At 38.2% G+C, this 42,202-nt stretch carries 36 protein-coding genes, 1 tRNA gene and 2 pseudogenes; 27 read left to right on the top strand and 12 right to left on the bottom strand.

Features of this window, described 5'->3' with window-relative positions; translation table 11 throughout:
• Window positions 1-230 precede the first annotated feature (230 nt).
• Entirely contained in the window at window positions 231-1,340 is a 1,110-nt protein-coding gene (locus tag AN486_RS13940; RefSeq protein WP_290601136.1) for a glutamate--cysteine ligase, read from the bottom strand.
• 270 nt (window positions 1,341-1,610) lie between these two features.
• Here AN486_RS13940 and AN486_RS13935 point away from each other — a divergent pair, with 270 nt between their 5' ends.
• Both AN486_RS13935 and obgE read left to right on the top strand, forming a co-directional pair.
• Window positions 1,611-2,285 carry a Mo-dependent nitrogenase C-terminal domain-containing protein gene (locus AN486_RS13935; protein ID WP_039199486.1) on the top strand — a complete coding sequence of 225 codons (675 nt, stop codon included), beginning with the start codon at window positions 1,611-1,613 and terminating at the stop codon, window positions 2,283-2,285.
• Window positions 2,286-2,361: 76 nt separating this feature from the next.
• A complete protein-coding gene (obgE, locus tag AN486_RS13930) occupies window positions 2,362-3,402 on the top strand; it encodes a GTPase ObgE (RefSeq protein WP_053540765.1) in 1,041 nt (346 codons plus the stop codon).
• Between the two features lie 599 nt (window positions 3,403-4,001).
• Here obgE and AN486_RS13925 read toward each other — a convergent pair.
• The gene (locus AN486_RS13925) at window positions 4,002-4,766 is read right to left on the bottom strand and encodes an RNA methyltransferase (RefSeq protein ID WP_039199482.1); all 765 of its coding nucleotides are present in this window, start codon (window positions 4,764-4,766) and stop codon (window positions 4,002-4,004) included.
• 1,009 nt (window positions 4,767-5,775) lie between these two features.
• Here AN486_RS13925 and AN486_RS13920 point away from each other — a divergent pair.
• On the top strand, window positions 5,776-6,030 hold the full coding sequence (locus AN486_RS13920) for a hypothetical protein (protein WP_168635801.1): 255 nt from the start codon (window positions 5,776-5,778) through the stop codon (window positions 6,028-6,030).
• Window positions 6,027-6,170 (top strand): type II toxin-antitoxin system RelE/ParE family toxin, encoded by a 144-nt coding sequence (locus AN486_RS13915; protein ID WP_168635800.1) that lies wholly within the window; start codon window positions 6,027-6,029, stop codon window positions 6,168-6,170. The genes AN486_RS13920 and AN486_RS13915 overlap by 4 nt, the downstream gene beginning before the upstream one ends.
• A gap of 548 nt (window positions 6,171-6,718) precedes the next feature.
• Here the strand turns inward: AN486_RS13915 and AN486_RS13905 are convergent.
• Window positions 6,719-6,955 carry a type II toxin-antitoxin system Phd/YefM family antitoxin gene (locus tag AN486_RS13905; protein WP_027403217.1) on the bottom strand — a complete coding sequence of 79 codons (237 nt, stop codon included), beginning with the start codon at window positions 6,953-6,955 and terminating at the stop codon, window positions 6,719-6,721.
• A 295-nt stretch (window positions 6,956-7,250) separates the two neighbouring features.
• On the opposite strand from AN486_RS13905, the gene AN486_RS13900 reads away from it, so the two are divergent.
• From AN486_RS13900 to AN486_RS13885, 4 genes are all read left to right on the top strand, one after another.
• Window positions 7,251-7,601, top strand: a complete 351-nt coding sequence (locus AN486_RS13900) for a translation initiation factor (RefSeq protein ID WP_027403218.1) — start codon at window positions 7,251-7,253, stop codon at window positions 7,599-7,601.
• Window positions 7,602-7,695: 94 nt separating this feature from the next.
• Window positions 7,696-7,857 carry a YqaE/Pmp3 family membrane protein gene (locus AN486_RS13895; RefSeq protein ID WP_039199490.1) on the top strand — a complete coding sequence of 54 codons (162 nt, stop codon included), beginning with the start codon at window positions 7,696-7,698 and terminating at the stop codon, window positions 7,855-7,857.
• An 81-nt stretch (window positions 7,858-7,938) separates the two neighbouring features.
• Window positions 7,939-8,589: a DUF1295 domain-containing protein gene (locus AN486_RS13890; protein ID WP_168635799.1), complete on the top strand. Its 651-nt coding sequence runs from the start codon at window positions 7,939-7,941 to the stop codon at window positions 8,587-8,589.
• Between the two features lie 66 nt (window positions 8,590-8,655).
• Window positions 8,656-9,039, top strand: coding sequence for a hypothetical protein (locus tag AN486_RS13885; RefSeq protein ID WP_039199477.1), 384 nt, complete (start codon window positions 8,656-8,658; stop codon window positions 9,037-9,039).
• A 574-nt stretch (window positions 9,040-9,613) separates the two neighbouring features.
• Here AN486_RS13885 and glgP read toward each other — a convergent pair.
• Complete coding sequence (gene glgP, locus AN486_RS13880; protein WP_168635798.1) at window positions 9,614-12,178, bottom strand: alpha-glucan family phosphorylase; 2,565 nt, start codon at window positions 12,176-12,178, stop codon at window positions 9,614-9,616.
• A 608-nt stretch (window positions 12,179-12,786) separates the two neighbouring features.
• Between glgP and AN486_RS13875 the strand changes: the two genes are divergently transcribed.
• The 6 genes and pseudogenes from AN486_RS13875 to AN486_RS13850 form a co-directional block, all read left to right on the top strand.
• Window positions 12,787-12,915, top strand: a complete 129-nt coding sequence (locus AN486_RS13875; protein ID WP_255540000.1) for a hypothetical protein — start codon at window positions 12,787-12,789, stop codon at window positions 12,913-12,915.
• A gap of 708 nt (window positions 12,916-13,623) precedes the next feature.
• On the top strand, window positions 13,624-14,313 hold the full coding sequence (locus tag AN486_RS13870; protein WP_290601127.1) for a DapH/DapD/GlmU-related protein: 690 nt from the start codon (window positions 13,624-13,626) through the stop codon (window positions 14,311-14,313).
• Between the two features lie 178 nt (window positions 14,314-14,491).
• Window positions 14,492-14,608: a photosystem II reaction center protein I gene (locus tag AN486_RS13865; protein ID WP_081424311.1), complete on the top strand. Its 117-nt coding sequence runs from the start codon at window positions 14,492-14,494 to the stop codon at window positions 14,606-14,608.
• A gap of 247 nt (window positions 14,609-14,855) precedes the next feature.
• A complete protein-coding gene (locus AN486_RS13860; RefSeq protein ID WP_168636176.1) occupies window positions 14,856-16,055 on the top strand; it encodes an RNA-guided endonuclease TnpB family protein in 1,200 nt (399 codons plus the stop codon).
• A 118-nt stretch (window positions 16,056-16,173) separates the two neighbouring features.
• On the top strand, window positions 16,174-18,525 hold the full coding sequence (locus AN486_RS13855; RefSeq protein ID WP_290601124.1) for a DUF3769 domain-containing protein: 2,352 nt from the start codon (window positions 16,174-16,176) through the stop codon (window positions 18,523-18,525).
• 346 nt (window positions 18,526-18,871) lie between these two features.
• A pseudogene (locus AN486_RS13850) lies at window positions 18,872-19,093 on the top strand (Uma2 family endonuclease); the annotation flags it as partial.
• A gap of 10 nt (window positions 19,094-19,103) precedes the next feature.
• Here AN486_RS13850 and AN486_RS13845 read toward each other — a convergent pair.
• Window positions 19,104-20,636, bottom strand: a complete 1,533-nt coding sequence (locus AN486_RS13845) for a SagB/ThcOx family dehydrogenase (protein WP_053540759.1) — start codon at window positions 20,634-20,636, stop codon at window positions 19,104-19,106.
• A gap of 441 nt (window positions 20,637-21,077) precedes the next feature.
• Here AN486_RS13845 and AN486_RS13840 point away from each other — a divergent pair, with 441 nt between their 5' ends.
• The 5 genes from AN486_RS13840 (at window position 21,078) to AN486_RS13820 (ending at window position 27,510) form a co-directional block, all read left to right on the top strand.
• Window positions 21,078-21,914 carry an alpha/beta hydrolase gene (locus AN486_RS13840; protein ID WP_290601122.1) on the top strand — a complete coding sequence of 279 codons (837 nt, stop codon included), beginning with the start codon at window positions 21,078-21,080 and terminating at the stop codon, window positions 21,912-21,914.
• A 130-nt stretch (window positions 21,915-22,044) separates the two neighbouring features.
• Window positions 22,045-23,751, top strand: a complete 1,707-nt coding sequence (locus AN486_RS13835; protein WP_290601120.1) for a serine/threonine-protein kinase — start codon at window positions 22,045-22,047, stop codon at window positions 23,749-23,751.
• Between the two features lie 687 nt (window positions 23,752-24,438).
• Complete coding sequence (gene trpB / locus AN486_RS13830) at window positions 24,439-25,677, top strand: tryptophan synthase subunit beta (RefSeq protein WP_053541383.1); 1,239 nt, start codon at window positions 24,439-24,441, stop codon at window positions 25,675-25,677.
• A 560-nt stretch (window positions 25,678-26,237) separates the two neighbouring features.
• Window positions 26,238-26,789 carry a CAP domain-containing protein gene (locus AN486_RS13825; RefSeq protein ID WP_039205210.1) on the top strand — a complete coding sequence of 184 codons (552 nt, stop codon included), beginning with the start codon at window positions 26,238-26,240 and terminating at the stop codon, window positions 26,787-26,789.
• A gap of 91 nt (window positions 26,790-26,880) precedes the next feature.
• Window positions 26,881-27,510: a ribonuclease D gene (locus AN486_RS13820; RefSeq protein WP_168635792.1), complete on the top strand. Its 630-nt coding sequence runs from the start codon at window positions 26,881-26,883 to the stop codon at window positions 27,508-27,510.
• Between the two features lie 753 nt (window positions 27,511-28,263).
• Here AN486_RS13820 and AN486_RS13815 read toward each other — a convergent pair.
• A tRNA-Leu gene (locus tag AN486_RS13815) sits at window positions 28,264-28,347 on the bottom strand.
• Between the two features lie 284 nt (window positions 28,348-28,631).
• On the opposite strand from AN486_RS13815, the gene murA reads away from it, so the two are divergent.
• Together murA and AN486_RS13805 are read left to right on the top strand one after the other, a co-directional pair.
• Window positions 28,632-30,011 (top strand): UDP-N-acetylglucosamine 1-carboxyvinyltransferase, encoded by a 1,380-nt coding sequence (gene murA / locus AN486_RS13810; RefSeq protein ID WP_081424310.1) that lies wholly within the window; start codon window positions 28,632-28,634, stop codon window positions 30,009-30,011.
• Window positions 30,012-30,138: 127 nt separating this feature from the next.
• Entirely contained in the window at window positions 30,139-31,233 is a 1,095-nt protein-coding gene (locus AN486_RS13805) for a Gfo/Idh/MocA family oxidoreductase (RefSeq protein ID WP_290601115.1), read from the top strand.
• Window positions 31,234-31,247: 14 nt separating this feature from the next.
• On the opposite strand, the gene AN486_RS13800 is transcribed toward AN486_RS13805, so the two are convergent.
• Both AN486_RS13800 and AN486_RS13795 read right to left on the bottom strand, forming a co-directional pair.
• Window positions 31,248-31,394: a hypothetical protein gene (locus AN486_RS13800; protein ID WP_190384633.1), complete on the bottom strand. Its 147-nt coding sequence runs from the start codon at window positions 31,392-31,394 to the stop codon at window positions 31,248-31,250.
• Complete coding sequence (locus AN486_RS13795) at window positions 31,382-32,701, bottom strand: AAA family ATPase (RefSeq protein WP_290601112.1); 1,320 nt, start codon at window positions 32,699-32,701, stop codon at window positions 31,382-31,384. Before AN486_RS13795 ends, AN486_RS13800 begins: the two co-directional genes overlap by 13 nt.
• A 124-nt stretch (window positions 32,702-32,825) precedes the next feature.
• Here AN486_RS13795 and AN486_RS13790 point away from each other — a divergent pair, with 124 nt between their 5' ends.
• On the top strand, window positions 32,826-33,581 hold the full coding sequence (locus tag AN486_RS13790; RefSeq protein WP_290601110.1) for a Uma2 family endonuclease: 756 nt from the start codon (window positions 32,826-32,828) through the stop codon (window positions 33,579-33,581).
• Here AN486_RS13790 and AN486_RS13785 read toward each other — a convergent pair whose 3' ends face one another.
• Together AN486_RS13785 and AN486_RS13780 are read right to left on the bottom strand one after the other, a co-directional pair.
• Window positions 33,582-34,352: a nucleoside phosphorylase gene (locus AN486_RS13785; RefSeq protein WP_168635789.1), complete on the bottom strand. Its 771-nt coding sequence runs from the start codon at window positions 34,350-34,352 to the stop codon at window positions 33,582-33,584.
• A 164-nt stretch (window positions 34,353-34,516) separates the two neighbouring features.
• Window positions 34,517-36,049: a YifB family Mg chelatase-like AAA ATPase gene (locus AN486_RS13780; RefSeq protein ID WP_190384595.1), complete on the bottom strand. Its 1,533-nt coding sequence runs from the start codon at window positions 36,047-36,049 to the stop codon at window positions 34,517-34,519.
• A 120-nt stretch (window positions 36,050-36,169) separates the two neighbouring features.
• On the opposite strand from AN486_RS13780, the pseudogene AN486_RS13775 reads away from it, so the two are divergent.
• The 3 genes and pseudogenes from AN486_RS13775 to AN486_RS13765 form a co-directional block, all read left to right on the top strand.
• Window positions 36,170-36,427, top strand: a pseudogene (locus AN486_RS13775) (Uma2 family endonuclease); the annotation flags it as partial.
• Between the two features lie 92 nt (window positions 36,428-36,519).
• Window positions 36,520-36,840: a hypothetical protein gene (locus tag AN486_RS13770; RefSeq protein ID WP_290601106.1), complete on the top strand. Its 321-nt coding sequence runs from the start codon at window positions 36,520-36,522 to the stop codon at window positions 36,838-36,840.
• Window positions 36,801-37,181 (top strand): hypothetical protein, encoded by a 381-nt coding sequence (locus AN486_RS13765; protein WP_290601104.1) that lies wholly within the window; start codon window positions 36,801-36,803, stop codon window positions 37,179-37,181. Before AN486_RS13770 ends, AN486_RS13765 begins: the two co-directional genes overlap by 40 nt.
• Window positions 37,182-37,252: 71 nt before the next feature.
• On the opposite strand, the gene AN486_RS13760 is transcribed toward AN486_RS13765, so the two are convergent.
• Window positions 37,253-38,119, bottom strand: coding sequence for an Rpn family recombination-promoting nuclease/putative transposase (locus AN486_RS13760; RefSeq protein ID WP_290601102.1), 867 nt, complete (start codon window positions 38,117-38,119; stop codon window positions 37,253-37,255).
• A 96-nt stretch (window positions 38,120-38,215) separates the two neighbouring features.
• Here AN486_RS13760 and AN486_RS13755 point away from each other — a divergent pair, with 96 nt between their 5' ends.
• Window positions 38,216-38,566: a histidine triad nucleotide-binding protein gene (locus tag AN486_RS13755; protein WP_053540747.1), complete on the top strand. Its 351-nt coding sequence runs from the start codon at window positions 38,216-38,218 to the stop codon at window positions 38,564-38,566.
• Between the two features lie 379 nt (window positions 38,567-38,945).
• Window positions 38,946-40,076 carry an aldo/keto reductase gene (locus AN486_RS13750; RefSeq protein WP_053540746.1) on the top strand — a complete coding sequence of 377 codons (1,131 nt, stop codon included), beginning with the start codon at window positions 38,946-38,948 and terminating at the stop codon, window positions 40,074-40,076.
• Between the two features lie 92 nt (window positions 40,077-40,168).
• On the opposite strand, the gene AN486_RS13745 is transcribed toward AN486_RS13750, so the two are convergent.
• Window positions 40,169-42,055, bottom strand: a complete 1,887-nt coding sequence (locus AN486_RS13745; RefSeq protein WP_290601099.1) for a cation:proton antiporter — start codon at window positions 42,053-42,055, stop codon at window positions 40,169-40,171.
• Window positions 42,056-42,202 lie beyond the last annotated feature (147 nt).

The raw sequence follows: 42,202 nt of genomic DNA, 5'->3' as shown, positions 1-42,202 counted from the left end.
GGGGAGGTAGGGGGGGTAGGGGAGGGAAGAACAGAAGTTTTTTCCGATTTAAAGTAAACTAAACGAGTTTAAAAATTTTCTAGTTCTTTTAGTCATCTTCAGATGACTTCTGCTATGAGACTGGGAATGAATTCCCAGTCGGGTTATCGGTTTTACGTTAAGTTGACACCAATGCCCCCGTGTTGCCCCGTGTTTGTCCTACTACCGAATATATAGAGGAAATTGGTAATCTAAAATCCAAAATTGCCATAAGTTTGGTTAAGAGTGGCTTCAATTGAACCTGAATTTTGGAATAACTTAATTAATTCATGAGATTTTGTTGTTTTCTCAGATAAAATAACTTTCAGTGGGGTTAAAAACTCCAGATCAGGATCATCTTTAAGGGCAATTTCTGCAACTTTTAAAAGTTGCTGAGAATTGACAAAAACATCTTCATTCTCAAAGCCTAATTTTGCCGAAATTTGGTGTAAATTAGCATCAGGTATAATTGCTCTACCTGGTAAAGTTTCATCTAGTATTAAACCTTTTAATAAAGCTAATAAACCTGCATAAATAGCAAAATTATCACAACTATCACAAGCTTTAAATTCTATCCGTCCTACTTCTGAAGGAATGCGGGCAATTTTTGTTAAGGAAGGCACACTTTTGATTAATTCTTCTGTTTTATCCAAAAAAACTAATGTTGCGGATCTTTTTCCCGTTCTGATAAATGTCCTCACTGATAAACCTCCCCATAAACCACCATTATAAAAAGGAGAACTATAACTAAAAGGAATGATATAAGGACTGTAATAAGTTAACTTCTTCCCAATATCAATTAACCTTTCCATAGATAAATTTGCTAGGGAAATATTTAAATCTGGTCCATAAGAAACCATATAAATATGAGCAGTTTGTTCATCTGGATAAGCTTGTAATTGCCTAATTTCAAAATCATTTAATGGAGGTTGTGGCTCAAACACGCAAGTATAGGGATTAAAGCTGGCTAAAACAGGTGAAAACCCAAAATTAGCAGCAACATCACTTAATAAAATAAAACTTGCGGTTAATTCATCAATTGCTCCTTGAATAGTAGGGTGGATAGTTGTTCTAATTTCGATGCCTTTAGCTACACAGTCAATTACTTCTTCAGAGTCATTAAATCTTTCAAAGCCCTCAATATACCAACGCTTTTTCTTAATCCCAGCATCACCAACTCTTAATTGTGGGTAATCAGTAGTATAGATAGGTAATTTGTCAACAATTTGCTGAAAATCTCCAAATTTTGTATTATGGAAATCTGCAAACTTTCCTTGATCATTGAGAAAAGCAACTTCATGTTCAATACCAAAGCAGAACATACTTTATACCTAATTAATGACAAATATAATCAATTATATCTATATTTTATGCCGTTGTGAATCAATACTGTTGAGTTCAGGCTAAAAAGTATTTATATCGTAGGTTGAGTTAACGCGAGGAAACTCAAAAAAATTCCTGCTCATGTTGGGTTAAGAGTCGCTCAACTCAAACTAAATTCCCTTTATTTTTGCCAATTAAATGTACAGAAATGTAGTTCTTTTCAAGGTAGTTTAAGATTATCTAATAAAAATTACAAGGCGTGAGTTTTTATGACAACTACTGCTCAAACTGCTTACAGTAGCGAACAAATTATTGCGTGGTTACGGGGATTACTGACCATTGCTTGGGCTGATGGTAACTTTGATACCCAAGAACAGGAATTAATTACTAATCTTACCAAAGATGAATTAGCCCCTGCTATTAACTGGGATTCTTTAGAGATAATTGAACCAGATGAATTAGCGGCTATATTAGGTAAAGGTACACCTGTAGCGGAAAATTTCTTGCGGACAGCGGTAATGGTAGCGATCGCTGATGGTATATACTCACCTAGTGAAGATGACCTACTTCAGCAATTGTGTCAAAAATTAGAACTGCAAGAGAGTTTACTCACAGCCTTACGTCATACCCTAGAAGATACCGCACAAACAACTGATTTCCCCCCTACTGGACTTCAATCCCCCCACCCAGACGCTTTAACTCCCTTGCGTCAATGGTTAGACGGGTTAGATATTCAAGACCCCAGAGTGGCGAAATTTTTGTGTAAGATGATTCCTTCCCAATGTCCCTTTGAAAGAGATGTAACCTTATTTGGCCGGAAAATAGTTCATATTCCGCCCCTGTGTAAAATTAACCCCCTTTATGAACAAATGGTAGGGTTACGCTTTCGCGCCCTTTCCTACCTAGCAGATGACTGTGGGGAAGATGTTACACCTTATATTTAAATTAGTTGTTAGTAGTCAATTGTTAGCGTGATTGACAACTGACAACTAACAACTGACAACTGACAACTGACTAATTATGCAATTTATAGACCAATCAGTAATTGAAGTAGAAGCAGGTAACGGAGGTGATGGTATTGTCGCTTTTCGTAGAGAAAAATATGTCCCAGCAGGTGGTCCATCTGGTGGGAATGGCGGAAAAGGCGGTTCAGTAATTTTTGTAGGTAATACTAATCTGCAAACCTTGTTAGATTTTCGATACAAGCATTTATTTAAGGCACAAAATGGAGAACGTGGCGGTCCAAATAATTGCACTGGTGCAGGTGGGAAAGATCTAATTGTTGAAGTTCCTTGTGGTACTTCTGTATATGATGCGGTAACGAGTGTTTTACTATGTGATATAGTTGAACCCGGACAAAGTTTTCGAGTCGCAGAAGGTGGCAAAGGTGGACTGGGAAATCAACATTTTTTGAGTAACCGCAACCGGGTTCCCGAATATGCCCTCCCTGGTTTAGAAGGGGAAAAAAAGGTATTACGTTTAGAGTTAAAATTGTTAGCAGAAGTCGGAATTATTGGTTTACCAAATGCGGGAAAATCAACTTTAATTTCTTCTTTATCTGCCGCACGTCCAAAAATCGCCGATTATCCCTTTACTACCTTAATTCCTAATTTGGGTGTAGTCAAAAAACCCACAGGTGATGGTACAGTTTTCGCTGATATTCCGGGTTTAATTGAAGGTGCTTCTCATGGTGCCGGTTTAGGTCATGATTTCTTGCGTCACATTGAACGGACAAGGGTTTTATTACACTTAATTGATGCCACAAGTGAAGATGTCATCGCTGATTTCCATACTATTCAAGAAGAACTTAAAGCCTATGGACGAGGTTTAGCTAAACGTCCACAAATTTTGGCATTAAATAAAATAGATGCTGTTGATAGAGAAACTGTTGATTTGGAGGCTTTAGCTACTCAATTAAATCATCTAGCTTTAGCACCAGTGTTCATAATTTCTGCCGTAACTCGCACCGGTTTAGAGCCAATGCTGCAAGAAATTTGGCGGATTTTAGATGAAATTAATGTGTTGGAAGCACAGGAAGTTGCAGTTGAATTGATAAGTTGATTTTGTCGAATACAGTAGCAAAAATTGTGTTAAGTAATTGAACAAAAATATTTACAGTCATTGCAAGCGAAGGGAAGCAATCACAACCCTTGGAATTGCTTCATTTCACTTCGTTCCATATGGCTAACGCCACGCAACGCTTACGCAATGACATTGTGTAATTAATTCTGTCTCACTACTTGCATGATTTCAAGCATAGGGATTAGTTTGAGAGTTCCAGAAATACTGGAACTCCTCGGAGTTTATACTCAAAACGGTTGGGACATGGACTTTTGCAAAATCACGAAAAACCTAGATTTGTAGGGGTTTAGCACTGCTAAACCCCTACCCGCTTAAATCAAATAATTAAGCCGTGTTGAGTATAGTTGATAGCATTATCGTTAAAAACCGCATGGATTTTGAGAACATACTTGAGAGGGTGTTTGAAAAGTTATGGTTGGTGTATTAAATATTTTTTACCCCTCCCTAACCCTCCCCTTGTAAAGGGGAGGGAACTGGATTTTTATTGTTTCCCCCCTTTACAAGGGGAAAGGGGGTAGCAATGTGATGAAAATTACGGAATACCACTTTTAAAACATCCTCTGAGCAAATTCTCACAATTAATCCAGCTTTTCGGAGTTTTTTCTATTAATTGCCCATTCTACCTGTCGTAAAATCCCTCGTAACATTCCCACTTCTGTAGTTTGTAGATAAGCACGATTATATAAGTGGCGGAATTTTTCCATGCGACTAGCTGCGGTGTGGGGATAAAGATAACCAATAGAAAGCAACAAAGATTCTAATTGCTGATAGAATCCTTCCATAGCATCTAATGGGGCAATTTCTGAATCGGGTATATTCTGATCTGTAAATAAGTTAGTAGATTGTGATAATTCATAACAACAAATAGAAACCGCTGTAGCTAAATTCAAAGATGGATATTCGGGATTGGTAGGAATAAAAACTAATTTGTGGGCATAATTTAATTCTTCATTAGTTAATCCTCTATCTTCTCTACCAAAAATTAAAGCTACAGGCTTTTCTGCTTCTGCTAATAACCAGGGTAAAGCGGTGTGAGGGGTATCTAGGGGTAGTTCTCCACTGTATTCCCGTCCCATAGTAGCAACCGCACGGACACAGCCCTGTAAGGCTTGTGGTAATGTGTCTACTATGACCGCAGATTCTAAAATATCTTTACCATGAACTGCCATTTTTAAGGCATCATCTGATGTGCGATCGCATTGAGGATTGACTAATATTAGTTTAGATAAGCCAAAATTTTTCATAACTCTGGACACTGAACCGACATTCAATGGACCGGCTGGTTCTACTAAGACGATAATTACGTTGCTGGTACTGGTTTTTGGATCAATATTTTCTGTCATTGAAGGAGTCTTTAAACTACAGTTATCCGTGCATTATGGCTAGATTTAGGTTTTACTCTAATTTCTACATCAATTTCAAAAGCATTGAGAAATCTAAACATTCTTTCTAGAGAAAAACCTGTAAGTCCTGGAATCTTTTGAAAATTCAGACATGACTTCAAATGTTTTTTCAGAGAAGATATTCTTTTGGTTTTGTTCACCTGCCATGATATTTTATAATTTAACTATGGATGTTTTCATGAAGTATTTAAAGAATTATACTCAAAACGGCTAGAAGCTGGACTTTTTTATCATACAAAGAACAAGTTGAAAGCCTCTCCCCGCACCTCTCCCTAACCCTCTCCTAAGAGGAGCCTAAGAGGAGAGGGAAAAGGAATAACATTTAATACTGGAGAGGTTTACCAGAGGGGTTTCATATTTGGTTAAACTATGAACCGTTTTCAATATAATGAACCACGAAGGAGCATTCGCGGAGCGTCCCGAAGGGATAGAACACGAAGGAAGAGAAAGAAGAAGAAGAGTTTCTCGTTCCCAGTTTCTGACTGGGAATGCCATCCTAGAGGTTCTACCTCCAGTTATAGTAGAGGCAGAGCCTCTCAACTGCATTCCCACCCAGAGCATGGGAACTAGAAAAAACTAGGGGAAAAATGGTGTAAAATCCTCAAATTTCTAGTTTTCGCTTTTATTTCTAAATTAAGTATGGTTTAATTTCAATATTTCCAGGATTTGAGGATTTACAGGATCTGATAGTAAATCAAATTAGATGCTTGTAGAATTAAAGAAGATTATGTTGAACAGATAGTCAGTAACCCAAGGCTAACATTACCCCAGAAATGGGAGTTGGTTTCCAGATTCCAATCAAAAATCTGGTTTCAATTTTAACATCCACAGCGGTTAAAACTGTGGTCAGTGAGCTTGTCTAACTGCTCGTGTCGCGGCTGGTGAGCTGCGTCGAACCATCCCTCTCAGTGTCTAAAGACACTGAGTTTCCCACTTACCGCGAGGTTTTATGACTGTTGAAAACACTATTGTAGAAAAAGTACGGATATTGTCACCAGAAAAACAACACCAAGTATTAGCCTTTATTCATCTACTGGAAAATGATGAATGGGAATTTTTATATCAAGGAAAATTTAAAGAATTACAGCAGGAAATTAGTCTAGGAATTGCAGCAGCTAATAGAGGTGAATTTGTAGATGCTGAAGAACTATTTTCAGGGTTAAGAAAAAAACTTCAACAAAAACGGACTCAGGCTGGAAAATGAGCAATATTTGTAAATTTACAGTTCCAGCCAGTCGAGACATTGAGAGTATAGTTGATTATATAGCAGACAATAGTAGTTTTGATGCAGCAGAAAGCCTTCTTAGCAAAATTAATAGTAAATGTGAAAGGTTAGGAATGTGAATTAAATAAGGTGCAAAAGTAGGGTGTGTTAGCGACAGCGTAACGCACCATTCCAGGTTACATCAGAATTGCAGGTTATTAAATTTGCGTTCCTTAGCAAAATTCCCTAGTATGGGACGTAGCCGTGATGAATTAGCAACTAATGTCCGCAGTTTTCCTGTTAGAGACTTCCAAATAAAAAAATGTCCCAAAACTGATGCAGAAATTCTCTCTCTGTGTACTCTGTGCCTCTGTGGTTCGTTTCTTAGGATAATTTATTTCTTGGAAGTCTCTTAATGATTACCTAATTTTTTATCGTCCCATTGAGGAAGGTATTGAAATTTTGCGTGTTGTTAGTGGTTATCGAGATTTAGAAGGTTTATTTTTAAAAGATGATGAGGATTTTTAATTATTGGTGTAAGTAGGTGAACACAATAAAACCAAACTGTGTAAAGAAATGTAAAATCGCCCAAACCCTTTTCACTCTTGCCTCTTGCCTCTTGCCTCTTGCCTTTTGCCTTGCCATAACGACAATTTTCAACGCTCACCTACTTAAACTAAATTCCAATTCACCAATCTAATTCTCCATTACATTCTTCTATCGGTGTTGCTAATCCTTCTTTAATTGATTCTCTCATCCCTGGAATAGAAAGAAGATAAAGAGTTTCTTGGATAGATTTCCAGTCTGCTTCAGATAATAAGACTGCGTTGCTATTGTCTCCTGAAATAACAATAGGTTGATGAGATTGATTAACTGAATCAATTAAATTCTGTAGTTGTTGTTGTGCTTGATTTATTGAAATCATACTCTTCTTTTTGAAACTATCTTATTATCATAAATAATAGCAGATAATTTAAAACCATGCCAGAATCAGGATATACGGTTACTGAGCGATAGCCTGCGTGGCGTAGCCATAGTTGAAGTACAGGATTTAAGGATTTACAGGATGTGATAGTTTAATTAATGAAATATAAAATTATCTGCGTTTGTCTGCGTTTATCTGCGTTTAATGACCACCTCTTCCATCTGAATTGTGAATAAATAGATGGGTAGGCTAAAATTGTTTACAATAAAAGTCTATTTTTCCTGCATTAAATATTATGGCTAATCCCAAATCTGACAAAGGCTTTGTCTACCAAGAATTTGGTAACGGTAGTTCACCCGCACTGGAACGCGCTGTAGAACGGGGAATCCAAGACTTACCCCCCAATCAGCAAAATGTGCGAATCCAAGCTACTCGCGCGGGAAGAAAGGGGAAAACTGTCACGGTGATTACTGGTTTTCAAACGACACCGGAAACTTTAGCTACTTTATTAAAACAGTTAAAAGCCCAATGCGGTACAGGTGGAACTGTGAAAGATAATGAAATTGAAGTTCAGGGAGACCACAAACAGAAGATTTTAGAGATTTTGGTGAAGTTGGGTTATAAAGCTAAAATCAGCGGTGGTTAAAAGGTGTGGTTTACCAAATTTTTCAGGAATCGTCACCACATTAGGTGATGTTAACTCTAGAAATATAGAACATCAACAGGAGAATAACATGGATATGGATGTAGTCAGAATTATAGTTGCGATTTTTCTCCCACCTTTAGGAGTGTTTTTGCAGGTCGGGTTTGGTAAGGATTTTTGGATTAATTTACTTTTGACAATCTTTGGTTTTTATATTCTGGGTATTGTTCACGCAGTGTGGATAATTGCGAAGAAATAATGATTTCAGAGAGATAGAGGAAACTGGACTATCTCTCTATTTCTTTCCCTAATTTTCAGCCCTTTAAAGAAGAAGCAGGATATGAAAATAAAGTATCCCATTAATTTTCACAAAGGTCTAACATTCGTTATCGTTTTAGGACTAATGGTTTTATACCATAATTTTACTATTGGAGCTTGGGTTTATCTTTCCCTTCATGGTACTTATGGTTTTCTTTGGTTACTAAAAGATAGGATATTTCCAGATAAGCAATGGGAGCAAGAAATTCCTACTTCCCAAGGAATTATTACCTTTGTTCTCCTTTGTTTGTACTGGGTAGCACCATTCATTCTCATTAGTAGTGGTACTGTTCCCCCTTTACCTTTAGTCGCTGCTGCTATTTCTTTAAATATTGCGGGTGTATTTTTACATTTTGCTAGTGATGCTCAAAAATACTATACACTGAAGTACAAAACTGGATTAATTACAGAAGGTTTTTTTGCTAAATGTCGTAATCCTAATTATTTGGGAGAAGTGTTGATTTATCTGGCTTTTGCTATGTTAAGTCAACATTGGCTATCTTTCTTGATTCTGGGGTTATTCATAGCCATGATATTTGTTCCCAATATGCGGAGAAAAGATCAATCTTTATCTCGATATCCTGAGTTTGCGGAATACAAAGAAAATTCTGGTTTGTTTTTTCCTAAGTTGTTTAATTCCAGAATTTCTCGGAACGAAGAAACTACAGCATAACGTCAATAATTTTGCTCACGACTAAACACACAATAAGATAACATTAGGTTTACAAATAGGAAGATTATGAACACTAAAGCTATCATTTTATCGGCAATTTTAGGAATTTCTACACCTGCAATTATTGATATGGCTATTCCTAGTCAAGCAATGGCTGTGCAAAAGTTTAACTATCCAAATAATACATTTAGTGATAAAGAGTGGACGGTGACTTTAAAGTTTACCAATAACTCCTATCAATACTATGGGAAGCATATTCCCAAAAATACTTCTATTAATTTATCTGGTGCTGTTGCTTCTGGTTCTCATGAACGTCAAATTTACACTTGGAATAATAATGGGACAAAATATCAAGTTGTTTGGAAACCAAATGATCCCAATTATATTCGTGTTCAGGTAATTGATAGAGGTAAGATCGTTTTGAATCGTCTACTCCAGGCTATACCCTAAGAGGTTGTTTGAAAAGTGCTATCCCGTAATTTTCATCACATTGTTACAAAAAAAGGGAACAGGGAACAGATAAGAAACACTCATTTGCTGAGTTTAGAACTTCAGTCAAGAAAAAGATGTTTTTAAAAGATGCGTAGCACGAAAAAAAACAGTGTCATTATTTCAATCTCATGTTTTTAAACATGAGTTTTTTCTGTTTCCTGTTGCTTCTTCCTCTGAACCCCCTTTCCCCTTAAGGGAGAAACAATAAAAATCCAGTTCCCTCCCCTTTATAAGGCTACGGTGTACACACAAGTTATCGAATCACCATTATTCCTCAAATTACCCCACCCTAACCCTCCCCGATGCTTTGGGGAGGGAACTAATTTTTTTGGTTTTCCCCTAAAGCATCGGGGGATTAAGGGGGGTAATTTAACTTGTGTGTACACGATAGCCTTTATAAGGGGAGGGTTAGGGAGGGGTAAAATATTTGATACAGCAATCATGACTTTTCAAACACCCCCCTAAATGGTGAAATCTATATTTTTAACAATTTCTGTAGAGACGTTTTATGGAACATCTCTACATTATTTGCTTATTCCGCCCAAGCGATTAATCTGGGTTCATAAGGGCTAGAGAGGTATTGATTTCGAGGTAAGACACGCAAAGATAAACCTTGCAAACCAGAAGTTGTGTAGGTGATATTTGCGGTATAAAGACTGGAATTTTCTGGATCTTGTCCTTGATAATCCATGATTACAGGTACAGCATTGACGATATCACCGTTGGCATCAATAGAACCTTGATATAGTTCTACTTGCACATCATCATTTTTCAAAGTTGCTAAATCTACCTTAGCTTTCACCGCTACAGTTTGATTAACTTCAATGTCTGATGCTGCGGATACGTCAACATCTTTGATTTTGATGTTAAACCAGTGTTCACCTAATTTTGCTCTCCAGGCGGCTAATTCCTTGGCTGGGCTATAATTATCAACGGTGAGGGTATGATAGCGATCGCTCGCCGGGAAATAAGCTCTCATTGCATATTCTCGCACCATCCGGGCTGTATTAAAGAAAGGACAATTCAACCGAATCGCATCTTTCATTTTTGCTACCCAAGGACGAGGCAAACCATCACCATCACGATGATCATAGAATAGGGGAATAACTTCCTTTTCTAACAACTCATAGAGGGCGTTAGCTTCTATTTCATCTTGGTAATTAGGATCATCATAGTTTTCACCATGTCCTATTGCCCAACCAGTGCGAACATAGTCCGCTTCATCCCACCAACCATCAAGAACACTGAGATTTGGTAAACCATTCATAGCAGCTTTCATGCCACTTGTCCCAGAAGCTTCACGGGGACGACGGGGAGTATTTAACCAGATATCACAACCTGCTACCATTAAGCGGGCGATGTGAATATCGTAGTTAGGGACAAATACCACCTGTTTTTCTAAATGGTGTTCGCGGATAAAGCGGTTAATATCCCGAATTAATTCTTTACCAGGAATATCTTTAGGATGTGCTTTCCCAGCAATCACAAACTGCACCTTGCGGTGTTTGTTAGCGAGTAAAATCTTTTTAATTCTTTCCAAATCACGCATCCATAGAGTAGCGCGTTTGTAAGTAGCAAAACGACGGGCAAAGCCAATGGTAAAAACGTTAGGATCAAGCACCTCTTGTGCCTGAACAATATCAGAAGCAGAAGCACCGCGATCGCGCAAATGTTTGACTAAATGTTCTCGAACATACAACACCATATCCAAACGGCAGCGCTCGTGATTCCGCCATAACTCCTCATCGGGAATTGCATCCATGCGTTCCCACAATTGGCTATCAGGTGGTGCTGATGACCAATTTGGACCAAGATAGCGATCGTATAGCTCTTGCGTGGATTTACTTACACAACTGCGGGCATGGACACCGTTAGTAATAGCAGCAATTGGTACTTCTTCCACAGGAACTTTCTGCCACAAACCTTGGAACATCTGGCGGGAAACAACACCATGCAATTGTGCCACACCATTAGAGAATGTCGCCATCTTCAGTGCTAAAACTGCCATACTGAAAGGTGCAGACAAATCACCAGTATTTTCTCGTCCCAAACCTAAAAACTGCTCTTTCGGTAAACCAAAGATATCTGCATAGTAACCCAAATAATGCAACATCTTATCAGGAGCAAACAAGTCAATTCCCGCGGGAACTGGAGTGTGGGTAGTGAAAATATTACTAGAAGACACCACCTGTTTAGCTTCTCTGTAATTCAGTCCTTTTTCCTGAATCAGAATGCGAATGCGTTCTAAAGCCGAGAAAGCCGCATGACCTTCATTCATGTGGTAAGCAGTGACTTCATAGCCCAAGGCTTTGAGCATTTGCACCCCACCTATCCCCAGCATAATCTCCTGATGGATACGCATATCTATATCACCACCATACAACTGATCGGTGATATCGTGGTCATAAGCCTTATTCGGCTCAATATTAGTATCAAGCATATACAGGGGTACTGTCCCTACCTGAACACGCCACACCCGTGCATATACCTTGCGTCCAGGATAATCTACCGCAATCCGTAATTCTGTACCATCGGGGTTGCGTTCCAAATGCAAGGGCATATTATGGAAATCATTGATGAGGTAGCGTTCCTGCTGCCAACCATCAGCATTAAGATACTGGGCAAAGTAGCCTTGTTGATATAATAAGCCCACACCCACCAAAGGTAATCCCAAATCACTCGCAGATTTCAGGTGATCTCCTGCGAGTACACCCAAACCACCTGAATAGATAGGTAAGCAATCTACTAACCCAAATTCAGCAGAAAAATAGGCGTAACATTCCTTCTGGTGCTGATTTCTTTGTTTTTTATACCAAGTATATTCCTGCAAATAATCTTCTAACTGCCGCGCTGCTCGGTCTACTTGCGCTAAAAAGCCTTCATCTTCAACAACTTCTAATAGTCGGCTTTGACTGATAGTTCCCAGCATCAATACTGGATTATGGTGGGTAGATTCCCATAAATCAGGATCTAAACGACGAAACAGGTCTTTGCTCTCTACATTCCAATCAAAATGGAGATTATAGGCTAGTTTCCGCAGGGGTTCTAGTCTGGATGGTAGTGAAGGAGATACATTAAAAGTACGAATTGGCTGCATAGTTTAGAAAAACTTTAAGTTCAGCTATGGATATTGTTTACTGTTTTTACCTAATATTGCCAACTCTTTATACCGTATTTGTCAACGTTTGATGACTTTGTTAAGAATTGGCAACTATTTAATTTCTAGAGATCAACATGAAACTAAAAGGTGTCATGAGTCTACGGGGTTTCCTGATTTATGGCTAAAGTTTTAGTAAAATTTAATTATCTGCTGTGTATATAGGCAAAATAGCGATCGCAAAGTGCTGCTACAAGCAGGTTACAAAGCACTGTTACCAGTAGATCACTTCACAGTTTTGTCCAAACTTAATTAAAACAAATTAAATTTTATTCATTGAGTAAATCTAAATCAAAGATTCCCAACTTCTTTCACAAGTCAGGGATCTAAATATATTACAGCAAATTGCAGATTAATGAAGTACACGCTCTAAATTCAAAGCCGAACAGCAACCCATTTTTACTGCTGAATTCTGCTGTATTTATTACCTTTGATAAAACTTGTTCACTCAATCAAAAATATGTTATGCTTAATAGCAATTGTTCCCAAACAATAATTCTGTAATTGAAAATGTAATTTAGTTACCCTATAAATCATTTGTGTGCAACATGATTAGAGCCGTATACTCTACAAGTTATTTACAAGAAAGCCGCCACAGCAGTCGTGGTAGTGCCTTCTTGTTTGCACCAATGGTGAATTTTAACATCATGGCAGATGTGGGAGACACTCCACCATAGTAGTTTTTATTTAAAAATAATCATCCCAATTGAATAAAAATCAAATTGTGACACAAAAGAAGTGATTCTAGCACTATTAATACCTACGGAAATTCATTGTTGTGAAAACACAAATATTTAAAGCCATTTGTGAAAAAATATGGCAAAAATCCGCTGGTAATTGATCTGCATGAATATTTCTGTATTCGTAGTTGCATTACCAACTGTCTCAACTTTCCCGATACAGTAAAAGTTGATATGTTTACCAAATTAATCTCATCAGTAGTTTGACAAAATTAACTTCAATCAGGTTATCAGAGAACAAAAAACAGGGTGTGTCATTAATTCTGTCCAATTACTTGCCCAGAGATTAACTGAGACTAACTACTGCTATGCACTGATATTAGCTAGTGAATTTATGCAACCCAGAAAAAGGTGATTAACGTTGCTGATTAATTCAATACAGGTGCATATAAAAATGAGGCTAAACTTAGATGAAATAACTTATTTAGACATCATTGCAAAACTGTTTAAATCGAGAGTTTTTCACTAATTGAGTACACAATTGACAACTGTAGGCAAACTTATGTATTGCCATAATTGGGAATTTTGCAGATATTTGGGGATTTTTAGGGATAAATTTGCTTGCTTCTAGTATCGAGGAAAATCATTTTTGATTTTCCTGAATTCCTTCTTGCCTAAAAATAATTGATTCACGAGAGATTTATCATGATTGACCAAAAATATTCTGCAAAAATTCAAAGATTTCAAGAACTATTAATAACTACTTTATTGGGAGATTTACCAACAATTGCAATGGGACCACAGCTAAGAAGATTGGTATATCAAAATATTTTTGGCAGTATGGGTAATGAAGTTTTTATTCAACATGGAGTAGAAATAACTGGAAGTTCATGTATTGAAATTGGCAACGGAGTGAATATCTTCAAGGGTGTGCGTTTAGATGCCAAAGGACATCAAAACAATAGAATGTATATTAGTAATCAAGTCACAATTGAGCGAAATGTAGATATCGGATGTATGGATAATACTTCTATATATATTGATGAAAATACTTATATAGCTCCTGGTGTGTGTATTGCTGGTCAGGGAGATATCCGCATTGGTAAAAACTGCCTGATAGCATCTCATTGTGGAATCTATGCTAATAATCATGTTTTTACAGACTTGTTACTACCTATAAAACAGCAAGGTGTGACTCGTGACGGAATTACTATTGAAGATGACTGTTGGCTAGGACATGGTGTGACTGTATTAGATGGAGTTACCATTGGTGAAGGTAGCATTATTGGTGCAGGTGCAGTAGTCAATAAAGATATTCCCCCTTATTCCATTGCGGTAGGTGTACCAGCAAAAGTTATCAAACATCGTGTTGCCAATGTAATAGGTAATAAGTAATGGGTAATAGGTAATAGATATTTCCCCTACCTCCCCACTTCCCCTAACTCCCCTACTTCCCCTACCTCCCCCACTTCCCTTACTTCCCCTACCCCTTTTCCCTATTCCTTCGCAAAAAGAACAAGATATGGGTAAGATAAGTTAATTACTGTTTGGCAAACCCCTGGGAGTTAGTTCTATGTTGAGTTTAAAAATCGCTGTTTATATTGTTGTCGGTTTGTTTGTTAGCCTTTTCATATTCGGGTTTTTGTCTAATGACCCAGCCCGTAACCCTGGTCGTAGGGATGCAGAATAAATAGCCAATAACTTAACTCTGGTGGCTAGAAGGTAGAAACTGGCTAAGATGTGATTGAACACAAACAGCAGAAGTCCCACATCTCACTCTTAAGAGTGTGGGATGAATGCGCCTGTTGGTCAATGACAAATCAACATTTTCCGATTTAAGAGAATATATCCAATCTTCTACCAAAGATGTAATAGTTCTGTCTTTAGTGTCTAGCCCTTATGTTATCATAAAAACAGGTCGAAAGGAAACGAAAAACATGAGAACATCTTACCAATACCGATTAAAGCCAACAAAAAAACAAGCGGAAAAAATTGATAAAATACTAGATATGCTGCGTTGTCAGTACAATTATCAACTTGCTCAACGGTTTAATTGGTATGAAGCAAATCGCTCTCCTGTTGATAGATGTTCCGTTGTCGTTTGTCATTTACCAGAGTTAAAAGATAAACCTAATCGCTTTAGTCAGCAAGCATCATTAACCCAATTAAAAAAAGACCGACCTTGGTACAGAGATATTCATTCTCAAGTGCTACAAGAAGTTACTAAAAAAGTTGAATTAGCTTTTGATAGATGGTTGAAAGGTGATAGCAACGGCAAAAAATCTGGTAGACCTAGATTTAAAGCTGTTGGACAATACAAAACATTTACGTTTCCTCAATTCAAGCAACATCACTTTGTTAATCACAAGATTACGCTGTCTAAAATAGGAGATGTAAAGGTAATTGTTCATCGTCAAATCCCCGACGGGTTTGAGATTAAAACTGTATCTGTCACTAAAAAAGCAGACGGATATTATGTGACTCTAAGCCTTGATGACAAAACAGTTGCAACGATTAAACCTGATTTTAATGCTAATAATATCGTTGGTATTGATGTAGGTTTAATTGATTTTATTGTCACCTCAGACGATGAAAGAATTGCCGCCCCTAAGTTTTTGCGTAAAGCTGAACGTAAATTAAAATCTGCACAGCGTCGCGTCTCTCGTAGAAAAAAAGGATCTAATCGTCGTAAAAAAGCGATTAAAAAACTGGCTATTCAACACAAGAAAGTGTCAGATACCCGCAAAGATTTTCACTTTAAAACTGCAAACAATCTACTCAAAAAGTACGATGTTATTGCTGTGGAAAAGTTGAATATAAAAGGACTCGCTAGAACAAGATTGGCTAAAAGTATTAATGATGCTGGTTGGGGACAATTTATTTCGATACTAACAGTCAAAGCCGTAAATGCTGGACTAAAAGTAATCGCTGTAAATCCAAACGGTACAAGCCAAGAATGCTCTAGTTGCGATGCCCTGGGCTTGCCGAAGGGTGGTCATAAAGTTAAAAAGCCGCTATCCCAAAGAATGCACAATTGTCCTATCTGCCATACAAGTTTGTGCAGGGATCTAAATGCGGCTATAAATATCAAGAACCGTGGGACACACGGTCTTAAAGCTCAGTCAATGTCTTCATAGAAGAGTCGCTGAGAAGCCAACACTCACCCGTTCGCGCAAGCGTGCCGCAAGGCATAAGGGAGTGTGTGGAGTATGTCACCCTTCCGGCTATTTTTTGCTTTTTGGTCAGATTGAAAATATGTTTCATCCAGTATTACCGCCTCAGCTACCTCCAAGTATTGAATCTTTAAAACCTGTTGATGATGCTGCTTCTGTTCCTATTGTCAAGGTGAAAACTGATGAGCGAAAACTGATAATTGTTGGTAAAAATCAGGATGACAAATATCAATCAAATACCAGCATAGTCCAGGCAAATGTTGTTGAGAAGTCTTTTTCTCTGTTATCTCCACCGGAAAATTTAGCACCCAAGTCTTTACCTAGCTATCCTGAACAATCGGCAGTTTTAGCGGAAACATCTATCCCCCCAACTCAGCCTAGTAATGTGAATTTACAGGAATCGGGGGGGAAATTGCGGTTGTCTGTTGGTGATAAAAAACCTGCTGCACCAATCCAAAATATTATTGAATTCAAGCTTCGCAATCCCGAAAATCAAGAGTCTACACCTACGACTGTAGAATTTCCGCCGTCACCCCAACCGCCGACAGTAGAGAAGATTCCTGTGGGGAAAGGCAGAGTTGTGGAAGTAATTGCCGATCGCCAGGAGTATGATGAGCAAAGGCGAGTTGTCACTGCTGATGGTAATGTTGTTGTCAGGTTTGATGGGGCAGTGATTGATGCCGATACCCTACAAATTAATTTGGATAATTTGATTGCAGTGGGGGAAGGTAATGTGGTTTTAACTAGAGGTAATCAGGTACTCCAAGGACAACGGTTTACCTATAATTTTATTCAAGATAATGGGGATTTAGAAAACGGTAAAGGTGAACTTTATATCCCCACAGCAGGTACAGATTTTGCTTTTTCACCGACTCTACCTACAGATATTACAGCAGGGGGTGTATCTAGCCAGCCGTTAAGTAATCGCATTCGCGCTAATCAGCCGCTGACGAGTGTGAACAGTTCAGGGGGTATACAATTTGGCGCTAGTGGTCAATCAGACGCGCGAAATGTCCCTGCACCTAAGTCTGGGGGTACGGTGAAACGATTCAGGTTTGAAGCTCAACGGATTGAATTTTATCCGCGAGGTTTTCAAGCGCAAGATGTGAGAATTACTAATGATCCTTTTTCACCACCGGAATTAGAATTAAGAGCGGAGCAGGTAAATGTGACGCGGGAAGCGCCTTTGATAGATAAAATTACTACCCAGCGTCAAAGGTTGGTTTTTGATCAAAACGCTGTTATCCCTCTGCCTGTTAATAGTCGGACAATAGATCGTCGTCCACGTAAAGTCAATCCGACTATTGTTGCTCCTGGTTTTGATACGGGTAAACGAGATGGTTTGTATCTAGAACGGGATTTTGAAGTAATTAATGCTAATCAAAAACGCTGGACGATTACGCCCCAGTTTTATCTGCAAAGGGCTTTTAAGGATAGTGAGAATGTGGCTAGTTTATTTGGTGTGAAGACTAGGTTAAATGCTGTTTTTAGTCCGAAAACTATTTTGGAAGGTGCGGGGGAGTTAACTAGTTTTGATTTCAATCAGTTAGAAAATAACTTGCGCGGAAGTTTGCGGTTACGCCAAAATTTGGGTAATGTTAATCCTTATATATTGAGTTTAGAATCTATTTACCGCGATCGCCTATATAATGGTAGCCTTGGCTATCAAACTGTCCAAAGTAGTCTCGGTGGCATCATCAGTTCTCCTATTATTCCTTTAGGCAAAACCGGTATTAATCTTAGTTATCAAGGCGGCGCTCAATATATAGATGCAAACACTGACCGTCAAGATTTACTATTATCAGGACGAAAAAACGATCGCATTTCTCTGGGTCGTTTACAAGGAACTGTGGCCTTGAGTGGTGGTATCAATTTGTGGCAAGGGCAACCATTGGCAGCTACAGCTAGTGAGGGATTAAAATATACCCCTACTCCTATCGTACCGTATTTGCAGGCGATCGCAGGTGTCACAGGAACTACTAGCTATTATAGTAGCAGTGATAACCAAACTACCTTAACTGGGACTATTGGCTTAGTAGGACAGATTGGTAACTTCTCTCGCCCTTACTTAGATTATACCGCCTTTAATCTCACCTACTCCCAAGGAACTAATAGCGGTTTATCACCCTTTCTTTTTGATCGTTCAGTGGATAACAGAGTCCTGAATGCAGGACTTTATCAGCAAATCTATGGACCACTTAAGTTAGGTTTGCAAACATCCATTAATCTAGATACAGGTAAAAGCACCAGCACTGATTACATAGTCGAATACAGCCGCCGCACCTACGGTATTACTCTGCGTTATAATCCGGTGCTAGAATTAGGCGGTTTTAGTATTCGCATTAGTGACTTTAATTGGACAGGTGGCACAGATCCATTTTCCAGTGGAGAAATTAAACCTGTTGTTGGTGGCGTAATCCGTCAAGATAATTAAAAATCCGTAGGGGCAACCCCCGTATTTGCCCAGCAATTCTCATTTTGAAAAAATAAGGTTAGAATTGCGGATTATATGCATTACGCAGGGAAAAAGGTCTGAATCACGGATTAGACGGATTGCGCTGATTTCACGGATTTTAGTAACTTTTATCGGACAAAAATATTTACAGTCATTGCGAGGGACGAGAAGCAATCAAGTTCACGAAGTGTGGCGTATCCCTGCGAACTGCTTGCAGCAGCGCTTCGCTATCGCCGGAGGCATCAGCCATAACCCAACATTATCAAGGATTTTGTTGGGTTTCGCTATCGCTCAACCCAACCTACATTTCCTTAACCGACAAGTATTGGAGTCTGACAGTACGCCTGTGTTAGCGAAGCGTACCGTAGGTCAAAATTGGCAAGAACATTTTCAAGGTATTTTACTAACAGAATCTATCAAACCCACACTACAAAAATACCACCCAGATGGTCAATATTGTATTGGACAGAATTTAGGTATCTATTGGAAAATGACGTACACTCCAGAATGCGGTGCAGAATTTCCAAAATGGTTTTATGTGCCTGACTCCTTTGCTTCTACCTGGGTTTTCCTAGTGTCGTAATGTAGATCACTGCTTCATCCATAGGGATACCTAAGACATTATTTACTTGGTCATCAAAAAAACCAGCGATGCCACTGACACCTAAGTTAAGACGAATGGCTGCTAAATTAAGCCTTTGTCCTAAAATACCTGCATCTAAGTGTAAATAACGGTAAACACGATCTCCATATTGAGCGATCGCATTTTTTAAATCAGCAGTATGAAATAATACTGCACCTGCATCTCTGCCTAATTCCTGTCCTAAACATAAGAAATGTAATTCTCGACGGAAATTTTTAAACCGAATTTGCCGTAATTCTTGGGCTTTAGGTGCGTAATAATAACAGCCTGGATCTAATCCTTGCACTCCAGAAACAGCTACAAATGTTTCTATTAAATTCAAATCAAAATAATCAGGGTGAGGATCTAAATTTTGGTCAATATAATTTTGGGGTTGATAAGTAAAATCAAGTAAAGCTTTCAATTCATCAAAACTTAAATCATCACCAGTATAAGCACGAGTTGAACGGCGTTTATAGATAGTATTCGATAAATCTGCTAAATCTTCTCCCCAATAAATTGGTGTAGTTCGAGTCGAAAATTTTTCACAAAAAGGGAAGTTATACTTATCTTCCAAAGACTTTTCTAGTTCCACATTTGGTAAATTTAACTTACTACTGTTATTCACTGGAATTTGAGTATTTATGTGAAAATATTTCAGCAATTCACCATCAGGAATAGATGGATAATTAGTGGCAGTTGTCGAAGGTAAAGCAGTCCGTCCTAGTGGTAAATTTTGGCGTACATCTAACAAATCTGCCAAAGCTAAAACAGCAGTTGTTCCTTCTTGTTCATGATCAATATAAAGTAATTCATTAACAGCCTCATCAGCAAAACCGCCAATTAAATGAGAGCGATAATCAGCAATATTACAAGCTAACTGAATATTACTTAAAAGATGCCCCGTGTCCAGAAAAATTCGCCGATAAGCCCTGTCTTCATAACGCCAAGCCGAACGATAAAAAACCGCAGTTGTAATTATAGCTAATTGGGTACTTTCCAGGGAAGGATGCCAAAAACAAGCAGATTGTAAACTTTGCCAAACATCACTTTCCCAAAAGTGCATTAAAGAATGAGTTCGACATTGATAGTTATAAAGTCCCGGCGGTAATAATGGTGTCCCACGAGAAACTAAATATACTTCAGCCGGATATAAGCCCCCCGCACTAGGCGCAGAACGTAAGTATACTGTATTACCCAAAGAAGGCATTTTTGCCGTGAGTCCATAACTGTGAAATAATAGTTGAGAAAGCCGCCACCACCATTTGGTATCTTGTTGATTGGCAACAGTTGCCGCTGTTTCTTGCAGATAAGGTTTGAGGTCAATGTCAGAGCCAATTTTATACTCTTTGAACGGCACTGGCTGTTTATTCCAGTCTAAATTACGACTTTTAGAAGCCAGGGTTTCAGGGTGGTACTTAGTCCGGTCGTGATAGTGTTGGGCAATGGATTGTTCTATTTCTGGCATAGTAATTTTAATATCCCATAGCAGGGAACAGGGAACAGGGAACAGGGAACAGAAAAGTTGAAAGTCTTTTGCTGTATGGCTTTGTAGATAACTTTTGTATCTTATTCAAGTGCATACCACTGTAGTGTATTCCTATTCTTGATTTTGACATTTATTAGTTCCATTAATTCGTGCTAATCAGTACAATCATCAAAATTAAAAAGGTTCTTCGGTTATTTTTATGGAAAACCTGGTTCAAAATCATTGAAAGCCCTATTGTGTAGGCATTTCATTGAAAATATGGAAATAATTGTTTATAACCCTTGTCCCGTAAGGGTTTTGTTATCATCAATCCTCAATCACCATAAAAGAGACGCAAGAGCCATTAAAAATTAATCCCAAAAAAGTTATTTTTCTGGTAAAATTCCCTCTTCCCCTGTCCTGGAAAAGATTGACAAAATCATGCCTGTACGTCAAACTCTATCAACACCTGATATTCAACTTTCTTATTTAGAATGGAGTCAAGGTCAAGAACCATTACTGTTATTACATGGTATGGCTGATCATGCCTTGGTTTGGTCTAGTTTGGGAGATTATTTAGCAGCAAATTACCATATAGTTGCGCCAGATATGCGTGGTCATGGTGAGAGTAGTAAGCCAGAACAAGATTATAGCTTTGCCAGTGCGATCGCTGATTTGGAAGCATTAATGGATAAACTAGGATGGTCTGCGGCTCATATCGTCAGCCACTCCTGGACAGGGAAATTAGCCGCTATTTGGGCTAGAGAGAACCCAACCAGATTAAAAAGTATCACCTTAGTAGATCCCATTTTTATCTGGAAAATGCCCAGTTTCCTAAAAATCACATTTCCTCTCTTGTATCGCGTCTTACCTTTCCTCAAAAGTATGGGACCCTTTACCAGTTACCAAGAAGCTGAACACAAAATTAAACAACTCAGTCAATATCAAAATTGGAGTTCTTTGCAACAGCAAGTTTTTCAAGCCGCAATTGAACAAAAACCCAACGGGACTTGGGGTAGCAAATTTACCATAGCCGCCCGTGACGGGATTTTTGACGCAGTTATGGAAGTACCAGGTTTTATTCACCCAGTTGATACACCTGCTCTCTTTATACAACCAGAAAAAGGTGTAAACCGCCAAAATTGGCAAATTCAACCCTACAAAACCAACCTCAAGAACTTAAGTTTGTGTCAAGTTCCCGGAAATCATTGGCCATTTCTAAGCAACCCCACAGAATTTAATCAAACAGTTGCCACTTTTTTAGCATCACAAACATGAGATAATTTCAAATTAGTAATTGGTAATTGGTAATTGGTAGAAAGCAAAATTAAAGATACATATTTACCTCTTACCCCTATTCCCTATTCCCTATTCCCTATTCCCTGTTCCCTGTTCCCTGTTCCCTATTATGAGCCTTTGCATTAATCCAGTTTGTCTTCAACCTAACCATCCAGATAATGACGAAAACCGTTTTTGTCAAAGTTGTGGTTCTCAATTGGAATTGATAGGACGTTATCGAGTATTACGTTTATTGAGTGATAAAACTGGATTTGGCAAAATTTACGAAGCCTACCAACAAGACACCCCAAAAATTCTCAAAGTCCTGAAAGAAGAATTAACAAATGATAGTAAAGCATTAGCACTATTTCAACAAGAAGCTAACGTTTTACAACAACTAAATCATCCTGGTATTCCGCAAACAGAAGGTTATTTTCCCTATCAAACCAGAAATAATCTCATCTTGCATTGTATGGTGATGGAAAAAATTGAAGGCCCAAATTTAGAACAATGGTTAAAACAACAACAAAACCGTCCCATTTCTGAAGCCCAAGCCATAGTCTGGTTAAAACAACTATTAGAAATATTAGATTTAGTTCATAACCAACAATACCTACATAGAGATATTAAACCATCAAATATCATGATTCGTCCAGATGGACAATTAGTATTAATTGACTTTGGTACAGCCAGAGAAATTACCAGAACCTATTTAGCCAATGGTGGAGGAATGACAGCAATTTCATCATCAGGTTATAGTCCCCCAGAACAAATGCAAGGACAAGCCATACCTGCATCAGATTTCTTTGCTTTAGGACGGACATTTGTATTTTTATTAACGGGATTTCCCCCCGAACAATTGTATGATCCTCATTTAGATGTTTTACAATGGCGACATCATGCCAATCATATTTCTCCATTATTATTAGATTTCATTGATTGGTTAATGTCAATGGCAGTCAATCAACGTCCTAGCAATGCTGAAGAAATTTCTAGAAGATTAGCAGAAATTGAAGATAACCTCACAAAAAATACCTCCGGAACCGGGAATATTGGCGGGTTAGGAAAAACAGAAATAATTAATAACCCAACTACCAATAATACCGTTATTACCCCGCAAAAACAACCTGAAAAATTACCATTATTATCCTGGTTTGCAGCTTTAATAGTTTCTTTATTACTACTTTGGTGGGTATCATTAGCATTTAGAAATACCAAATTTGCGGCTTTACCTCCTGACTATGGACAAGCACCAGTTAAACAAGGCAAAGTTGATTATTTCCCCTATGAAGAAGGAAAAGATAGTCAAGGGAGAGTTGCCGAATTTAATATTGCGGTTTTATCAGTGGAATATAAATGGCAATTAGGCAGTACATATCAAATTAAATATAATGATCAAACTATTACCCTTGATTCCTTAAAATCTAATTTAGAACAAGAAGGAATTCAGAAAATAATGGAAAATCCCAGCGAGATTATTTCCGTAGGAACAGCTTCTTGCGAAGGTGATATTACCGCCGAACAAAGTCGCGCCTTAGAACGTTCTAAACAAATCCAATTATTAGGAAAAAAGATATTTAGTAGTACATCCAGTGTTAAAGGTTATCGCTTATTAAATCTGGGACAATTTCAGAGAAAAGATTGTCAAGTAAGCCTTGATTCAACAGCTTATCAACGTAGTATTATTATCATTGGTGTCAAAAAACAAGCTGAAGGGGTAATATTAGATGAAGCATTAAGAGATAGATTAGAGAAAAAGCCTTTTGCTGATTTTAAATTAGAGGATTATTCTCTCGGTTCAATAGATAAATTTAAAACAGTACCTAGTAATTTATAGTAATTATCTATTGCTCACGAGGGAATAAGATAAAATTCTCTTATTTAACTCTTATTTAAATAGAGAACTCTCTAGTTCCCATGCTCCGCGTGGGAATGCAGTTAAGAGGCTCTGCCTCAATTATAAGGGACTTCCAAATAAAAAAATACTCAACCACCTAACGCAAAAATCTCTCAAACCCTTATTTCTCTGTGTCCTCTGCGCCTCTGTGGTTCGTTAATCAGGATAATTTATTTCTTGGAAGTCCCTAACTGGAGGTAGAACCTCTAAAATGGCATTCCCAGTCAGAGACTGGGAACGAGGGAATAAGATAAAATTCCCTTATTTAACTCTTATTTAAATAGAGAACTCTCTAGTTCCCATGCTCCGCGTGGGAATACAGTTAAGAGGCTCTGCCTCAATTATAAGGGACTTCCAAATAAAAAAATACTCAACCACCTAACGCAAAAATCTCTCAAACCCTTATTCCTCTGTGTCCTCTGCGCCTCTGTGGTTCGTTAATCAGGATAATTTATTTCTTGGAAGTCCCTAACTGGAGGTAGAACCTCTAAAATGGCATTCCCAGTCAGAGACTGGGAACGAGAAACGAGAATTGTGGAGATTGGGAAGGGGGGACTAGCTAGAAGCCCTGACTACAATATTGTTCTAGAATTACAATTAACTTTGTTCTCTTATTTTACCCAATCCGTGACTACTACTCCTCTCTCTCCTCATTTCTCACAAACGGCTTCAGTACCTGATACTCTAGGACGTTTTGGCAGCTTTGGTGGTAAGTATGTTCCTGAAACTTTGATGCCGGCGTTGGCTGAATTAGAAGCAGCATATCAGAAGTATCGCCATGAATCGGCTTTTCAAGCTGAATTACAAGGTTTATTGAAAGATTATGTCGGACGGGCTACTCCTTTGTACTTTGCTGAAAGGCTGACTGCTAATTATGCTCGTCCTGATGGTACAGGGGCGCAAATCTACTTGAAGCGGGAAGATTTGAACCATACTGGCGCACATAAGATTAATAATGCTCTCGGTCAGGTATTATTAGCCAAGCGTATGGGTAAACGGCGGATTATTGCGGAAACTGGTGCAGGACAACATGGTGTAGCAACGGCGACTGTTTGCGCTCGGTTTGGTTTGGAATGTATTATTTACATGGGTGTTCACGACATGGAACGCCAATCTTTAAATGTGTTCAGAATGCGGCTGATGGGGGCGGAAGTTCGTCCGGTGTCTGCGGGGACGGGAACTCTCAAAGATGCCACTTCTGAAGCCATCCGGGACTGGGTAACGAATGTGGAAACGACCCATTACATCCTGGGTTCTGTGGCTGGTCCCCATCCTTACCCGATGATGGTTCGGGATTTTCATGCGGTGATTGGTGAGGAAACTCGCGCTCAAGCGATGGAAAAATGGGGTGGGTTGCCTGATATTCTGGTGGCTTGTGTGGGTGGTGGTTCTAATGCTATGGGACTATTTCACGAGTTTGTGAAAGAATCGTCTGTGCGGTTAATTGGGGTGGAGGCTGCTGGTGAGGGTGTGGATACTGGCAAACACGCAGCTACTCTGACAAAGGGACAGGTTGGTGTGTTACATGGTTCGATGAGTTATCTTTTGCAGGATGATGATGGACAGGTGATTGAACCCCATTCTATTAGTGCTGGGTTGGATTATCCTGGCGTTGGTCCTGAACACAGTTATATGAAGGATATTGGCAGGGCTGAATATTACAGTGTAACGGATGCTGAGGCTTTGGAAGCGTTCCAACGGTTGTCGAAGTTGGAGGGTATTATACCAGCTTTGGAAACTTCTCATGCGATCGCTTACCTGGAAACTCTCTGTCCTCAACTTGCTGGTAGTCCTAATCTCATTATCAACTGTTCTGGGCGCGGCGATAAGGATGTGCAAACGGCGGCTAAGTTCTTAATTCACTAATTATACCCAACACGGCTTAATTATTTGATTCACAAGGTAGGGGTTTAGCTCATGCTCATTGGTGTCAACTTAACGTAAAACCTCTATCCCGCAAAGAACTCAAGTCATCTCATTCCCAGTCTCTGACTGGGAATGAATTCTAGAAGGCTCTGCCTTCAATAATATTAGAGGCAGAGCCTCATTAACTGCATTCCTAGTCAGAGACTAGGAACGAGATGTGGTAGGGATTTGAGCTTAAGTTGACTGCTATTCCTATCTTGATCTAATTCTTCCTCCTGACTCCTGCTGTAAGTTTTTGTCAAAAATAATTGATTAATAAAAATAGTATCTATGACATCTATCATTGGATACTATTTATTACTAATGATTTTGATTAATAATGTAGTGTAAATAACATCTATTAGTTTTATAGTCATGAGTGAGATATGACTGCTTTGAATTGTGAAAATTTGATGATTCTTTAGTTTATATTCGGCAAATAGTATCCTGGTAAGTATTCTGATAATCAGAAGATAGGGTATATATCCAGTAAATCCATACATTACTTAGCTTAAAAATCTATGTTACGACAAACTGCTTTTGGCATCGCTTTAAGTACGCTTGTCATCGCTAGTGGCTATATGACTGCTGCGAATCCAGATAATAGTTCTGCTAAACAAACTGGCGGATATCAGCCTTCATCACTGGTGACAAGTCAAGCCAAAATATCTAATCTTGGGTTTGAAACTACTAATTTAGAGAAATCGGTTTTTACTCAAATTAATCAATATCGGGCAAAACGCGGGCTAAAACAACTAAATTTAAGCGAAAAAATCAGTCAGCAAGCCAGGATTCACAGTCAAAATATGGCGACGGGTGAAGTTCCTTTTAGCCATCAAGGATTTGAACAGCGGGTGATGGCGATTCCTCTTAAATACACTAGTGCGGCAGAAAATGTGGCTTATAATACTGGATATAGCAATCCTGCCAATGAGGCGGTTTCTGGTTGGTTAAAAAGTCCCGGTCATCTGAAGAATCTTCAGGGTAAATATAATTTAACTGGGGTTGGTGTGGCTACTAATCAGAAGGGGGAAGTGTATTTAACGCAAATATTTTTGAATGCTAATAAGTAGGGGTTGCTGATGGGGTAGGAGTCAGGGGGAAGAAAGAAATTTTGGGTCATGTTGTCTGGCAAAATAAAGATAATTTATATTTGATAAGTTCATGACATTACAAGATTTTCAGGTTAGCGATCGCGACTTAAGTGATGAAATTCTGGCTGAGTATTTAAGATCTCCGGCGATCGCTGTTGATACGGAAACGATGGGACTTTTACCTGGGCGCGATCGCTTATGTCTAGTTCAACTCTGCAACCCGGAAGGACAAGTCACAGCCATTCGGATCTCTAGAGGACAAACGGTAGCACCAAATTTGAAAGTTTTAATGGAAGCAACTGATATTGTCAAGGTTTTCCACTTTGCCAGATTTGATGTTGCTACTTTACGGCAGAATTTAGATATTATTGTACAGCCCATTTTTTGTACTAAAATTGCTAGTAAGTTAGCTAGAACTTATACAAATCGTCATGGTTTAAAAGATGTGGTTTTAGAGTTGGAAAAAGTGGAATTAGACAAAAGTTCCCAATGTTCTGATTGGGGTAATGCTAGTAATTTATCTGATGCACAATTAAGTTATGCGGCTAATGATGTCCGTTATTTGTTAAGTGTACGAGAAAAGCTTACAACTATGTTAGAACGGGAAGAACGTTCGCAAGTTGCCCAAGAATGTTTTCAAGTTTTACCCACAATAGTTACTTTAGATTTATTACAATTCAAGGATTTATTTGAACATTGATAAGTAGGTTGGCGTTGAAAATTGTCGTTATAGCAAGGCAAGAGGCAAGAGGCAAGAGGCAAGAGGCAAGAGTAAAGAAGTTTTCAGCGATTTTACGTTTCTTTACACAGTTTGGTTTTAGGGACTTCCAAATAAAAAAATACTCAACCACCTAACGCAAAAATCTCTCAAACCCTTATTCCTCTGTGTCCTCTGCGCCTCTGTGGTTCGTTAATCAGGATAATTTATTTCTTGGAAGTCCCTTATTGTGTTCACCTACTTACAGCAGGAGTCACCATTATTCCTCAAATTACCCCACCCTAACCCTCCCCGATGCTTTGGGGAGGGGACTGATTTTTCCGGTTTCCCCCAAAGCATCGGGGGGATTAAGGGGGGTAATTTAACTTGTGTGTACACGATAGCCTTTATAAGATAAGGGGTAGAACATTTGATACAGCAATTATGACTTTTCAAACACCCTCTTAGAGTTATCCAATTTAAAAAGTATCCCAAATTTTCTTGTGGTGCGGGCATCTTGCCCGCTAACTATACAAGAACGTTTTAGAGAACTCGACAAAAAGAAATGCCCAATGTCACTCTGTTCGCGCAGCGTGCCAGAGGCATTACGAAACGAAGTGTAGTGAAGAATCTCTTGAGATGTTTCGTTTCGCTATGGCTAACGCCACGCTCCGCGAACGCTACATTCAGCATGACAAAACAGGATCATTTATTTTGTGGCTTACTCTTAGTAAAAAGCTACATCCAAAATTGATATGCGGAACCCGGGACTTGAACCCGGAAGCCCGTGAAGGCACTAGAACCTGAATCTAGCGCGTCTGCCAATTCCGCCAGTTCCGCAGGGATTGAATCTTATTAACAGTTTATCATTATTGCCTAATTTTTTTGATTTGTCAAGAAAAGATTTGCCAGAATAGAGACAGAAAAATTTTAAAATTTTGTTCACATCTAGCCAATCCCCATTTTTCCAATCAAGCTGGCATACTGCATGATAGAATCTAACGACATTTATGGCATTTGACAACTTAGAGAAGACTCTTCTTTGCTTTTAGCCAGAAGATAATCGACTTAGAATAAAAAGCAACGTCAAACCTTTATAATTACGTACTTTTGGAGGTAGGCTTATTAATTCTTCTAGCAGCTTACCAGATGCCAAGTCTTCACTGGCAACAGACTCCTCAGTCTTGCAAATCAGTGGAGGGCATCCTTTGGGGGGTCATGTAAAAATTAGCGGAGCTAAGAATTCCGCCCTGGTAATCATGGCTGGAACATTCCTCTGTTCCGGTGATTGTCGCATTCGCAACGTTCCCTTATTAGCGGACGTAGAACGGATGGGACAAGTTTTATCAGCTTTAGGATTACGTTTAAATAGAGAAGGGGACATTTTAGATGTTGATGCGCGAGAAATTACCACATCTAAAGCCCCTTATGAACTAGTTACCCAACTGCGAGCCAGTTTCTTTGCCATTGGTCCAATTTTAGCTCGACTAGGAGTAGCACAAATGCCCTTACCAGGGGGTTGTGCCATTGGTGCTAGACCGGTAGATTTGCACGTCAGAGGACTGCAAGCAATGGGCGCAGAAGTGTTAATTGAACACGGTATTTGCAATGCTCATGTTCCTGGGAATAATGGCAGATTAACAGGAGCAAAAATCTATTTAGATACTCCCAGTGTTGGTGCGACAGAAACCTTGATGATGGCTGCTACCCTAGCAGATGGAGAAACCATCATTGACAACGCTGCCAGAGAGCCAGAAGTAGTTGATTTAGCTAACTTCTGTAACTCAATGGGAGCAAAAATTCAAGGTGCAGGAACAAGTACAATTACGATAGTCGGTGTACCTAAATTACACTCTACTGATTATACTATTATTCCTGACCGCATTGAAGCAGGAACATTATTAATTGCTGGTGCAATTACCCGTTCTGAACTACTTCTATCTCCTGTTGTACCAGATCATTTAATCCCCGTTATTGCCAAGTTGCAGGAGATTGGTGTATCTATTATTGAGGAAGGGAAAGATTGCTTACGGATTTTGCCAGCGAAAACTCTCAAAGCTATAAATATTGATACCTTGCCCCATCCTGGTTTTCCTACGGATATGCAAGCACCTTTCATGGCTTTACTAACTGTAGCTGAAGGTGACAGTATCATTAACGAATCAGTCTTTGAAAATCGCTTGCGTCATGCTTCTGAGTTAAATCGTCTGGGCGCAGATATCCGTGTTAAAGGTAATACTGCTTTTGTTCGGGGAGTGCCAGTGTTATCGGGCGCACCAGTCATAGGCACGGATTTAAGAGCTTCCGCAGCTTTAGTCATAGCCGGATTAGCAGCGACGGGAACAACCATTGTTCAAGGATTACACCACTTAGATCGAGGCTATAATCGTCTGGATCTAAAGTTGCAGCAGTTAGGAGCGAAAATTCTGCGCGTAAATGAAGCATCGAAAGATGTAGATTTACTTGCTAATAACACTATTACCCCACCCTCAGTTTCTATCTAAGGTTTGAGTATTTTGTCTCTGTGAATTTAATGGCGATTATTTTTAATTATTAATAATTTTCGCCATTAACTTTCTGAAAATCCAATTAATCTGTACAATTATTAAGTAAATTTTATAAAAACTAAACATGATTGGGGTAGCAGTTGTTGGTACGGGATTTGGTCAAAAAGTTCATATTCCTACATTTCAAGCACATCATAATACTAAAATCGTCGCTGTTTATCATCGAGATATTAATAAAGCAAAAACTATTGCTGCCAGTCATAATATCCCCTATGCAAGCGATAATTTAGCAGAAATTCTAGCTTTACCCACAGTTGAAGCTGTCAGCATTTCCACACCGCCATTTTTGCATTATGAAATGGCTAAACAGGTTTTGCAAGCTGGTAAACATCTCTTGTTAGAAAAACCTATAACTTTAAATGTCACTGAAGCTAAAGAATTGTATCAGTTAGCAAAGAGTCAAGGTGTAATTGCAACTGTAGATTTTGAATTTCGGTTTGTTCCAGAATGGCAATTTTTCGCTCAACTTCTGGCTGCAAATTATGTGGGGAATATCCGATTAATTAAAATTGATTGGTTGGGTTCTTCTCGCGCTGATACTTCTCGTCCTTGGAATTGGTATTCTAGTAAAGAAAAAGGTGGAGGTGCTTTAGGTTCTTTAGGTTCTCATGCTTTCGATTATATTAATTGGTTATTCGGTTCAGTTGGTAAATTAAATGCTCATTTAATTACTGCTATTTCTGAAAGAGTGAACCCTGCAAATGGGGAATTACAAGCAGTTGATACTGATGATACTTGTTTATTATCTTTGGAATTAGTAAATGGTACACCTTGTCAAGTTTCTATTAGTGCAGTTGTTCATGCAGAAAGAACTCATTGGATAGAAGTATATGGGGATAAGGGAACATTAGTTTTAGGTAGTAAAAATCAAAAAGACTATATTCATGGTTTTCAAATTTGGGGTTCTCAACCGGGTGAATCCTTAAAAGAAATAGCAGTTCCGCAACAATTTCTCTTTCCTCAACATTATCATGATGGGCGAATTTGTGCTTTTCTTCGGGTTGTTGATGAATGGGTAAAAGGAATTACTAATCATCAACAAACTACACCTTCTCTAAAAGAAGGGGTTTATTCGCAATTGTTAATGGATTTATCCCATGAATCTCATGAAAGAGGAAGTTGGGTAAATGTACCAAGTTTGGGAGAGTTTTTAGATTAGGTGAATGATGATGACTAATAATTACTACAGAAATCATGTAGATAATTATAAAGTTCTCGAAATAAAGGACATCTTTTTTGTAAATTTTCTGGGACTATTTTTAGTAATAGCAAAGGTGTATGTAACCATTCACCTGCAAATACCCAAACTACCACGGACATCCTCCCACAGTAGGATCTCCTACACGATATAAATCACCTAATTGCCATCCTTCTTCTAGTTTTTGATCTAAAATTTCATGAGAGAGTGTTTTCATGGAAAAATGCGTTTTATCTTGAGAATAAAAACAATAAACATTTTCTAAGCAATCTGTAAAATGATCTAAAAGATCAGGACTATGAGTAGTGATAATAATTTGAGTTTTTCTAGCAGCTTGTTTAATCCATTCTGCTAAAATTGGCATCCAAGATACGTGCAAACCTAATTCTGGTTCATCAATAACTAATAAGGAAGGTAAAATAGGAGAATATAATATAGTCGCCCAGCATAACATTCTTACCGTTCCATCTGACATTTCTGTGAGATAAAATGGTTCTTTAATATCTTCAAAATGCCATTCTAGTGTTAATGATAAGCGCCCAGAACGAATAGAACGTAGCCGACGAGTTTTAGGCAAAATAGACTTCATAGCATTATTAATACTGTCTTCAAAGTCAATATTTTCCTGGGTTAAATTCTCAAATACTAAAGGTAAATTATTTCCTGATGTAGATAAATAAATATCATTTCCTCCTATTTTTGGTTCTGAATTTCTAATTTGATGCAAATCCATGTTATTCGCATTATAAAATTGCCATTGAGAAATAAATGCAATTAACTCTCTTCTAACTTTATAAGCAGGTGTGGTTAGTGTAGTTATCAGTTTATTTTGACTATTTTCCAATAATTCTGAAAGTGCATTTAAACCTAAAATATTTGCAGGAATATTATCTAATACTTCAAAATGTGTTCCTACTTTCTGTTCAGATTGGTTATAGACTGATATAACGCCTTTACCTATATTTTGCAGTTTTGGATCATGAAATTTATAATAATAAAAAGGTGATGACTCTGGATTGGGTAAATCATCTCCACTATATAAAGATTCTTGATGAATAGTTAATTTCTGTTTTTTTCTATCTACAAATAAATCAATATCCAGAATTGGACTTTTAATTCGACTACTATATTGTAATATTTCCGAAAACCCATATTGTAATTTAATTACAGCAGGACTATCCACACTATTATCTAAAATCCTATCATTACCAAACCTACTAATTGCTTCTTCAAAACTAGTAATACCACGACTTTCATCAGGAATACTAGTTAAACAATCCTTTAAAAATTTTAATGTACTGATAAAATTACTTTTTCCAGAACCATTTGATCCTATAAAAATATTGAGATTTTTTAACTCTACAGATTGAGATAACGAGAGATTTTTATAGTTTTGGGTAAAAATAAATTTAAGAATTGGTTGATCCATATTTTTTAATTTAAACTATATAAAAATGTTTTTTGGCTGAGAAAATTATACAATATATTTTCTGAGATTTACAATAAAAATATATTAGGATACAATAAAAATAAATCAACTAAAGGTGGCGTTTATGGCAACCCTACTCAGTGAAACCAAATCACAGACTGGACTGGTCATCTCTTGGGAAGCCTTACCCGATGATTTTCAGTTGGAGGATGAACCAGTGGAAAATACAGGACAGCCACTTTTAGCGGGGGCTTTGCGGGAAAGTTTAGAAATCAGTGGATTTATTCAACCACAAATGTTAATCGCTGCCAATTTTGGTCTGTGTGCCACGTTAAATGAGCAATTTGTGGCTAAAGCACCAGATTGGGTATATGTGCCTTCTGTTAAAGAGATATTAGCAGAACGTAAAAGCTATACACCCAATTTGGAAGGGGATATACCTGCTGTAGTGATGGAGTTTTTATCAGATAAAGACGGTGGAGAATATTCAGTTAAGCGTACCTATCCGCCGGGAAAATGGTTTTTTTATGAACAAATTTTACAAGTTGCCATTTACATCATATTTGAGCCAGATGGTGGTTTATTAGAATATTATCAACTGGAAAATGGACGTTATGAATTACAACAACCAGATGAGAATGGTCGTCATTGGATTGACTCAATGGGACTGTTTTTAGGAACTTGGCGAGGGGAAAAGGAAGGTCGTTCTGGCTATTGGTTAAGATGGTGGGATCAAACAGGTAACTTATTACCTTGGGCTGTGGAAAAAATTGAACAGGAACGTCAACGGGCGGAACAAGAACGGGAGGAAAAAGAACGGCTAATAGCTTATTTGCGATCGCAGGGAATTGACCCCAATAATTTGCCCAAAGATGCTTAACTAGATATTTGCAGCCGCACGGATAGCAGTTAAAATGGCATTGTTGATAGCTAAATCCTTTTTTGATAAAATAACATCTTCTGACATGGTACGTTGAGCAACGACAGCACAAACAGCCGCAGCAGCGAAGTTATAAACACCTGCCATTTTGAATAACATTCCTGCTTCCATTTCGTAATTCAAAATATTTAAGCGGCGATATTCTTCGGTAATTCCATTAAGAGATCGGATTAAATAAGGATTAGCTGAATCAGTCCGTTCTTGTCCTTCATAAAAGGTATCAACTGATGCTGTAATTCCTAAATAATGCTCAATTTTTAATTCTTGTGCTGCTTTGACTAAAGCCACTGTGAGAAAAGGATCTGCTGTGGCTGGATACTCTACAGGTGCAATATCATTAGCTGCACCTTGACGACACAAAGCCGCGTTACTAATAACAATACTCCCAACGGATATATGAGGTTGAATTGAGCCACAAGTACCAATGCGAATAATTTTTTGAATACCTACTTGTACTAACTCATTAACCACAATACTCAAAGAAGGCGCACCCATACCACTAGTAGCAGATAAAATCTTTTTTCCATTGGGTAAATCGCCTAAATAGCTATGAAGTCCCCGATTTTCTGATAGTAACTGCACATTTTGTAAATGAGTTTTGGCGATAAAATTAGCCCGCTGGGGATCACCTGATAATAAAGCAATTTCGGGAGGACATTCACCTAAATCTGCTTTGCTAAAACCAATATGATATAGCATTTTATTATTCATGTTTTTCTAGTTGATTAAGTAGTGAGACAGAATTAATTACACAATGTCATTGCGTAAGCGTTGCGTGGCGTTAGCCATATGGAACGAAGTGAAATGAAGCAATTCCAAGGGTTGTGATTGCTTCCCTTCGCTCGCAATGACTGTAAATATTTTTGTCCAATTACTTACTGCATTCTATCAATTGTCCGATATTGAATTGCTTCGGCTACGTGCTGGGGTTTGAGGTTTTCATCTCCTGCTAAATCTGCTATAGTTCGGGATACTTTAAGAATGCGATCGCTCGCTCTTGCAGATAAGCCTAATTTTCTAATTGCTGCTTCTAATAAACTCCGACTAGCATCATCTAATTGACACCATTTTTGTAAATGACGACTTTGCATTTGGGCATTACATTGTAAATTTTCTTCTTTTTGAAACCGAATTACAGCTTTTTCTCTAGCTTTTTCTACTCGTTCGGCTACAGATTTCGATGCTTCTCCTGTTGGTTGTTGGGTAATTTCCTCTGGTTTCAAACGATTTACTGCTACTTGTAAATCAATTCTATCCATTAATGGTCCAGACAATTTTGCCCAATATTGTTCCCGTTGTCGAGGTGAACAAGTACAGCCTTGAATTGTATCACCATAATAACCACAAGGACAGGGATTTGTACTGGCTACTAATGTAAATTGTGCGGGAAAAGTCACAGATTGTTTAGTTCGAGAAATAGTCACAAAACCATCTTCTAAAGGTTGACGCAAAAACTCCAAAACATCTCTTTTAAATTCTGTTAATTCGTCGAGAAAAAGTACACCTCTGTGGGATAATGAAATTTCGCCAGGACGGGGAAAAGTACCACCACCAACCAAAGATGGACCAGATGCGGAATGGTGGGGACTCCGAAAAGGTCTTTCTCTAACTAAAGAACCCCGATTTTTCAACAATCCAGCCACAGAATGAATGCGTGTTACTTCCAAAGATTCAGGAAAACTTAAAGGTGGTAAAATTCCCGATAACCGCCTTGCTAACATCGTTTTTCCGCTTCCTGGTGGTCCAACAAAAATCAAATTGTGTCCCCCCGCAGCCGCAATTTCTAAAGCCCTGCGGGCGTGTGCTTGTCCTTTGACATCCTGCAAATCTGCTAAATTTAAAGATATTGACTGGGAAGTTTCAATTGTTTGATTTAACTGGACAGGTTGGTATTTTTTAGGATTATTTAATAAGTCCACTACATCAGCAACATCTTTGCAACCATAAACCGTTAAACCTTCAACAACAGCAGCTTCTTGGGCATTATCAATAGGAACAACTAAACCCGCAATTCCCATTTTCTTTGCAGTTGCAGCAATAGGAAGAACACCAGCAACAGGACGCAAACTACCATCTAAAGAAACTTCCCCCAAAAATAAAAAATCTCCTAACAAATCGGCGTTAACTTGTTCAGAAGCTGCTAAAATTCCCACACTAATTGGTAAATCAAACGCGGGTCCCTCTTTTCGTAAGTCTGCGGGAGTTAGGTTAATGACAATCTTTCGGATGGGAAAAGCAAAACCCGCATTTTTCAAAGTTGCTTTTACCCGTTCTTTAGATTCTTGAATTGCGGAATCTGGTAAACCTAAAATCACAATTCCCGGTAAACCACCAGAAACATCAACTTCCACACCCACTTTTACAGCGTCAATCCCGATGATAGATGCACTCCAAACTCTAGCCAGCATTTTTTATATATCAATAAACCTTGATCATATCAAAGCAGATTTGTGGGTATATTAACAATGAGTGAAATCACCCAAGAGGATTGTTAATATAATAATAGCAGCTAAAGATGCAGGTGACTTATGGTTCAAGCATTAACAAAATTATTAACCTTTGCACAATTCATCCTTGAATACGGTAACAACCCCCGCTATGAACTTGCAGACGCAGAATTGATTGATATGGAACCAACTGGACCCCATGCAGCCGTGGGTGGTAAACTGGCAACCAAACTGGGTATTGCTATTACTCATGCTGAACTTCCCTGGTTTATTCCTCGCACCTGTCTAATCCGTCCTTTTGCAGAAACAGCCACAGCCCGACGACCTGATATTGTAGTATATATAGGATTAATCAAGAAATAGAAGCAAATATTTTAGCGATTTTTTGATCGTGAAGATTAGCAAATAAATAATTTTACAAGAGGTATATTATGATTTTTGAGAATAAATTGAGCAAACTAACAACTTCTGAAATAATTGATATTCATTTAAATGCTTACCCAAAAGCAATTACCGAAGATTTTGAAATAATCTCCACACTGAAAACTATAGAAGCGGAGATGCGACAGTCTTCTGGGCTTGAAAAATTTAAATCATTTCTTCCTTTTCTGGCTGCTTTTGCAATTCTTGATCAAATTGGCAAATGTTATAAAAATAGTTCAATAAAGGAAAGTATAGCAAAAAAAAAAAAAAAAATTCAATTGAAAAAGCATTGTATTATTTTGGTGATATTGAAGATGAACGAACATTAAAGGAAATACGTTTATTTCGTCATGGAATTGTTCATGATGCGTCCTTATTCTTTTTTGAAAAAACTAAAAATGAATATTACTGCTTTAGATATAGTGATAATAATGAAACATCGAATTTAATAAATTTTGCTGAAGAGATATGGGATGGAAATTTTGATAGTATTAGCCCTAAGAACATGACTATTGTTAATAGAAAAGTTTTAATAAACAAAACTAGCCATATCATTGGAAAATTATCCGAATTAAATAAAATTCCAATGAATTTATTTATTTCGGATTCTTTACCTGGTAAAGAAAAAGAACTAATTAACCGTTATTTTCTGATGATTCCAAGAAATTAGATTTTTTTAAACAGATACAGCGGTTTGCGTAGGTGATTTAAGTATATTTGTCATATTCAAATCTGGGTTAATCACCAATTTTTAAGTATGTGTTTTAGTTCCTGTAAACTTGCAACGGTGAGAATTGAACGTTGAATTGTTTTTAGTGTCTCAAGATTAGATATTTCTGATATTTTCGACATGAATTTTAATCCTTCATTACCAAATTTTACTTCTAAACATAACTCAATGCTAGAGAGTCTGTCTTTTCTTTCTCCTTGTTGTTCACCTTGTTGCATTCCTTGTTGCAATATTTCCTGATACCAAGGTGATTCGCGTAAAACTGTCATATCCCACCTCATAATTTCTTGAACTAAGGAACTATCTAATACAAACGTAGCAAAAAAAGCAAGAACCGTTTCTAATTGATTTAATTGTTCATCAGCTTGCAATAAACGCAATGCTTCCCGAATTATAGATTCATCTTCACCACCTTTGAGAATCGGCACAAAAGGCAGTAGAGACGGTAAAGGTTGTTCTAAGGCAATTTTAACATCTACTTCCCACAGGTTAATTACACGGTAATCTTGACGAACTTGTAAGCCAGCAAGATTAGATTCAAATCGCGTGGGGATTTCAGCATCACCTGTTTTGAGAATGTTAATTAGTACGGGATATGTGGGTAATTTATATTTTTCCTCAGCTAATCCTGCATAAGCTCGCATTCTTCGTGGCAGTTCTGACTTATACCGCAATTGCAATTCATTGAGAACCATAAATTCCCCATATTCTTTACTTTCAGCACGGATAAGTACATCACTTTCCCTACTAATCCATTGAAATTCAGAATTGAGAATTTCCCCAGCAACCACATCCGGGATTTGCGTTACCCATTTTACCCAATTATTGGGTGCAAGACTAATTAAGCGTTTGGTACTAACATCCGCAGGTTTGGCCATAAAACTATAAATGCACTGACTACACAATAGCTTAACTTTTTATCGCCTGTTCCAGCGATCGCTTAAAATCTTTAACAGATGAGTAAGTAAAACTGCATGAGTCCAAACACAGAAACCATTTTCAGCAAAATCATTCGTAAAGAAATTCCCGCGAATATTGTTTATGAAGACGATTTAGCACTAGCCTTTACAGATGTTAACCCCCAAGCACCAGTTCATATTCTCGTTATTCCCAAAAAACCCATAGTCAACCTAGCTACCGCTGAACCAGAAGACGCAGCACTTTTAGGACATCTATTATTAACAGTCCAGAAAGTTGCAGCAGCAGCGGGACTAGAAAACGGTTATCGAGTAGTTATGAATACTGGTGCTGATGGTGGTCAAACAGTCCATCATCTACATATACACATCCTTGGTCGTCGTCCTATGTCCTGGCCTCCAGGTTAATTATAGCGTTTCCCAGGTATGCACAGAAATCAGCTTTCTGTGCTATTTTTACGGAGTAAATAGACAAATAATTGTTGCTTTGTTACCTACTAACTCAAGTTGCTATCTGAAAACGGTTCATAGTTTAACCAAATATGAAACCCCTCTCCAAACCTCTCCCCGCAACGGGGAGAGGCTTTGAACTTGTTATAAAAAAGTTTGTATGATAAAAAAGTCCAGCTTCTAGCCGTTTTGAGTATAGTTATCTAGTTGAGGCTGGTAATAGGTGATAAAATTCCAGTTCTCATCCTGTACATCCTTAAATCCTGGACATCCTGATAGCGAAGCGTGGCGTTAGCCATTTCTGACAATTTCTCTAACTAGCAACTTACGTTACTATATGCAATATCGTCGGTTTGGTAAAACTAATTTATATCTTTCTGTTTTTTCTTTGGGAACAATGCGCTGTTTAATTGATAGCGAAAATGTCCAACAACTTCTGGAAAAAGCTTTATCTTTAGGAATTAATCATTTAGAAACTGCTAGAGGTTACGGTGACAGTGAAGCATATTTAGGTAACGCTATAAAAGCTGGTTTATCAGTACCTCGCAGTCAAATTCACATTACTACCAAAATTCCCCCAACACCTGATGCTGATTCTATGCGTTGGTATATTGATGAATCTTTAAATCGCTTGAATTTAGATTATCTGGATTGTTTAGGAATTCATGGATTAAATACTTGGCAGCATTTAGAATGGGTACAAGCTAAAAATGGCTGTATGCAAGCAGTAGAGGAGGCTGTAAATGATGGGAGAGTGAGACATATTGGGTTTTCTACTCACGGTTCATTAGATATAATTTTAGCAGCAATAAATACAAATCTTTTTAAATTTGTTAATCTCCATTATTACTATTTTTTTCAACATAATGCCCCCGCAATTCAGTTAGCGAAAGAGAAAGATATGGGCGTTTTTATTATTTCTCCTGCTGATAAGGGCGGAAAATTATATACTCCATCCCAAACTTTAAAGGAACTCTGTCACCCATTGACACCATTAGATTTAAATTATCGGTTTTTGCTGAGTGATAACCGCATTCATACTTTGAGTATAGGACCAGCAAAACCAGAAGAGTTAGTAATATCTCCAGAACTTTTTGATCATCAAAATGAATTAACAAAAGCCGAAATTGCCATTTTTGAAAAATTAGAAAATCAGCAAAATAATGTTTTATTAACCGATAAATGTAGTCAATGTTATGCCTGTTTACCTTGCCCGGAAAATATTCATATTCCCGAAGTTTTAAGATTACGAAATTTAGCCGTAGCTTATGACATGACAGATTATGGAAAATATCGTTATGGAATGTTTGAAAATGCCGGACATTGGTTTCCCGGAATGAAAGCCAACCGTTGTACAGAATGTGGTGATTGTTTACCCAAATGTCCAGAAAATTTAGATATTCCCACCTTACTAAAAGATACCCACGAAAGATTACAGGGGAAAGCAGGAAGAAGATTATGGGGGTAAATTGAAAATTTAACCTTGGTTCTTTGCGCCTTTGCGCCTTTGCGTGTTAGCGAAGCGGGGCGAAGCCTGACATATTCATATTTACCAAAAATCTAAGCTTCTTTAACTCTTACTTCCTCAACTTCTGCCAATGTTTCCATAGTTAGGGGTGTAGATTGACTAGCACCAGAGAGAAGTTTTAACAAATTAGGACGGGCATCATATAATAGGTAGATAATGCGATCGCCTATTTCCCATTCTTGAGTAGCCGACATTACCTGTAAACGTTCTTGTCTTTCTAACAATAGTGGTACTAAAATCCCATCTCGAATTTTTTCTTGTATATGTTCTTGTTGAGAGTCAAATTCTGCCGCATTTAATGTAGTTGTTCCCAATTTCACCTGTCCATTCATCAAATATTCATTCCAAGTTTTTACTGGTAAATCAGAGACAAAAGCTTGATCAACTTTACTATTCTCCGAAGGAGATCCTTGAGGATGTCGGGGGAATATGGCTAAAACACGGGGAGGATTAAATTCCTCAGCAGCGCGTTGAGCTAAAACAAAATTCACTTCACCATTACTGGTAATGGCTAAAAAAGTCCCAATCGAACCAATACCAGCTTCTTCCAGTATTTCCCCATCTAAAGCACTACTAGCAATTACTCGGAGATTTTGGGCTTCAGCTTGGGCTAACCGTTCCGGGTCAGTATCAATCATCACTACACTTTCTCCCCGTTCTTGAAAAAAGCGGGCAATTAATAAACCCAGGGGATTACAGCCGACAATTACCGCCCCAGTTGCATCTTTAGAGGTAATTCGTAACCATTTAACCAACCAGCCAGCGGTTAAACCTTGACAAAAAACCGTCATGATAATTGTCAAAAAGACTAAGGCTTTAATCGAATCACCACCATTAATGCCCCTCTGTGTCAGTAAAATCGCAAATAAAGACGCTACAGAGGCGGAAACTATGCCTCTGGGTGCAACCCAACTTAAAAATAGTTTCTGTCGCCAATTTAGATCACTATTCCAAGTACACAAAATAATGTTAATGGGGCGAACAACAAACATTAACACCAAAACGGTGAATAAACTCCCCCAACCTAAAGCCAAGACACTGGCAATGGATAAATCAGCCGCTAGCAGGATGAATAATACAGAAACGCTGAGAATTGTCAGTTGATTTTTAAAGCTTCGCAATAACCGCTCTTCGGGAACTGAAGAGTTAGCAAACACCGCACCTGCTACCACTGTGGTCATAATTCCCGATTCAGAGCGAATCATTTGCGCTAGGGCAAACAACACCCATAAAACTGCCAGTACAACCAGATTTTTCAGTTCAAAAGAGATGAAATTGGCGCGTTTAAACATCCAACTCATTAAATATCCACCAACGCCACCAATGCCCGCACCCACAGCGAAACGTAAAATTAGACCAATAATGGCATTAATCGGGTCTGTATCACCGTTTAAAATTGTATCCAAGACAACGTAAGCCAGGATAGCTCCCACAGGATCTATTAAAATTCCTTCGCCTTCTAATAGCGTTGCGACTTGTCTATCTACGTTTATTTGTTGAATTAATGGACCAATTACGGTTGGTCCGGTGACAACAACAATGGACGCATAAAGCACTGCTATATTCCAGGGAAACTCCCCTAGCCAGTGCGCCGCAAGACTTCCCCCTAGTAGGGTGATCAGAGTTCCCAAGGTGACGAGTAACTGGAGACTGAGGGAAACTTTGCCCAACTCCTGTCGATCTAATTTGAGTCCTCCTTCAAACAAAATGATTGCTGTTGCTAGGGAAACAATCACTTCTAATCCTGTTCCTAGTAAATGGGGTTGTAATATTCCCAGCCCGTCTTTACCTAACAGGATGCCTAATAAGAGTAGTAACACGATGCTAGGTAATTTGAAATATGCAGCCATTACCTGGGCGCTAATGCCTGCAAAAACAGTGATCACCATCTGGAGGGTGATTTCAAAAGGTGCTTCCATGTTGTAGATTTTGAGCCATTGATTTCAAAATCCTCTCTAAAGAATCATAAACATTAAGTTTACAAAAATTGTAGTCTGATTATTTTTTTTGGCAAAAGGCAAGAGGTGAAGGCAAGTAGGGGGGGTAGGGGGGTAGGGGGGTGGAGG

The organism is Anabaena sp. AL93 (assembly GCF_001672085.1).
Taxonomy (GTDB): Bacteria; Cyanobacteriota; Cyanobacteriia; order Cyanobacteriales; family Nostocaceae; genus Dolichospermum; species Dolichospermum heterosporum.
This window is presented reverse-complemented; position numbering and strand designations above follow the sequence as displayed.

Bases quoted from the DNA above. Each gene is read 5' to 3' on its own strand.
- AN486_RS13805 (WP_290601115.1), top strand. From the start codon at position 30,139: ATGATTGGGGTAGCAGTTGTTGGTACGGGATTTGGTCAAAAAGTTCAT.
- AN486_RS13860 (WP_168636176.1), top strand. From the start codon at position 14,856: ATGAGAACATCTTACCAATACCGATTAAAGCCAACAAAAAAACAAGCG.
- AN486_RS13795 (WP_290601112.1), bottom strand. From the start codon at position 32,701: ATGGATCAACCAATTCTTAAATTTATTTTTACCCAAAACTATAAAAAT.
- AN486_RS13840 (WP_290601122.1), top strand. From the start codon at position 21,078: ATGCCTGTACGTCAAACTCTATCAACACCTGATATTCAACTTTCTTAT.
- AN486_RS13920 (WP_168635801.1), top strand. From the start codon at position 5,776: ATGACTGTTGAAAACACTATTGTAGAAAAAGTACGGATATTGTCACCA.
- AN486_RS13870 (WP_290601127.1), top strand. From the start codon at position 13,624: ATGATTGACCAAAAATATTCTGCAAAAATTCAAAGATTTCAAGAACTA.
- AN486_RS13885 (WP_039199477.1), top strand. From the start codon at position 8,656: ATGAACACTAAAGCTATCATTTTATCGGCAATTTTAGGAATTTCTACA.
- glgP (WP_168635798.1), bottom strand. From the start codon at position 12,178: ATGCAGCCAATTCGTACTTTTAATGTATCTCCTTCACTACCATCCAGA.
- AN486_RS13855 (WP_290601124.1), top strand. From the start codon at position 16,174: ATGTTTCATCCAGTATTACCGCCTCAGCTACCTCCAAGTATTGAATCT.
- AN486_RS13845 (WP_053540759.1), bottom strand. From the start codon at position 20,636: ATGCCAGAAATAGAACAATCCATTGCCCAACACTATCACGACCGGACT.
- AN486_RS13895 (WP_039199490.1), top strand. From the start codon at position 7,696: ATGGATGTAGTCAGAATTATAGTTGCGATTTTTCTCCCACCTTTAGGA.
- AN486_RS13915 (WP_168635800.1), top strand. From the start codon at position 6,027: ATGAGCAATATTTGTAAATTTACAGTTCCAGCCAGTCGAGACATTGAG.
- AN486_RS13905 (WP_027403217.1), bottom strand. From the start codon at position 6,955: ATGATTTCAATAAATCAAGCACAACAACAACTACAGAATTTAATTGAT.
- AN486_RS13825 (WP_039205210.1), top strand. From the start codon at position 26,238: ATGTTACGACAAACTGCTTTTGGCATCGCTTTAAGTACGCTTGTCATC.
- AN486_RS13760 (WP_290601102.1), bottom strand. From the start codon at position 38,119: ATGGCCAAACCTGCGGATGTTAGTACCAAACGCTTAATTAGTCTTGCA.
- AN486_RS13940 (WP_290601136.1), bottom strand. From the start codon at position 1,340: ATGTTCTGCTTTGGTATTGAACATGAAGTTGCTTTTCTCAATGATCAA.
- AN486_RS13935 (WP_039199486.1), top strand. From the start codon at position 1,611: ATGACAACTACTGCTCAAACTGCTTACAGTAGCGAACAAATTATTGCG.
- AN486_RS13750 (WP_053540746.1), top strand. From the start codon at position 38,946: ATGCAATATCGTCGGTTTGGTAAAACTAATTTATATCTTTCTGTTTTT.
- AN486_RS13770 (WP_290601106.1), top strand. From the start codon at position 36,520: ATGATTTTTGAGAATAAATTGAGCAAACTAACAACTTCTGAAATAATT.
- AN486_RS13785 (WP_168635789.1), bottom strand. From the start codon at position 34,352: ATGAATAATAAAATGCTATATCATATTGGTTTTAGCAAAGCAGATTTA.
- AN486_RS13925 (WP_039199482.1), bottom strand. From the start codon at position 4,766: ATGACAGAAAATATTGATCCAAAAACCAGTACCAGCAACGTAATTATC.
- AN486_RS13890 (WP_168635799.1), top strand. From the start codon at position 7,939: ATGAAAATAAAGTATCCCATTAATTTTCACAAAGGTCTAACATTCGTT.
- AN486_RS13875 (WP_255540000.1), top strand. From the start codon at position 12,787: ATGATTAGAGCCGTATACTCTACAAGTTATTTACAAGAAAGCCGCCAC.
- AN486_RS13820 (WP_168635792.1), top strand. From the start codon at position 26,881: ATGACATTACAAGATTTTCAGGTTAGCGATCGCGACTTAAGTGATGAA.
- AN486_RS13755 (WP_053540747.1), top strand. From the start codon at position 38,216: ATGAGTCCAAACACAGAAACCATTTTCAGCAAAATCATTCGTAAAGAA.
- AN486_RS13780 (WP_190384595.1), bottom strand. From the start codon at position 36,049: ATGCTGGCTAGAGTTTGGAGTGCATCTATCATCGGGATTGACGCTGTA.
- AN486_RS13800 (WP_190384633.1), bottom strand. From the start codon at position 31,394: ATGTCCGTGGTAGTTTGGGTATTTGCAGGTGAATGGTTACATACACCT.
- AN486_RS13900 (WP_027403218.1), top strand. From the start codon at position 7,251: ATGGCTAATCCCAAATCTGACAAAGGCTTTGTCTACCAAGAATTTGGT.
- AN486_RS13865 (WP_081424311.1), top strand. From the start codon at position 14,492: ATGTTGAGTTTAAAAATCGCTGTTTATATTGTTGTCGGTTTGTTTGTT.
- obgE (WP_053540765.1), top strand. From the start codon at position 2,362: ATGCAATTTATAGACCAATCAGTAATTGAAGTAGAAGCAGGTAACGGA.
- AN486_RS13745 (WP_290601099.1), bottom strand. From the start codon at position 42,055: ATGGAAGCACCTTTTGAAATCACCCTCCAGATGGTGATCACTGTTTTT.
- AN486_RS13835 (WP_290601120.1), top strand. From the start codon at position 22,045: ATGAGCCTTTGCATTAATCCAGTTTGTCTTCAACCTAACCATCCAGAT.
- AN486_RS13790 (WP_290601110.1), top strand. From the start codon at position 32,826: ATGGCAACCCTACTCAGTGAAACCAAATCACAGACTGGACTGGTCATC.